Here is a 55,084-nt window from a genome sequence, read left to right on the forward strand (position 1 = left end):
GGCCAGAGGTTTTCGGCCGGGGCCGCTAACCTTGGAGGGGGCGGGTCACCACGAACCCGCCGTTGAATGCAGTATCTGCGAGCGGCAGGCGGACCACAAACGCTCAATGGGAAGTGCTGCCATGCAGAAACGCTGGGCAGGAAAACCAGGATTGGCGCGCAAAAAAAGAGGCTCCAACCGAAGTTGGAGCCTGATGATAGGGCCGAAGCCAAATCTAAAGTGTGGCCCGACGCAAGGGAGGAGGATTTGCGTCCGACCGGGTGGGCCCTGGCCGAGGGAGGAGGATACGGCCAAAACCCGGTGTCGAGTAACGCGGGTCCGAGGGAGGAGGATACGGAGCGGCGTCGCGTCGACAAGGACGAATATAGGTTTTGACCGTTTGGTCAGCAATGCATGAGTGGTCATGCCAGCTATGCATTAGGCACAGCGACATTCTGTCCATTTTCGGGGCAAGCCGACAGCTTGGTGACAGGATTGGTTCGGCGAAAATGTGCGCGGGCGATCGGGCAAAAAAAGAGGCCCCAACCGAAGTTGGGGCCTGATGATAGGGCCGAAGCCAAATCGAAAGTGGGGCAGAGAGCAAGGGAGGAGGATATGCGCTCTGCCATGAGCCTTGGATCCAGGGAGGAGGAGAGGATCCGCAGCTCGGTGTCGCGATACGGGGTCCGAAGGGAGGAGGAGTTTCGGAGCGCGCCTCAGCGACAAATGCAATATGAACTCTACCGGATCGGTAGGCAATGCAACGCCTGACATGCCAGCTATGCATTTTCGGAAGGGAGTGAACAAAAAATAAGGCTCCGCTCGAGGGGAGAGCGGAGCCCTGAAGGGTGCGAGCGCGAAGCTCGCTAGGAGGGAACGCAGCGGAAGCAAGGGAGGGAGGAGAAACATCCGCTGTGTGATGCCGATATAGGCAGACCCGCGGTGCCTGCCAACCCGGGAGCTGACATGTCAGCCATGCGCGGATTGCGTGGCTCGGGAAATTCGATAATGAAATCAAAGAATCGGAGCTGTTTTGGGGTGGGCGATTGTCGAAGAAATCGCCCAATTTGAGGGCTTTGCGCCTGTTCTTTCGCCGTTCTGCCTATTTGTGGCCCTCGAAAGCCGAGGCCAGCGCCTGGCGCATTGTGGAGTCGGTGAACTGGATGTCGTCGAGGCGCCAGATCGGCGGTTTTCCCGTTTCCACCACCACCGGCACCAGCAGCAGGCGGTCGGTATAGTCGGCGCCAGGGCTGTCGGCAAAGCGATGGCCGATGGGCACCACGGTCCTGCTCTCGTCGCCTTTGGGGACGCCGACTTCGCAGCCATCGGCATGATCGGTCCAGCTCGACCAGGGCACGCCATCGCCCAGCGGCGGCTTTTCGTCCGGCGCAGCGGCCTGGATGGCGTCGCTGCGTTGCTGGGCATCGGCGATGGTGGCGGCGAGATCGGGCGTGAGCAGGGGCACGATGGGGCTCATGTCACCGGCAATGGCGGCGGTGCAAAAGATTGCGCCGATATCGAGCGGGGTAGGGGCTGTTTCTGCGGCCATGAGCGGCAGACTGGCGGCTGCGAGCATGGACAAAGAAGCGGCGGCTTGGCGGAGCATGGAACAGTCCTCGCTGTGATTGCAGGACAGTTTATGGCATGGCCTCGAACCTGGCGAGAGCGGCGGAGACTTCGCCCATATGGGCCACGCGTCGATAGCGAGGATGATCGAGCGGCTCGTCGGCCTGCTCATAGGCCCAGGTGAGGTCGTGGGGGACATAGATAGCAAAGGCGCCGGCCTCAAGCGCCGGCACTATGTCGGAGCGCAGGGAATTGCCGACCATCACCGTGTGGTCGGGGCCCTCGGTATGGCGCTGGAAGACGCGTTCATAGGTGGATCGGGATTTGTCGGCGACGATCTCGATCGCCGCGAAATAGTCGGCTAGGCCCGAGGCGGCCAGTTTGCGCTCCTGGTCGAAGACATCGCCCTTGGTGACGAGGATCAGCCGATAGCGGGCTTCCAGCGTCTTCAGCGCCTGATCGACATGGGGCAGGGTTTCGATGGGAAAGTTGAGGAGCTCGCGGCCGGCGGCGAGGATTTCGGCGATGACCGTTCCAGGGACGCGGTGGTCTGTGACCTCGAGGGCGGTTTCGACCATGGACAGGGCAAAGCCTTTGGCGCCGAAGCCATAAAAGCGCAGGTTGCGCGTCACCGCATCGATCAGCCGTTGGTTGAGATCTGGAATGTCGGTGTACTCAGCGAGCAGATCGGCGAAGCGCTGCTGGGTGAGGCGGAAGAAATGCTCGTTCTGCCAGAGCGTGTCGTCGGCATCGAGGGCGACGGTGGTGATACGGGGCATTTAGGCTCCGGCTGACGTAAAAACCCAGGCACAATCTGCCGCGTCGAGTGGCCCTCGGATCAAGTCCGAGGGCGGCGCGGTGGGTGTGACGGGCGCCGAGATGGGCATGGCGAGCGTAGCGCCGGTTATCGCGCTGCGCGTCGCTGGTGTCCGAGGGTCAGAACGACCACTCGCGGGCCTTGGAGACGAGGAAGTCGCGGAAGACGCCAACGCGCTTGGAGTTCTTGAGGGCGGGTGGATAGACGAAATAGGCCTCGTAGGCGGGCAGTTCGATTTCCGGGAGAACCTGGACCAGACCGTCTTCCTTTTCCGTCACATAGGCGGGCAGCATGGCGATGCCGATGCCAGCGCGGGCGGCCTGCATCATGCCGTAGATGGCGTTGACCTTGAGCACGGCGCGGCGCGGGCTGGAATCGGAGCGGCCCATGCGCTCGAGATAGTTGATGTCGCCGAGATAGGAGGGGACCGGTTCGCCAAAGGAGATGATGCGGTGATTGTCCAGATCCTCGGCCGAGGACGGCATGCCGTGTTCGTCGATATAGGAATTGCTGGCATAAAAGTGGTTATGCACCGTGAACAGCTTGCGCTGGATCATTTCCGACTGATTGGGGCGGTGCAGGCGGATGGCCACGTCAGCCTCGCGCATGGCCAGGTCGAGCTCGGCATCGTTGAGGCGGATTTCGAGCTGGATCAGTGGATAGAGTTTCAAAAACTCGTCGAGGCGCGAGCTGAGCCAGGTGGAGCCGATACCCACCGTGGTGGTGACAATCAGCGGGCCGGTGGGGACGTCCTGGCTTTCGGACATCTGGGTTTCGACCTGCTGCAGTTCCCAATGCATCCGGTGGGCGGTGCGGAACAGCTGTTCGCCGACTTCGGTGAGGACCAGTCCGCGGGCATGGCGGATGAAGAGTTTCAGCCCCAGATCGTCTTCGAGCGCCGAAATCTGGCGGCTGACGGCCGACTGGCTCATGCCCAGCTTTTCGGCGGCGTGGGTGAAACTGCCCGACTCGGCGGCGGTATGGAAAATCCGGAGCTTGTCCCAGTCGAGCATTGTTGACGCTTTCTTTTCTCGTTGATCAGCCAGGCCGAGCCATGCCACCGGCCTTAGGCGACCGGCGGGAAGAAATTGTGACAACCGAGGCGATTATCGCGGACATTTCGATGCCTATTCCGCCGCCTCGGCCAGTTCATGTTCGGCCAGGTAACGCTCGGCATCGAGCGCAGCCATGCAGCCCATGCCGGCCGCAGTTACGGCCTGGCGATAGACGTCGTCGGTAACGTCACCGGCGGCGAAGACGCCCGGAATATTGGTGTGGGTCGTGCCCGGCTTTACCTGAAGATAGCCACCGGGCTTCATGTCGAGCTTGCCCGAGAAGACCGAGGTGGCGGGAGCATGGCCAATGGCCACGAAGACGCCGTCGATCGGCTGCTCGTAGACTTCGCCGGAGAGGCGATTTTTTAGGGTAACGGTATTGACCGAGGGGGGCATCGGCGCGCCGCCGACCTCGACCACTTCGGTGTTCCAACGAACTTCGATCTTGGGGTTCTTGAACAGGCGGTCCTGCAAAATGCGCTCGGCGCGGAATTCGTCGCGGCGATGCACGACGATGACCTTTTCGGCGAAATTGGTGAGGAACAGAGCCTCCTCGACCGCAGTATTGCCGCCGCCGACCACCAGCACCTGCTTGCCGCGATAGAAGAAGCCATCGCAGGTCGCACAGGCGGAGACGCCAAAGCCCTGGAATTTCTGCTCGGAGGGCAGCCCCAGCCACTTGGCCTGGGCTCCGGTGGCGATGATGACGCTGTCGGCCGTGTAGGTGTCGCCGCTATCGCCGGTCAAAACGAAGGGACGGCGGTCGAAGTCGACATGGGTGATGATGTCGTTGACGATGCGCGTGCCGACATGCTCGGCCTGCGCCTTCATCTGATCCATGAGCCAGGGGCCCTGGATCACATCGGCAAAGCCGGGATAGTTTTCCACGTCGGTGGTGATGGTGAGCTGGCCGCCGGGCTGCAGGCCCTGGATCATCAAGGGTTCGAGCATGGCGCGTGCGGCATAGATGGCCGCAGTATAGCCGGCCGGGCCGGAGCCAATGATGACGACTTTCGCGTGCATCGCGACGCTTCTCCAAATGACAGGAATGCTCCCTCGCCCTCTAGTTAAGGGTCGAAGCGGGATGGTTTCAAGGCAAACTCACTCCCGCGCGACAGAACCACGCGGGAGTGTACAGAAAAATCACAGGATCGGGCTGGGATGCCTAGGAAATGGGCATCAGATGAACTGGATCTTGACGATCTCATAGCTGCGCGAGCCACCCGGGGCTGCGACTTCGAACGAATCGCCTTCTTCCTTGCCGATCATGGCGCGGGCGATGGGCGAGGAAATCGAGATGCGGCCGGCCGAGGCATCGGCTTCCGGATCGCCAACGATCTGGTAGATCTTTTCTTCCTCGGTGTCCTCGTCGACAAAGGTGACGGTCGCACCGAACTTGACCTTGTCACCGCTTAGCTTGGTGACATCGATGATGTCGGCGAGCGCCAGAATGGTCTCGAGCTCCTTGATGCGACCTTCGTTGAGGCTCTGCTGCTCCTTGGCGGCAGAATATTCAGCGTTTTCCGAGAGGTCGCCATGGGCGCGCGCTTCGGCAATGGCGTCGATGATGCGGCGGCGCTCATTGGCAGTGCGGTGATCGAACTCCGCGGAAAGGGCCTTGTGCCCCTGAACCGTCATCGGAATCTTGTCCATAATCGTCTCGCCTCCATTCGCGTCGGCAAAATAAACCGGCGCGCAGGGCTGGTTCCTTACGGAGGCCGCGGCGCGCCATTAAAATGATAAGGCCGGTCGCAACCGGCGTGCTGCATCTCCGCCAAACTGCGTTCGGCCACGGCTTCACGACAAGTTTTCCAAGAGATGTGATGCAACTTGCCCGGCTCATGCGTTTCGGTCAAGTCAGTGTGGGGGCGGAGCCCAGCTCCTCTCCCCGTCAATTCAATAGTTTCGCACAACCATTGCAGGTGACACCCAGTCCATGACCAGATTTTCTTCAGCCACACTCGCTTTTCCCGCTCTCAGCCTGATGCTGGCTTCAGGGCCCGCCATGGCACAAACCGTTATCGACAGCAGCGCCGGCATGGTTGCGGCCACTGTTCTTGCCGAAGGGCTGGAGCATCCATGGGCATTGGCCATTCTGCCAGATGGGCGGTTTCTCGTGACCGAGCGCAGCGGGCAGTTGCTGGTGGTCAAGGATGGACGCTCTTTTGCCGTGGATGGTGTGCCCAATGTGGTGGATCGCGACCAGGGTGGGCTCTTGGATGTGGCGCTGGCGCCGGATTTTGAGAGCAGCGGACGCATCTATCTGACCTTTGCCGAGCCGGCGGAAGATGCCGGGTTGCAGCGCGGCGCCGGCACGGCCGTGATGGCGGCGCGGCTGGTGCTGGAGGAGGGCGCGGGGCGGCTGGAAGATCAGAACGTCATTTTCCGCATGAACAATTTCAACAATTCGACCCGCCATTTCGGCTCGCGTCTTGCGGTGGCCAAGGACGGCACCCTGTTCGTGACGCTGGGCGATCGCGGCGACATGGATCGGGCGCAGGATCCGCAGGACCTCGCCGGCGGGGTGGTCCGCATCGCTGCCGATGGCTCGGTGCCGGCCGATAATCCGCAGGTCGAGGGCTGGCGCCCCGAATTCTGGAGCATCGGCCATCGCAACCAGCAGGGCGCGACGCTACGGCCATCTGATGGGGCCTTGTTCACTGTCGAGCACGGCGCCCAAGGCGGCGACGAGGTCAATCTGGTGCAGGCCGGGCGCAATTATGGCTGGCCGGTGATCACCTATGGGCGGGACTATTCGGGCCTGGCTATCGGCAAGGGCACTGAGGCGGAGGGGATGGAACAGCCGCTGCACTATTGGGACCCCTCGATTTCCCCCTCGGGGCTGGATTTCTACGAAGGCGAACTTTTCCCGGCCTGGCAGGGCGACCTGTTGAGCGGTGGCCTCAGCGGGCAGGTGCTGGTGCGGCTCGATGTCGAGGGTGACACCATCGTCGGCGAGGAGAGGCTGTTCGAACAGCAATTGGGCCGTGTGCGTGACGTGCGCGTGGGACCCGATGGAGCCATCTACCTGCTGACGGATGACAGCAACGGAAAACTCCTTCGCTTGGCGCCAGAGGGGAAATAGGGCGCATCCGAAGCACAATAGCTTAGTGCTTTGCCTTGAGATCGTGGTGTTCCGGGAGGCCCTCGGGCAAGCCCCAGCAGCGGAATTGTGAAGGGGCGGGGCGTCGGACAAGAGGACGTCCGTCGCCTCACCACCAATCCCAAAGACAATGGGCGCCTCCAGTTTTGGAAGCGCCCATCGTGATCAGGTCAGAAGCGGTGAAATCAGCCGGCGACGAGATTGTCGGCGGCAGACTTGCCGGTCCGCTTGTCCTTGACGATTTCGTAGGTGACCTTCTGGCCCTCATCCAGGCCATTGAGACCGGACCGCTGGACGGCGGAAATGTGGACGAACACGTCGGCCCCACCCTCGTCCGGCTGAATAAAGCCATATCCCTTTTGGCCGTTGAACCACTTAACGGTGCCAGTTGCCATATTGCGCGTTCCCTCGTGCAGTCGCTGCTGGTGTGCGGTCCGGGCCATTGCACCTGGCCAGAACCTAAAAGATATCGAAATATCGGAAGATGTCGTCAGCAATGGCGAATGGCATTCGCGTCTTCAGATCAGTCGGCCGCAATATTCGATCCGATCAGCCTAGCCTGAAACCGAAGCCGCATCAATATGCCCCGTATGCACGACGAAACGCCCGGCGGAACAGGCGTTCGGCCAGGCTGATTGAAGCGATATCGCAGGATGCTTCGGTCCGCATTGGGCCGAAACAGGCGCACCGGTCAGGGAGGGAACGTTGCGCGCGGATGCCCGACGCGGCGTCGGACATGGCGACAATGATAACCAAGTTCGGCGGTGATGGAAGCACCCTCGTGAATGCATGACCCGGTTATCCCGAACGCATATGCATTTTTCTTGCGTCGACCCCGGTTTTGCGGCAAATCCCGCGCACGGCGCCAGCAGGGCCGGACCTTACGAAAGCAGTATCCGTCTTGAACAAGGCGTTCCATTCTTCGGGCGACGTGATTGCCGATCGCCGGGCCGACTATGCCCGCATGCTGGCCGAGGGCGGCGACCTTGCCGCCGCGGCCGAACTGATGGAGCAGGCGCTGGAACTGGCACCGGACTGGGCGGCCGGCTGGGACCTGCTCGGCGGCTTTGAAGAAAAACGCGGCAATTTGGCCCAGGCCATTTCTGCATGGCGGCGGCTCGAGGCGCTGGATGACGAAGGCGTGTTCGGGGCGCGGCTGAAGCTGGCGGCGCATAATGCAGCGGCAGCCGACGAGGGCACGGCGGTAAGCTATGTCGAGGCGCTGTTCGACCAATATGCACCGCAGTTCGAGCAGGCGCTGGTCGGCAAGCTCGGCTATCGCGTGCCCGAAATGCTCGACGACATGGTCGAAGCCGAAATGGCGCGGCTGGGGATCGAAGGCTTCGACAAGGCCGTCGATCTTGGTTGCGGCACCGGGCTCATGGGCTCACTGCTGCGCAAAAAGGTTGGCTTCCTCGAAGGCGTCGATATTTCGGCGGCAATGATCGCCGAGACGGCGCGTAAGGGCATTTACGACAGCCTGCAAAAGGCCGAGTTGGTGGCCGCGCTCAATGCGCGCCGGGCCGAGGCCGATCTGATGACGGCGGCGGATGTATTCATCTATTGTGGCGCCTTGCAGCCGGTGCTGGCGGCGCTGGTGCCGGCGCTGAAGCCGGGCGGGCTGGTGGCGTTTTCGCTCGAAGCCCATGATGGCCCGGAGGCACTGTTCCTGCGTCCGAGCCTGCGCTATGCCCATGGCGTTGCCGCAACCCGCGACGCGCTGGTGGTAGCCGGACTTGAGGTGCTGCGCTTCGAGACGGCAACACTCCGCTTCGATCGGGGTGCGCCGATCATCGGCATTCTGGTGGTGGCGCAGAAGCCGCCGGTGGAACTGACTGCGGCCAATGATGGCAGCGCCGGGGGCGATGTCGCCGCATAGCCAAAGTGCTTGGCGGATGGCAGAAAGGGGCACAGCAGCACGGAGCCTCCCCATGAATGCCATTCGCCATGATTTCCGTTCGGACACCGTGACGCGGCCCTCGCCGGGCATGCGCGCGGCCATGGCCGAGGCCGAGGTGGGCGATGACGTCTTTGGCGACGATCCTACAGTCAAGCTTTTGGAACAGCGCATGGCGGGACTGCTGGGCAAGGACGCAGCGCTGTTCGTGCCTTCGGGCACCATGTCCAACCTGCTTGGGCTGATGAGCCATTGCGGTCGCGGCGACGAATATATCGCCGGCCAGAAGGCGCATCTTTATGTCAATGAAGCCGGCGGCGCGGCGGTGCTGGGCTCGATCCAGCCGCAGCCGATCGCGCATCAGGCAGACGGCACTCTGGCGCTGGCGGAGATCGAAGCGGCGATCAAGCCGGACGACAGCCATTATGCCCGCACGCGGGTGATCGCGCTCGAGAACACCTTTGGCGGCAGGGCGCTGCCGCTCGCCTATATGCACGCCGTGGCCGATATTGCCGAGCGGCATGGGCTGGGCATGCATCTCGACGGGGCCCGCGCGTTCAATGCCTGCACTGCCCTCGATATCGACATCGGAACCCTTGCAGCCCGGTTCGATACGGTGTCGATCTGCCTGTCCAAGGGGCTTGGCGCGCCGGTGGGCTCGGTGCTGGTGGGGCGCGCGGACCTGATCGCGTCTGCGCGGCGTACACGAAAAATGCTGGGAGGCGGGCTGCGGCAGGCGGGCGTGCTGGCCGCGGCCGGCCTTTATGCGCTGGAGCATAATGTGGCGCGGCTGGCGGATGACCATAGGCGAGCGCGGCAATTGGCCGAGGGGCTGGCGCGGCATGGGGCGCTAAGCGTTAGCATGCCGGACACCAATATCATCTGGGTCGATTCGGCGCCTGAGCTGGCGCACGGCCTGTCCGTCTATCTCGCGGAGCACGGCGTCGGGGTAACCGGTGGCTATGGGCAGAAACAGCGCTGGGTGACCCATCTCGATATCGGCGACGAGGATGTGACGGCAGCGCTGGCTGTGGTGGACGGGTATTTTGCGTCGGGGCGCGCACCCTCCTAGTAGCCCGGGCGCGGGGTGGCGGTGCGGAGGTAGTAGACGGTGCCGGCGACGTCGATGCGGCGGAAGGCGATGGAGGCGATGGCGTCGTCGTTGAGGGCGGTTTCCTGCCAGACCGTGTCGATGCCGTCTTCCTGTCCCAGATTGCGGTCGATGCCGATGAAGCGATAGGGCGCGATTCCTTGCGCGGCCTCGGGATGTTCGCCGCCGGTCCAGGCATAGGTGCCCGCTTCGGCATTGGCCCAGTAGCCGAGGACGGCGAGTTCGGCGATGGCGTGGGCAGGGGTCGCGACGCCGCCCATATCGGCCGGGTAAAGATCGGGCCAGATGGGCAATGTGCCGGCGATGTCGTCCCATTGGGCGATGTCATCAAACAGGGCGGCCGTGTCGAGGCAGGGCCGGTCGTTGCACCGGTCCTTGGTGGCCTCTTTATCGGAGATGACGCGACGGCTGGCGTCCACCAGCATGGCGGTGTTGCCCATGATCGGCTGGAACACGAAGCGCCAGGCCATGTGCTGCCCCAGGCCGAAGGCGGCTTCGTCGGCGACGTCGCCTTCGCCATAGGCTTCGATGGTTTCTGCGCGGATAAGCTGGCCGAGGTTATAGTGGCGCACCTCGATGAAGCTGACCGGCATGGGCGCGCCATCTTCCTCGACCTGCAGTTCGCCATAGGAAATGGCCGTGCGGGTGCGCACGGAATCGATTGCCGAGGTGGCGATCATCGCCGCCTTTTCCAGCGGCCCAACGGCGCCGCCGGGAGCAATGGCGGTGCGGTCGAGCCATTCATTGGCCAGGCCGGTTTCGATAGCGAGCAGATCCTGCCGCTCGAAGCCTTCGGCACCGATAAAGGCGTTGATCTGCTCGTCAAGGTCTTGCCCATGGGCAAGGCCGGTGGTGCCCAGCAGAATGGTAAGAAGAACGGCGCACTGTTTCATGTCTGCCCCCAGTCGAAATATCGGTCCATGCTAAGCGGCGCAACATGAACGCAAGCTGAGCGAATAGGGAGACGGAGCAATCCGTCTCCCCGCTATTCAACCTTTACGCCAGAAGTCATGCAACCCGGCGATGTCGGCGGAGGTGAGAAGCGGCATGGCCTGCGACAAGCGCTCGGTGGACCAATCCCACCATGCCATGTTGAGCAGCATGGCGATCTCATCGTCGCTAAACCGCTTGCGGATGGGCTTTGCCGGATTGCCGCCGACAATGGTGTAGGGTTCGACGTCTTTGGTCACCAGGGCACGGGTGCCGATCACCGCGCCATGCCCGACCTTGATGCCGGGCATGATGATGGCCTCGGAGCCGATCCAGACGTCGTTGCCGATTTCGGTGTCGCCTGCCGGCTGGAAAGCGTTGTTGGCATTGGCGAATTCTGGCGCATCGGGGAGAAAGGCGAATGGGAAGGTGGAGACCCAGTCGTTCCGGTGGCCCTGATTGCCGGCCATGATGAAGGCCGCGCCCGAGCCGATTGAGCAGAAGGCGCCGATGATCAGCCGGTCGACGCCTGGCGTGGTCATCAGATAGCGGGCGCAGTCGTCGAAGCCGTGGCCGTGATAATAGCCGGAATAGTAGCTGTAGCGCCCCACGACGATGTTGGGATTGGTGACCTGGCGGTCGAGCGGGATGCCCAAAAAGGGACTTTCGAAAAAGTTCGACATGGCTTTTCCATGAGGTTGCAGCCGCGAAACGGCGCAAGCGAATGCAGATTGTGTGAGAGAACCGACGGGCGTGCAGCGGCAAGCGCCGGCGCGCCGGCCGGTCGAAGGGCGTTTCCTCGGCGCGTGTCAGGCGCGCGGAAACGCTATGCAGGGGCTTCGGTCTGCGATCTTCATGGTGGGAGTGCCATAGCCGGGATCGCGGCGGAGGTCCAGCCAAGGGGCGCCTCGCCGCGAAAAAGCAAAGCGCCGTCCTGACGCCTCAGCGCCTTACTTGGCCATGGAATCGATCGGCGGTTTGCCGTCGGTGATAAAGCTCAGCTCGTAGGTGGCGCCGGATTTGGCGCGGGCCGAACAGGTGATCTGGGCTGGTTTTCCCTCAAAGGGATTTTCGAACACGCAGGTGCCGCGGGCCGGGATATCGGCGATGTCATCGGCCGAGGTGCCGATCAGAACCTTGTCGAGCTCCTGGTGGATTTCGTTGCCGATCACCTCGTCGGACATGCCGGAGAAGGTGAGGATGGTGTCACCGGAAAAGGCGTAGAGCCCAACGCGGCCGATGTCATAGACCATCTGCAGCACGCTGCCCTTGCACTCGTCGGTGAGATCGATGCCGTCGACCTCCAGAGACTGGCATGTGCCGTCGAGGTTGAACATGTTGACGGGCTCGGCGGCATAGGCGGGCGCAACCAGGGTCAGCACTGCGAGGGCGATGGGGAGTGATTTCATGTGGTCCTCCAGGGTCGGTGGAGGATAGGGGATGGGTGCTGGGCGTCAAGGTTGGGCGGGGAGGTGGAAATTACCCCCACCTGGCCTCCCCCTCTGAAAGGGGGAGGAATTGCATCGCGTTTGAAGGAGCTGAGTTGCCAGCCCAGAGTGCGGTCAGGCGGCGAAGTAGTCCTGCAAAGCGCGGACCTGGAGGCCGCCCTGGCGCAGGGCGACGATCCCTTCCACCGCGGCCAGGGCACCGTCGATGGTGGTATAATAGGGAATCTTGGCCAGGAGCGCGGTGCGGCGGATGTCGCGGCTGTCGGAGATCGACTTGAGGCCATCCGTGGTGTTGATCACCAGCTGCACGCCGCCATTCTTCATCGAATCCACGATATGCGGACGGCCTTCGAGCACCTTGTTGATCTTGGTCGCGGGGACGTTGTTATCAACGAGATAGCGCTGGGTGCCGCCGGTGGCGAGGATTTCGAAACCGGCTTCGACCAGGTGGCGGGCCATGTCGACAATGTACTGCTTGTCGTCGTCGCGCACGGAGATGAAGGCCTTGCCCGAGGTCGGGACCTTTTGGCCGGCGCCCATCTGCGACTTGGCGAAGGCGATGGCGAAATTGGTGTCGAGACCGATGACTTCGCCGGTCGACTTCATTTCCGGGCCCAGGACCGTATCGACGCCGGGGAAGCGGTTGAACGGGAACACGGCTTCCTTGACGGCGATATGCTTGAGCGTCTTTTCGGTGAGGCCGAAGCTCGAGAGCTTCTCGCCTGCCATGATGCGGCTGGCGATCTTGGCGATGGGCTCGCCGATGACCTTGGCAACGAAGGGCACGGTGCGGGAGGCGCGTGGATTGACCTCGATCAAGTAGATCGTGTCGTCCTTATAAGCATATTGCACGTTCATCAGGCCACCGACCTTGAGCGCGAAGGCCAGTTCGCGGGTCTGGCGCTTGAGTTCGGCAATGATCTCGGGCGGCAGGGTGCGCGGCGGCAGGGTGCAGGCGCTGTCGCCGGAGTGAATGCCGGCTTCCTCGATGTGCTCCATGATGCCGGCGACGAAAACGTCTTCGCCGTCGCACAGGGCGTCGACGTCGATTTCGGTGGCGCCGGAGAGATAGGCGTCGAACAGCAGCGGGTTATCGGACAGCACCGAGTTGATCTGGCCGGTGCGGTCGTTGGGGTAGCGCTGCAGGATATCGGGCGGCACGAGGCCGGTCAGGGTATCCTGAATGTAGCTCTCGAATTCCTTGGCCGAGTGCACGATGGCCATGGCGCGGCCGCCCAGCACGTAGGACGGGCGAATGACCAGCGGATAGCCCAGGCGCTCGGCGACGAGGCGGGACTGTTCGAGGCTATAGGCAATACCGTTCTTGGGCTGGGTCAGCTCGAGACGGTTCAGAAGCTTCATGAACAGGTCGCGGTCTTCTGCGAGGTCGATGGCGTCGGGCTGGGTGCCGAGGATCGGCACGCCGGCCTTCTGCACGGCTTCGGCGAGATTGAGCGGGGTCTGGCCGCCGAACTGGACGATCACGCCGTGAAGGGTGCCATTCTGCTTTTCGGTGAGCAGGATTTCGATGACGTCTTCTTCGGTCAGCGGCTCGAAGTAGAGACGGTCCGAGGTGTCGTAGTCGGTCGAGACGGTTTCGGGGTTACAGTTGACCATGATGGTCTCGTAACCGGCATCGGCCAGCGCAAACGCGGCGTGGCAGCAGCAATAGTCGAACTCGATGCCCTGTCCGATCCGGTTGGGGCCGCCGCCGAGAATGACGACCTTCTTGCGGTCGGAGGGGCGAGCTTCGTCATCGACCTTGCCGGCGAAGGGGGCTTCGTAGGTTGAGTACATATAAGCTGTGGGCGAGGCGAACTCGGCTGCGGAGGTATCGATGCGCTTGTAGGCGGGACGCACTTCGAGGCTATGGCGCAGCTTGCGGACGTCGGCGGTCTTGAGGCCGGCGAGCTGGGCAAGGCGGGCATCGGAAAAGCCCATCGACTTGAGCAGGCGCAGATTGACGGCGTCCTTGGGCAGGCCGAATTCCTTGACCTTCTGTTCCATGTCGACGATGCCGCGCATCTGCTCGAGGAACCATGGATCGATCTTGCAGGCTTCGAAGATGTCTTCGTTAGAAACACCCAGCCGCATGGCTTCGGCGACATGGAGAAGACGAGACGGCGTTGGGGTGCCGAGGGCGGCCTTGATGGCGTTCTTGTCCTCGCCTTCGCCGAGGCCCGGAATGCCGACCTCGTTGAGGCCGGTGAGACCCGTCTCGAGCGAGCGCAGCGCCTTTTGCAGCGATTCCTGGAAGGTGCGGCCGATGGCCATGGCTTCGCCGACCGACTTCATCGAGGTGGTCAGGCGATTGTCGGCGCCGGGGAATTTTTCGAAGGCGAAACGCGGGATCTTGGTGACGACATAGTCGATGGTGGGCTCGAACGAGGCCGGGGTGGCGCCGCCGGTAATGTCGTTTTCGAGTTCATCGAGCGTGTAGCCGACGGCCAGACGCGCAGCGACCTTAGCGATGGGGAAGCCGGTGGCCTTGGAGGCCAGCGCCGAGGAGCGCGAGACGCGCGGGTTCATCTCGATGACGACCATACGGCCATCGGCAGGGTTGATGCCGAACTGCACGTTGGAGCCGCCGGTTTCGACACCGATCTCGCGCAGCACCGCCAGCGAGGCGTCGCGCATGATCTGGTATTCCTTGTCGGTCAGCGTCAAGGCCGGGGCAACGGTGATGGAGTCGCCGGTATGGACACCCATAGGATCGATGTTCTCGATGGAGCAGATGATGATGCAGTTGTCCTTCTTATCGCGGACAACCTCCATCTCGTATTCCTTCCAGCCGAGCACGCTTTCCTCGACCAGAACTTCGTTGGTGGGCGAAGCGTCGATGCCGCTTTCGCAGATGGCGAGATATTCCTCGCGATTGTAGGCAATGCCGCCGCCGGTGCCGCCGAGGGTAAAGCTGGGGCGAATGATGGCCGGCAGGCCGATGACCTCAAGCGCCTGCAGGGCCTCGATGGTGTTGTGGGCCAGCATGGAACGCGGGGTTTCGAGCCCGATCTTTTTCATGGCGTCGCGGAACAGTTCGCGATCCTCGGCCTTGTCGATGGCCTCGGCGGTGGCGCCGATCATCTCGACATTGTATTTCTCGAGCACGCCCATCTTGCGCAGCGACAGCGCGCAGTTGAGCGCCGTCTGGCCGCCCATCGTCGGGAGCAGCGCGTCGGGGCGCTCCTTCTCGATGATCTTGGCGACCACTTCGGGGGTGATCGGCTCCATATAGGTGGCATCGGCCAGGTCCGGATCGGTCATGATCGTCGCCGGGTTCGAGTTCACCAGAATGATCCGGTAGCCCTCTTCCTTGAGCGCCTTACAGGCCTGCGTGCCGGAATAGTCGAACTCGCAAGCCTGCCCGATGATGATGGGGCCCGCGCCGATGATGAGGATCGATTTGATGTCGGTACGCTTCGGCATTCGGGGCTCGCTCTGGCTATCTCTACGGAATTGCGGGCGAGGGAGAATCGCCCGAACACACCTGTCCGCGCGAAACCCGCGTTGCCGTTGAGCACAGCAGCGCAGGGAAAAAGACTGAACATGGTGGTTAAGCGGGCGGTGTAACGGAAGCGGAGCGGAAAGGGAAGGGGTTGCGGCGACTGAGGCATCTGCGCAAGGCGATCTTCCCCGATGAGCGTCTCGTAACCGAGACCTTCTCTCTGCAGATCTCATTTTCCGGCAACTTGGATGATCCCTCCAGCCGCCGCCGTGGTCCATTGGCCGCCTTAGGGGCTGGCGGCTGCATTCAGATATTGCTGATCCCTAATTCGTATATTCTTGCCTTCACCGCCTCCCAAGCCTCCTTGTCGTCCCAGAAGCGCTGGAGGAGGCAGGATTTGGGGCGATCGGAATGCTGGTAGGGATTTTGGCCATAGATGATCTCGACGTGCCAGGGATCGAGCGACAGCTCGACCCGCATGATAAGGACCTTGATCACCACACCGTCGATGGCGATGGGACCGCCGAGGCGCGAGATTTCGGGCTCGATGCGTTGGCCTTCCTCGTCATAGGCCTCGGACGCGGCGTCGTAGAGTGCATTCCAGATGTCATCTGCCATGGTGCACTCCGGCGGCGCCTGCTCTCCTAGTAACGGGCGGGTTCGCAGATCTGGACGGGCTGGGAGTGGAGGAGGAAGGTTTTGTCGTCGATACCGGACTGGAGCGAGAAGCCGGAGTCGAAATCGTCTTCGCCGCAGCTGGTGGACATGGCGATGGCGCCGACGGCGGCGAGATCGACGAGAATGTCGCCACCATTGCGGTTGCTGACCAGAACGCCGCCGCCATCGCATTCGACGCCACACCACATCTTGCCACCCTGTGCCATGCAGGGCCCGACGGCGTAACCCTCAGTGCCGTCGCGCAATTGGGCTTCCAGGCGGAAGACATATTGATCCGGGCTCATTGCGGTCTCCTCCATATACGTGACGGTGAGGTCCATGGCCGTGACCTGCTGGTGCGGATGCTCGCGCAGATGCTGGGCGCTGTAGCTGCGGGACCAGCAGGCGGTGGCGCCGTCTCGCGCCTGGACGAAGGCGTCGAGCTCGCCGGCGGCGACCGAAAGGGTGGAGAGGATCAGGGCAGTGCCAAGAAACAGGGTCTTCTTTGGGAACATGGTTTCCTCCGGATGTGAGCGCGTGGCTTAAAGGGCGGCGACCTGGCTGAAGAATTGTGCGCGCACGCGGGCGCCGGCGCCAGTGGGTTCGCTGGCCATGGCCTGGAACAGGCTGATCATGGTGCCGCACAGCGCCGGATTGGTGGGGTCCTGCTGGGCGAGGCCGGCGAGAGCCTCGTTGCTCATGCCAAGGGCGATCATGTGGTCGATCAGCGTCTGCCAATCGGCGTCGCTGGCGTCCTGCCGGGCCGTGGGGGCGGTGATGCCGTCGCGGGCGGCGACGAGCACGTGGACGATCTGGGCCAGCAGCAGGTCTTCATATTTGGCGGCGGCGGGGGTGCCGTCGAAAACGGCGGGACCATTGACGCTGTAGTTGGCGCAGGCCAGTTCGCCTTCCCCTTCCAGCACCGCATTGGTGAGGCTGATGGTGGCATCGCCGAGGGCGGCGAGAGTGGCGTCGGAGGCGACGGCAACCTTGGCGGCATAGCTCTTGCGCAATTGCAGCAAGTGGCCCTGAACGAGCCCCGAGAGGTCGCCGCCGCTGGCATGGGTCATCTGCGCATTGACGACGAGGTCCTGAAACTCGCTGAGGAAATTGGTCTTGAGGAAGCCGAAAAGTTCGGGCGCAGCCTGCATCAATTCGGCTTCGAACGGATTGGGGACCGGCGCCTGTTGCGCCAGGGCCGCGCCGGCAAGGCTGACCGAGGCGCAGAGGCCGAAGAGCAGCGGGCGGCAGGACTTGGTGACGGCGGCGGTGAGAGTGCGCGGGAGGGACATGGTGGAGTGCCTTTATGCTGGTGCCGATCGCCCGGTGCGTTCGACTGACGCCACTTTTGACCGCGTTGGAGGCTGGGCGCTGTTCCCTGCGAAACAGGGCAGCTGCATTTGGCAACAGGGTGGTGCGGAGACGCATCGAACTTGTGTTCGATGCCGATGGGGTATGGACTGCGCCAGAATGGCATTTGCCCACCCCGGCATAGGCCGGGGTGGGCAAGGGTCAGAGGCTGGAGGCCAGTTTGGGGCGATCAGTAACCGCCGCGCGAAGGCGCATTATAGGTCGGCTTGGGCGAATAGCTGTTCGAACAATTGTTGTTCCAGCTGAGATAGCGGCCCGACACCCAGCCCCAGCGGCCATTCCACTGCACGCGATACCAGCCGTTTTCGACGGTGTCGGTTTCGACGCGGGTGCAGGCATAGATGCTGCCCAGCTTGGCATAATAGGTGCCCGGGCCATCGCGGAAATTGACCGAGCCGGTGGTCCAGGCCGGGGCCGCCATGGCGGCGGTGGTGGTGGCGGCGATGACGGCAGCGGTCACAAGCAGTTTCTTGAACATGGTGCAGATCCTTTTGTCTCTCCGGTCTCGCCCTGTGCGATCCGTTGGCAAGCAGAGTGGCGCACTCGACCGGCAGACGCTGTCCCGCAGGGAACAGGGCTTTGGGGGCTCAGATGAGCGCGATCCGGTCCGGCGCGGTGTTCTGGCGATCGTTCGCGATCTTCGAGGGGTTGGCGGCAGAGCCGATTGCCATGCTCGATGCCATGGCCATCCCACGGCGCTGGATGGCGGGGGAAACCCTGTTCCAGCGTGGCGATGAGGGTGACTATGTTATCCTCGTGCATCAGGGGCGCATCAAGTTGTCGCTGCTGACCGCCAATGGGCGCGAGCTGACGCTGCGCTATGCCGAGCCAGGCGATATTCTGGGCGAATTGTCACTGCTCGATGGGCAGGCGCGTTCGGCCGATGCGACGGCGGCAGAGGCGGGGGAGGGACTGGTCCTGCGGCGGGCCGATTTCGAGCGGCTGCAGGCGCGGTTTCCCGATATTGCCGGGGCGATGATCCGCTATCTTGCCGGGCGCTTGCGCGACACAACCGAGCAGCTGGAATCGATCGCCATGTTTGAGATCGAGGCGCGGCTGGCCCGCTTTCTGTTGCTGACGCTACGACAATATTTCGAGGACGATATTCCCGAGACGCCGCAATTGCGGTTGGCATTGAACCAGTCGGAACTGGCGGCAATGCTGGGCGCCAGCCGGCCAAAGGTGAACAAGGCCATCCAGGCGCTTGAGGCTGCAAGGGCAATCAGCCGCAATGGCGATGTGCTCAGCTGCGACCTCGAACGGCTGATGTTGATCGCCGATCCGGCCCTGCAATGAGACGCGACTGGCGCCGCGCATTGCCGCTGGGTGTGGCGCTGTCCATGGCGATTGCCGGTGCAGGGCTGGTGTCCATGTTGCCGGAGCCGTGGGCGTTCTGGCGCGAACCGATGCTGGACCGGCTGGTGCTGCTGATGCCTGCAGCTGAAACCGGCGCGGTGGCGGTGGTCGATATTGCCTCGGCCAGACGCGATGGTTGGGATCGTCAGGATACGCAACGACTGGTGGCGGCGATTGCCGAGGCCGGGCCTTCGGTTGTGGCGCTCGATATCGTGCTCAGCGCCGATTGCCGCATGTCCGCTCAGAACACGGCACTGGCGACGGCGCTGGGGCGCGTGCCGGCGACGCTGGGCATTCTGCTCTCTGGCGATGATCGAGGGGTGCCTCGGCCGACGCCGACTATCGCCGCGACCGAGGGCCTGGCCCTGCCCGATATCTGGGTGGCGGCGGGGGCAGAACATGCCTGTGCCCAGTTCGAAGCGGCGGCCACGGGCAGTGGCGTGGCCTCGCTTGCCGGGGGGAGCGATGGCGTGGTCCGCGCGATCCCGGCTTTGGCGGTTGCGGGGGAACGGGCCTATCCGGGGCTCGCTGTCGATGCGGTGCGGCTGCATCAGAAGCTGGGGACCATCATTCTATCGGGTGATCCGGCGAAGATGCGGCTGGGGCCGTTGCAGCTGACGATCGGGCCAGCTGCCAGCCTGCGCTTTCGCCCGAGCACGGACGAAACGCAGATGGCCCGTACCGTCATCGCCGATGCGGTGATGTCGGGCGGCGCGGCGCGGACATTTCTTGCGGGAAAGATCGTTTTCGTCGGCGACAGTGCGCCCGAAGCTGGGGCGTTGCGGGCGACGGCGCAAAGCCCGCTTTATCCATCGGTGCAGATCCATGCTGATCTGGCAGAGGGTATGCTGGCCGGTCGGCTACCGCTCCGACCGGTATGGGCGCCTTTTATCGAGGGTGGCGCCGGCGTGGCGTTGGGACTGGTTGCCAGTGTCGCCGGAGCCCTGCTAGCGCCGGTGCTGGCGGGATTGATCGGGCTTGCACTGGTGATCGCCTGGATCGGGGGGGCCGTCGTCACCGCGATATTGGCCGAAGTGCTGCTCGATCCGGTCGGGGTGCCGGCGGTGGTCACGATGGCGGGCCTGGCGGCAATGATCCTGCAGGCGGCGCGGACTCGGCGGGCTGAGATCGCCTTGCGGCGGCGCATCGGGCAATTGCTGCCGCCCGACGTGGTGTCGCGTTTCGTGCGCGAGCCAAGCCTGATGCGGCTGGAGGGCGAGGAGCGGGTGGTGACGGCGCTTTTCACCGATGTCGAGGGATTCACACAGACGATTTCGGGCATCGAGCCAAAACTGTTCGTGCGGGTGCTCGACGCCTATTTCACCGGCATGACACAGATTGTTCTGGCGCATGGCGGCATGATCGACAAGCTGGTGGGAGATGCGGTGCATGCGCTGTTCAACGCGCCGGCGGATCTGCCTGATCATGTCGACAAGGCCGTGGCCTGCGCGCTGCAATTGCACGAATTCGCCGAAGCCTTTCGGCAGCGGCCGGAAATGGTCGATATTCGCTTCGGGCGGACACGGATTGGCATCGAAACCGGCAGCGCCATCCTCGGCGATGTGGGAGCGGCGGATAAAATCGACTACACGGCCCATGGCGCCGCCATCAATCTGGCGGCGCGGCTGGAACAGGCCAATAAGCAATTGGGCACAAGCATCTGCATCGGCCCGCAAGCGGCACAGCTGACGCAGATGCCTTTGCGGGCGCTGGGGGAAATCGAGGTGCGCAGTTTCGGAATGGTCGAGGTGTTTACCCCGATCGGGCATCTAGCGCGCCACCCTGACAAGGGCGAAGGCCTCGTCGATGCGACCCTGACCCCAGGTGACGACTTCGCCCGGCGGTGCGCCGACAGCTGCAAACTCGACGCCTTCGCCAGCATTGAGGGTGCGCGAAATGCCGGCACCAGTAACCTCGACGCTGCCGCGATCGACGAAGACGGAGAATTTCCCGCGAGTCGGGCCGGCGAAGAAGCGGGTGCCGCGCACACCGATCTGCCCGAAGGCAGTCTTGATGGTCATGTCCAGCTTGGGCAGGTCCTCGGGACGGTCGAATAGCATGGCGCCACCGATCGACATCTCGCCGCCCTGATCGACGATGAATTGCTCGATGATCAACTGGCTATCGGCACCGAGATTGATGCGGGTCTTGTCGGCCAGGAGCAGGGCAGCAAAGCCGTTTTCGCGTGTGGTGACATTGTCGTCGAGCATCAGCACGTCATCGACGAGCAGGTCGCGGCTTGCTGCATCGCGCTCGATGGCGACCGGCCCGTCAATGCTGACGGCCTTGCCGACGGGGACGGCAGCGAAGGCCCGCCGGCCAACGAGGCCCGCGGCGCCTACTGCCAGTAGCCACAGAGCCTGGCGTCTGTCCAAGGGCAGGAAGTTGTTGTCGCGCACGTGCCAAATCCCCGGTGATTTTCTATGTGCCATCACAGCGCGCGCGAGCGCTCCAGTCATCGAACAGACGTTCGATGACACGCGGCATGAGGCAACTAAGGTCGGGATAACATCCATCGGGGGGATTATCCCATGTTCAAGACTTTCGTCCTTGCCGCAGCCCTCACGCTGTCCGGCACCGCTTTGGCTTCGGCCGCCTGGACCACCGGCTCGGTCAATTTCCGCGACGGTCCGGGCACCAATTACGCCAAGCTCGGCACCATTGCGCGCTGCGTGCAGGTCGAAATCACCGACCAGCAATATGGTTGGTATCGCATTTCCTGGAATGGTCGTTGGGGCTGGGTTTCGGGGCGCTATATCAGTGCGGATGCCGACTATTGCGGTTCGAATAATTCCGGCGGCGTCTATCGCAAGCCCTCGGGGTATTAAGCTGGTGGCGGCGATGCGGTTCCATGGCGTGGTGATCGGCGCCACGATGGCCGTTTTGGCTGGGGCGCCGACACAGGGGCAGGAGCAATGCCTCGCCGCCGACGCTCCCGCCACGCTGACGGGTTTCCTGGTGACCGGCATTTTTCCCGGACCGCCTGAATTTGGCAGCGTGCAGAAGGGCGACGCGCCCTACGAGGCGCAGTTCCTTTACATGCTCGAGCCGGTCTGCACCGGTGCAGTCGGGCCGCTGCAAATTGTGCAGCTTGCCTGTGCCGACACGCCGCTTGCGGCAGGTGAGGCGATTGCGGTCAGTGGGACGCTGTTCGAGGCCCATACCGGCTATCACCGGGCGCCGCTGCTGCTCGCCTGCGACTGAGCTCTCACCAGACCTGACGGCAAAGGGGATTTTCCGTGGTTTTGAACCGCATTCTCGCTGCGACTTCGATGCTGGCTTTGGCATGGGCGCTGAGTGGACCCGCGCTGGCCGAGGATGCGGCCCAGACATGTGATGCACTGGCGGCCAGTGCCTTTGACCAGACGCGACCGGACGGGGTTCCCGGCGTGCCCTTCGACGCCATCGATGTCGCGGCGGCGCAAGAGGCGTGTCTCGCGGCTCTGGCGGAAGCGCCGTCGCCCCGCATTGCCTTTCAGCTTGGTCGCGCCTTTCATCGGGCCGGCGCCTTGGACGATGCCATCGGCTACTACCTGCAGGCCGTTGACGCGGGCCATGCCGAGGCCATGGTCGGTCTCGCCGAGGCTGGCCGCCAGAAGAGCGCCGAGGAAAGTGCCGCGCTGACCGAAGCGGCCAGTGCGGCTGGCAGCGTGATCGGACGCTATAATCTGGCGGTGCTGAAACGCGACGGCGACGGGCTGACGCAGGATATCGCCGGCGCCATTGCACTGTTCGAAGCCTCGGCCGCGGCAGGCGATGCGGAGGCAGCCTATAATCTCGGTGTGCTTTATGATGAGGGCGAGCTGGTGCTGCGCGACGTCGGCAAGGCGCGGCAATTCTATGAGGCGGCGGTGGCCGACGGGCATAGCTTCGCCCGCGTCAATCTGGGCTACCTGCTGCTCGAGGGCGAGCCGGACGAGCAGGCGCGCGCAGAGGCGCTGGCGCTGTTTCGACTGGCTGCCGAAGAGGATGGCGACATCAATGCCGGGTTGCAACTGGGGCTGATGCTGCAGGACGGTAGCGCGGCAGAGCAGGCGGAAAGCGAGACGCTGGTTCTGGCGGCGTTGCGCGACCGGGATTTCGAGCTCGGCCGTTTCTTGCAGCAGAGTGAAACCGGCATCAGCCAAAGCAATGTCAAAGCCATTCAGGGTGAGCTGGGGGTACCGGCAAGTGGCGTGGTCGATGCCGCAACGCTCGAGGCTCTGCGCCGCTATTTTGACCATATGCCTTAAGAGGTGGAGAGGGGCGCCGTTGAGCGCCCCCTTGTGGCATGTTTAGGAATCAAGAACTGGATACAATAAGGCTCAGCAATTGCTGGGCTTTTTCATCGCCCATATCTGCGGCCCGTTCGAGCAGTTGGCCCGCCTTTGCCAGGTCCTGCGCTACGCCTTCGCCGCGCACATAGAGCATTGCGAGGCTAGTGAGCGAGGCGCGGTTGCCCAGGGCGATAGCGGTTTCGTGCAACTCGGCAGCCTTGGCCTTGTCGACTGGGCCACCAATGCCGGTTTCGGCATAAAGGGCCAGTTCATGCGCACCGGACGCATCGCCCAGATGAACTGCGAGACGCAGCAGGCGAGCCGATTCCATATCGCTTTGGTCCACCCCGATACCATCGAAATAGAGCTTGCCGAGCGTCGTCGCCGCCGGGCCGAAACCTGAATCGGCGGCCAGTTGCAGGAATTCGACTGCCAGAGCAGGGTCCTGCGCCACGCCGGTGCCATTGAGAAGGCTGATGGCGAGGCCCTGAAGGGCAGGGATGAATCCGGCTTCACCCGATTTGGCCAGCAACTGGGCACCATATTCGGGCTGCAACGGACCGGCTTCGCCGTTGGAATAGAGAATGCCGGCAATGTATTGGCCGAGGGGGATGCCTTCGGCTGCGGCGCGATTGGCATAGTAGAAGGCGTCTTCGAAAGCGCCGGCCGCGTAATAGGCCCGGGCCATCCAGGCATTGAGACGATAGTCGTTGTCACCGGTACCAAGGGCCGCCCAGCAGGTCTCGATGGCCCGGTGTGGGTCGATCATCTCCACGGCCTTGCCGGTGGTTTCAAAGCCGGGCTCGAAGGGGCTCGCGGCCTCGAGAGCGCAGGCGGTTTCGGCCGTGTTGAATTCGCCGGCATGGGATGAGCCGGCAAGAGCCAAAGCGATGGCCAGGCTGGCGAGGGTGCGGGTGAACATGTTGGAGCCTCCGATCTCTATGGTGCGGTTCAGGCGAAAGCGCTCTGCGCCGGAGCGCGGTGGCGGATGGGCAGATCGGCACTGCCGCGCAGGATCTTGGCGTCATCCTGACGATCGGCGGTATGGGCAGGGACCTTGGCGCTGATGGCGTCAGGGTCGGGCAGATTGGCGAAGGCGGGGTATGACAGCGCGAGAACGAAGAGGGTGATGGCGAAGCGGATCATGTGAGCCTCCTGGGCGGCGGGGTTTGGATGCACCCTTTCTAGGAGAGGCCGTGGGATGGCGCTGTTCCGCACGGAACAGCTGCGCATGCGGGAGCTGAGTAGGAAAGTTGCAGTGGCTGGCGATTGACAGAAGCGCCTCCGCCCCACACTTTCCCAAGTCATAGACGGGACCGGACGATGACCGATGTTCTGAAGATGCTCGACCATGTCTATGAGGCGGGAGCTGATCCCGCACTCTGGCCTTCTGTCATGGCGCATCTCGCCGATGCTCTTGGCGCCCGCGAGGCGGTGCTGGGGGGCCTCGCGCTGGGGCGGACGCCGCTCTTCGTGGCGCCCCGCACCGACCCCGTCATGGTCGAAAGCTATGTCGCCCATTACCACGCGCAGAATCCGGTTCCGGCCGCCATGCGGGGCCAGGGGCTCAACCAGGTGCGCAGCGACGACGAACTCACCGATATCGAAGCCTTCCGGCGCAGTGCTTTTTTCAACGAATGGTGCGTCGTGCAGGGTTTTTTTCATGGCGCAGCGGTCAATGTCGCGTCGGGCGGCATCCTGGGCACGATCATGGTGAATTCTGTGCAGGCGCTCGATACTGCCGAGCTTGTCGCCTTTCAGCAGGTGGCCCCGCATCTGTCGCGCGCCTTACGCATCAATCAGCTCCTGATGGAAAGCCGCGCGGCGACGCTGAGCGCTTTTTCCGCGCTCGACATGACGGAGCGGGCGGTGTTTCTGGTCGATGCAGAGGGGCGGATTTCGGCCGGAAATACCTTGGCCGAGAACCTGGTTGGTCCGGGCAAGAGCCTGGTGCTGAGCAGGGGGCGGCTGGCCTGCCATGCGCCTGCCGACACGGTGCGGCTGCAGGGGCTGGTGCAGCAATGCCTGTCCGGCCGGCTCGCTCAGCCTAATGCGACGCTCGACATTGCCCGCGAACCAAATCGCGCGCCATTGCAACTGGCCTGCCTACCAGTGACCGACGAAAGCGGCATACAGGCGCGTGCCGGATCGGTGCGGCTGATGCTCATCGTCAGCGATCCGGAAGAACGATTGCGGCGCAAGGCGGAACGTTTCGGTCAAGCCTATCGCCTTACGCCGGCGGAGGCCCATGTGGTACTTGAGCTCGCCATTGGTGGCGACCGCAGTGCATTGGCCGAGCGGCTGGGCATTTCCATCGCCACGGTGCGCAGCCAGCTCACCAGCATATTCGACAAGACCGGGGTGCGCCGGCAGGCGGAGCTGGTGCGCATGCTGATGGATCAGCTCTAGCCGATCACTGCGCCACGCCCCAGGGCCGCATGCCCGGAGCCGAACCTGCCCAGGAGATACGATCGACCAGCCAGGTGCCACGCGCTGTCGGCACCAGCTCCAGCGACAGAGCTTTGGGTTCGCCGTCATTGGTGACGGGGATGATGAGGAGGCCCTCGCTCGACATTGTCGGGGCGCCCAGATGCGGAGCGACCAGCCTGATCGGCAGAAAGCCACCCTGGCTGGCCGCAAAGACCAGATTGTCGAAGGTCAGGACTGGCTCGGTGAGAACGGCATAATTGTCATCATCGCTGACGGAGGCACCTTCGGCGAGCACGGAGCCGGGGACCTGCCCGCCATTGTCGAGGCCGACGAATAGCGTATCGAGGCTGAAGCTCTGGATCGCTTCGGAAAAGCCGCGACGGGCGCGGGGCGAGAGAAGGAAATAGGCAGCGACATAGTCTTCCGCCATGAAGGCGCCGACAAACACCTTGGCGGCTTGTTCCGGCGTGTGGCTCTCGAGCCGTTCGATGATCGTCCTGTTTGCGGCGCTTACGGGTTGGCCCACGACCAGTGTCGATGCCAGCGCCAGGAAGGCGATTTTGCCAAAATTGTTCATCTGTGGTCCCCGTGTGAGGGACACTCTAGCCACGCCGATCAAGGCGGCATCGGACATGTGTTCGATGGGCAACGGCAATTCGCGAGCGCAAGCCGGGATGGAAAGGCGGCGGGTGGACCGCCGCCTAAGGAATTACTTGAGGTTTTCGGCGAAGAAGTCGGCGATGGTGGTGTCGACCTTGGCGGTGACGTCGGGCTGATCGCTATAGAAGCCATAGCCGTGATCGGCATCAGGGATTTCGACCAGGGTCGCAGCCGGGTAGGCGGCACCGACCGACTGAGAGACGGCCGGGGGAACCACGGTGTCCTTGTCGCCATAGAGCACGACAATGGCGCCCTTGTAATTGCCGATGGCATCGAGCGGCCGGGAGGCGTTCATCTCGTCATACCAGGTCTTGCTGAGGTTCTGCGTCTGGCCCCACTGGGTCTTGTACTCGGCATAGCCCTTGTCGCTGCTGGCTTCGGCGTAGAGGCGGTCATATTCGGCCTGGCCACCCATGAATCCCACCACCATTTCAGCGCCAGGATCGGCCGAGGGGGCGAGGAGGGCCATGGCCTTGTAGGGGTTATCGGCAGAGCCGCCGATGGTCAGCGCAATGCGGCCGCCCATGGAATAGCCGAAAATGCCGAGTTTTTCGGTATCAACCGGATAGTTGGCCTCGACATAGGCCAGGCCCGCATTGGAATCCGAGATCATGTTGGAGAGGTAACCCTCGGTAAAAGGCTCCTTGCTGTCGCCGGTGCCGGGGAAATCCATGCGCACCGAGAGGATGCCCTTGTCGGCGAGGGCCTTGGCGATACGGCCGAAGCCGCCATTTTCCTGCCGGCCGCCGCCATGGCCGTGATTCATCACCACGACGGGGAACGGGCCTTCGCCATCCGGAACCACAACGGTCGCGGGCACGTCGCGATCGCCATTCTTGAAGGTAACGTCGGTGGAGGTTTCGGCCATTGCCAGGGGGATGGCGGCCAAGGTGAGAGAAGCGACAGCGAGGCTAATCCTGCCAAACTTGCTCAAGCGCATGATATCCATGTCCTTTTTAGTGACGATATGCATCGTCTGCCCCCTGAGCATCCGCCCGGAAAAGGTGGGGAGTCAAGGCTTGGCTGGGGCTTCCGCGACGGTGCCTGGCGCGCGATAGTGCAGTAGAAGCAGGAGGTCGCCATGGCGCAGACGCGGGTGCAGCATTTCTCGATTTCGCTCGACGGGTTCGGCACCGGGGAAGGGCTGAGCCAAGAGGCGCCCTTCGGCCACGCCGGGCAGAAGTTGCATCAGTGGATGTTCGCCACGCGCTGGGGCAAAACCATGTTCGGGCAGGCTGGGGGCACGCGCGGCGTCGACGACGCCATATTGCGCACCTTCGATGTCGGCATCGGTGCCGAGATCATGGGGTCGAACAAGTTCGGCTATCCCGGCTGGCAGGACGACGCCGGCTGGGATGGCTGGTGGGGCGAAGATCAGCCCTTTCACACGCCGGTTTTCGTGATGACCCGGCACAAGCGGGCGCCGCTGGCCATGGAGGGTGGCACGACATTTCATTTCACCGATGCGCCGCCGGCCGAGGTGCTTGCAATGGCCAAAGAGGCGGCAGGCGGGCGCGATGTGCGGATCGGAGGCGGCGTGCGCACGCTGCGGGCGTTCCTGGCAGAAGGGCTGATCGACCACATGCATCTGGTGCAGGTGCCGGTGGTGCTGGGGCGCGGGCAGCGCCTGTGGGACGGCCTCGAGGGCATCGAGCAAAGGTACGACATCGAACTCACGCCGTCGCCGAGTGGGGTGGTGCACATGATGTTCACGCGCAAAGGGTGATCGGCCGGGTCATGGAATGTCCGCATTTGCGCGGCACCAGCGGGAACTGTCCTTCAGGCAATTCAGATGGTGATGTGCATGCGATTTCTTCGACCTGCCCTCGTTTTGATGCTGCTCGCGCCTGGCGTCGCCTTGGCGCAGGTGCCGCCCAGCCATGGTCCGGCAGAGGCGCAATTGTGTCGTTCACAGCTGGAACTGTTGATCGACGGCGGCAAGCTGACGGAGGAAGAGGTTGCGCGCTTCGAGGCGCAGTGCGACTGCCTGGAGCAGCGGGCGACCAGCGGAAGTGACGCCCAATGCACTGACGGCGAATTGGGGTGATACCGGCGCCGTTTGGAGCTCAGCGCGGCCTGGTCAGGCGCGCAAAATCTTCTCCATCTTGCGGCCCTGCGCCAATTCGTCGACCAGCTTGTCCATGTAGCGGATTTCGCGCATCAGCGGTTCTTCGATCTCCTCGATGCGCACGCCGCAGATCTTGCCGGTGATGAGGGCACGATTGTCATTGAGGGCAGGGGCCTTGGCGAAAAATTCCTCGAAGGTGGTTTTGTTGGCCAGTTCGGCCTCGAGCGCAGCCTGATCGTAGCCGGTCAGCCAGCGGATGACCTGGTCGAGCTCCTCCTTCGTACGGCCTTTGCGCTCCACCTTGGCGACGTAGTGGACGTAAACGCTGGCAACGCTCATGGCATAGATGCGATGGCCGTTCATGGCGCATGACCTGTCCTGGTTCCGGGGCGGGGAGTGTAACGCGCCTGGCCAGGCGCGGGCAAATCATGACATCACAGTGATGCAATAGGGACGATAGGATCGGCCCCAGGTGATTTGCATGACGGAAGGACGCCGAGACCGGATATGTGCCGGGCGGCGTGAAATGCGATGGGAACTGAACTGCTCGAGGCGCCGGGCGCGCTTTATCTGGGAAGCGATGTGGTAGCGGCGCAATTGTCTGGGCCGCGCCATTTCCGCTCTGCGGCGGCGGCAATACGCTTCGCCATGGAGCAGGCAGCACCCGTCAGCCTGCGCGGCGCTGCCTTGCAGGTGGGCGGAGTGGTGCTGGATCGTGAGCAGATCCGCATGCTGCATCTGGACATGAAGGCGGTCGAAGCCGCGGCAATGCGCAGCGCCAGCCTCGCCCGGCAGGATGCGGGCTGGGCTGGGAGCAGCAGTAGTTTATGAAGGGGTAGGCCCGCTTTAGCGGGCGCCAGTCCGCTCGACGCGCTTGGGAGCAGCGATCAGGCCTTCGCGGATAGCCTGCTTGCGGGCATTCTTGCGAACGCGGCGCACAGCTTCGGCCTTGCGACGGACGCGCTCTTCAGACGGCTTTTCAAAATACTTGCGGAGCTTCATTTCGCGGAACACGCCTTCGCGCTGAAGACGCTTCTTCAAGACCCGGAGGGCCTGGTCGACATTATTGTCGCGTACCTGTACCTGCACTCAAAATTCCTGACTTGCTGCACGCCTCACCACGGGGGCAGGCGGGATCGAACGGATGCTCGACCGCGCCGGTCTATCAGCCATGGGCGGAAATGGCCATGGTGCAATTGGATTTTGTGGAAAAGTCTGCAAAGCCGCTTCCGCTTTGGGTACGTTGGCAAGACGCGAAGTGGCTTTCCCTCTAGAGCGGCAGCTTGAAGCCTTCGTGGGACTGGACGAAGCCTAGCCGTCGGTAGAATCGGTGGGCGTCGGCGCGCAGCTTGTTGGAGGTGAGCTGGACCATTCCGCAGCCGGCGTCACGGCAAAAGCCGATAGCCCATTCGACCATCTGGCCGCCGAGACCGTTGCCACGCTGATCAGCGCGGATATGGACGTTTTCCAGAATGCCCCGCTTCATGCCGAACGCCGGCATGCCGGGGATAAGACTGATCTGCAGGGTGCCGACGACTTCGCCTCGGCGCTCGGCCACCACCAACCTTTGGTTGGGATCGGCCGCGATGGCCTCGAAAGCGGCACGGTAGCGCGGATCTCCGAGTGAGGCCGGATCGAGCGGCGGGGTGTCCTTGCCGCGTGAGTCGCCGGCATGACCGAGCGTCAGGATAGTGGCGATATCATCGGGCGTGGCGTCGCGAATGTCGAGGTGGGGCATGGTCAGTTTGACTTGGGTGCGATGAGTCGGGCCAAGCCTAGCACGGCGATGGCGACAAGCGCGGGAAGGATCGCGATGGGGGAGCCCGCGGCAAGCAGCGCGCCGCTGCCCGCCCACATGATCGACGAGAAGGCCTCCGATAGCGTGGCGGCGCGCGAGGCGACCTGGCGGCGACGGAACATGGAGCGCTTGGCGGTGACGCGGAACCAGAGCTGAATGGCGGTGCTGGCGGCGGCAGCGAGACCGGCGAAAAGCGCCGTGATCAGCGCCATGCGCCAGGACATGACGAGCATCAGCAGCAGGATGGGCGCCAGGACGATGGCGATGACGGCAAGCACCGCCTCGACCTTGGCGCGCAATATCGTGGAAGGCAGGAGCGGCGCAGTGGCGACGAGATCATGGGCGTCTTCGCCGGAGATGGCGAGCCAGGCGAGGCCCCCGGCCAATTGACCTGCCGCCATGACCAGCACCGGTACGGCAACGACGAAATTGCCGTCGCCCCCGCCATAATTGACCCAGAGCAGCAGGGCCGGGGGCAGGAGATAGAGCAACTGCATCAACGTCTGCGACAGTAGCCAGGGGTCGCGCTGGAGCAGCCGCCATTCCTTGCGGCGCAGGGCTTGCCGCTGACTGATCGGGGCAAAGCCAGCACCACGCCGCCGCCGCTGACTGCGCACATGGCTGAGGCCGGCGGCAGCGGTTGCCAATCGCCCATAGGACGGAGCTGTCAGCAGGGTTGCGATGGCAAGGAGGGCGAGGCCGGCGACGAGGGCGGTGCCAGCGGCACCGATATCGCCCATCACGGCCCTGGCGGGCAGCCAGAGCAGACTGTCAAGGCTGGGGGCGGCATCGATCCACTCGGCGGACTGGAACAGGGCTAGCCGCGAAAAGCCCTCATGGGAAAGAATGGCGACGCCCTGAATGCCGATGGCGAAGCCAGCGCCGATAATGGCGGCAAGAATCTGGGCGATGAGCCGGGTCTTTTTCGGGCCCACGGCATGAAACAGCAGCAACGTGACCAGCATGGCCAGCGTCGTCGACAGGCAGGCCAGGGCGGCGAGCACGAGGAAGGCAGCGAACCATTGCGGGCCGTCCTGCACCACCAGCACGATGACCAGTGGGCTTATCAAGGCCATGCCGAGCAGTGCGGTGGAGACGGCGACACCGCCGGCGCGAACGGCAAAGAGCCTGCGGCTGGAGGCGGGCGAGGACAGGATGAGATCGAGATCGGAGCGGGAATAATAGACCCGCGTCACCGCCTCCAGGGCCTGGGAGAGGGTGACGATCCAGAACAGAAAACCCATGCCGCTGACCAGCATCAGCGTCGATTTGTCGACGACGGCGCCGGCATCGAGCCAGGGGCGCACGGCGAACCAGGCGATCAGCGCGATGACGGCATAGACGGCAATGCCGCCCAGGGCGAAGCCGAGGAGGCGCACGCGGTGGCCGCCGCTGAGCATGGCGATGGTATCGCGCCAGTTGAGGCGCAGTTCGTGGCGGGCGAACCAGAGCAGGGATGCGGGGGCGGGAGTCACGCCGCGTCCTGTTGCTGGGCGACGAGATCGAGGAATATTTCTTCGAGCGTCGTCTCTCGCCCGACGCGGGTGCGCAGCTCGGCGAGAGTCCCCTCAGCGATCAATCGGCCTTGGGCGATGACGCCGATGCGCTCGGCCATGCGTTCGGCGACTTCGAGAATGTGGGTGGTCATGATGACGGTGACGCCGCTTTCGACCTTGCCGCGCAGCACGTCCTTGACCTGACGGGCGGAGCCGGCATCGAGGCCGGTCAGCGGCTCGTCGAGAATGATCAGTTGGGGGTCGTGCACCAGGGCGCCGGCAAGGGCGACTTTTTGCGACATGCCCTTGGAGAAGCCGCCGCACAATTCGTTGGCATGCGGGCCAAGGCCGAGCCAATCGATGAGTTCATGCGCCGATTGACGGGCGCGCGCCGGCTCGACCTGCCAGAGGCCGGCGACGAATTCGAGATATTCGAGCGGGGTCAGCCGCTCATAGATCATCGGCTCGTCGGAGACCCAGGCGGTGAGGCGCTTGGCGGCCACCGGGTCGGCGAGCGCGTCGATGCCGAAGATGGAAATGCTGCCCGCATCAGGTTTGAGCAGACCCGCGACCATGCGCAGGATGGTGGTCTTGCCGGCGCCGTTGGGGCCAAGCAGGGCGTAGAATTCGCCGGCACCGATGCTGAGATCGATCCCGTTGACCACCGGGCGGTCGAAGGCTTTGGTGAGGCCGGAAAGGCTGAGGGCGGCGGGCATGGCATACCTGTCTAAGGATGTCGCCAGCCTAGGGTGCAGGCCTTTCCCGGCCGTTTATGGACAGAGTTAAAGTTTCTGCGTGTGGGCAGGGGGCAGGGGCAGCAAGCCGCTCTCTGGCTTTTCCCAATCAAAATCCCGGGCCGACGGGATGATGCCATGCCCGGGATTGAACCAACGGCGATCAGGCGACAGTCAGCTTGACGTCGACATTGCCGCGGGTGGCGTTGGAATAGGGGCAGACTTCGTGGGCCTTGTGGACCAGGGCTTCGGCGTCTTCCTTGGAGAAGCCGGGAAGGGTCACCTTGAGCTCGACGGCGATGTTGAAGCCCTTGGCGCCTTCATTGGCGTTTTCGCCGAAGGACACGGCTGCGTCGATGGTGGTCTCGTCCGGCACCTTGATCTTTTCGCCGCGCGCCACGGCCTTGATGGCGCCGAGGAAGCAGGCGGAGTAGCCGGCGGCGAAAAGCTGCTCGGGATTGGTGCCCGGGCCGTCATTGCCGCCCATGGCCTTGGGCGTGTCGAGGGTGACTTCCAGACGGCCGTCATCGGTCTTGCTGGTGCCGGTGCGGCCACCAGTGGTGTGGGCGTGGGCGGTGTAGACTGCGGATTTGATGCTCATCGGAAGCTCTCCTTGCATTGGGTAGAATTTGTTTAGTGCACAATTCGATTGTGCGCAATATAAATTTTTGGCATAGAATTGCCGTGCCGAAGACAGGGAAACGCGATGACGCCAGAAACGATGCCTTCCATCGATAGAATGTTGTGCTTTGCCGTCTACGCGGCCGGACATGCCTTCACGCGGTTCTACAAGCCGCGGCTCGACGCGCTGGAGCTGACCTATCCACAATACCTCGTATTCCTGGTGCTGTGGGAGGGGGACGATATTACCGTCAAAGCGCTCGGCGAGCGGCTGTTTCTCGATTCTGGAACCATTACCCCACTGGTCAAGCGGCTGGAGGCGCGGGGGCTGGTGTCGCGGCACCGCGATCCCGACGATGAGAGGCAGGTGCGTATCCAGCTGACCGAAGAAGGCGAGGCGCTGGAAAAGCAGGCGCTGTCCATTCCACTGGCGGTAATCGAGGGCACGGGAATGGGGCTGGATGGGGCCGATGCGCTGCGCCAGGAGCTGCTGGCCCTAAGGTCCCGGCTCGACGCGGCGCTGGGCGACAAGTAGCCGCTTAGCGCAAGCCCACCGCATCGACCTGCCCGGAGCGACAGCCGCCATCGACGGGGCTGGCGGCGGCGATAAGGCTGGCAAAATCGTCGGGACCGGTGATGTCGCCGGTGAGGCCAATGCGCAGCTCGGTGATCAAGGTGCGATTGCCATCTGCGGCGCAGGTCATGCTGACGCGCTCGCCGGCGCCTGGGCCGAAGGCGGCATCGAAGGCGTCACGCACCTGCGACAGGGTGATGCGCTTGCCGATGTTTGCGGCAAAGAGCTCGGCGACTGGGGAGGCATTGAGCGCCAGCATCATGTCGAGGGCATCGCTGAAATAGTCGCGCTGGCTGGCGCCATAGCAGGAGCCGTGCTTGGTCCATTGGTGACGGTCCAGTTGAGACTGCACGCCTGGCATGACGATTTCGAGATCACGGGTGAGGGCGATAGGCAGGTCGACACGCGGCAGGTCGCGCCAGCGTCCATCCTCGCTGGCATATTGGTCGGCCCGCGAGACGCCGCAATATTGATTGTCGCGTGGCTGCGGCCAGAGGCCATGCAGGGTGAAATTGGTGGCCTCGAAGCTATTGGGCTTCTGATTGCGGCACTCGCCGGCGCGGGGCACCGTTTCGCAGAAGGCCGGCTGCCAGTTGACGGCAAGGATATATTGGGTGCCGCGATAGGTGCGCGGGACGGGCGCCGGGGGCGGCGTGTCCACCCTGCCTTCGGCGTCGGTGGCGCGGGTGCCGCAATCGACCTCGACCCAGCGGCGGTCCGGCTCGGCGCCTGGCACCACGATCCAGAGATGGGTGGGGCGATCCTTGTTGCCGGCGAGCAGGCTATAGGCCGTTCCTGGGCGCAGCGTGATATTCCCGGGATTGGTCTGACGGCTGATGGATTGGTAGGCCGGGCAGGCCTTGGTGGCAGTGAAATAGCCGTCGAGCGGGGTTTCGGCCTGGGCCGGCAGGGCCAACAGCATGGATAGGAACACGAAAACCCAACGTGTCATTGCCCAACTCCTTTGCCTTCTGACCTGTTGCTCTAGCGTCTTGATGCGTCGATTGCAAAGCGGGGCATTGCGCGCATTCACGCGCCCCGCTAATCGTCGCCCATGACAACAGCCCCCTTTGAAATCTTTCTGGTTGCCACGCCTGGCCTTGAGGCGCCGCTGTGCGAGGAGGCGCGCGCGGCCGGTTTCGCCGATGCCAAGGTCGTGGATGGGGGCGTACGGTTTGACGGTGGCTGGCCGGATGTGTGGCGGGCCAATCTGGCATTGCGGGGCGCGACAAGGATACTGGCACGCATCGCCTCGTTCCGCGCCATGCATCTGGCGCAGTTGGACAAGCGGGCGCGTAAGGTGAACTGGGCGGAGTTCCTGCGGCCCGATGTGTCGGTGCAGGTAGAGGCGGCGTGCAAGCGTTCGCGCATCTATCATGCGGGCGCGGCGGCGCAGCGGGTGGCCACGGCGATCGCAGAGACGCTGGGCGCGCCGATTGCCGAGGAAGCCGAGGTGCGGGTGATGGTTCGGATCGAGGACGATCTCGTCACCATCAGCATCGACACCACCGGCGCCTCACTGCACAAGCGCGGCTTCAAGGAGGCGGTGAGCAAGGCGCCGATGCGCGAGACCATGGCGGCGATGTTCTTGCGCCAATGCGGTTTCTCCGGAACGGAGCCGGTCCTCGACCCCATGTGCGGCTCGGGGACTTTCCCAATCGAGGCGGCGGAGATTGCGCTGGGACTGTTGCCGGGACGCGAGCGTGGCTTTGCCTTTCAGCACTTGCCCAGTTTCGACGCAAAGGCCTGGGACAAAACCAAGGGCGTGGCAAAAGTGCAGCCGACCATGCAGCGATTCTATGGGTCGGATCGCGATGCCGGCGCCATCCGCATGGCGGAGGAGAACGCGGTGCGAGCCGGGGTCGCGGCGGCGACGCAGTTCAGCCAGGGCAATATCGAGGACCTGACGCCTCCGGAGGGGCCGCCGGGGCTGGTGATCGTCAATCCACCCTATGGCAGCCGCATCGGCAGCAAGGGGCCGTTGATCTCGGTGCACCGCACCCTGGGGACCGTGTTGAAAACGCGCTTTGCCGGCTGGCGTGTGGCGATCATCACCGCCGACAAGCAATTGGCCCAGGCGACCGGGCTGAGCTTCGAGCCGATGTTGCCGCCTGTGCTGCATGGGGGCATTCGCGTGGCGCTGTATCGGACTGGCGTGCTGTAGGCTGGGTGTGTTTCTCGATGTGATGGAACGGTGAGGGACAGCGGGCGTTCACCTTTCACACGCATTTTCGAGGAGATATGAAAATGGACTGGAACCGTATCGAAGGCAGCTGGAAGCAGTTTTCGGGCAAGGTCAAGGAACAGTGGGGCAAGCTCACTGACGATGACATTGCCCAGATCAACGGCAATCGCGAGCAGCTCGAAGGCAAGATCCAGGAGCGCTACGGCAAGGCCAAGGACGAAGTCCGCAAGGATATCGACGACTGGTCCAACCGCATGAACTAGGCTGGTCTGATCCAGTACATGAGCCCGGTCACTGACCGGGCTTTTTTCTAGCTGACGCCATTTAGAAAATGATGATCAGCCCCATCACGGCGAGCAGGAGCATCAGGCCGATGCCGAGCAGCATCAGCACGAAGATGACCTTGGCGAGCCCGCCCGCGACACTGGCGACGCCGGAAAAGCCCATGGCGCCGGCGACCAGGGCGATGATGACCAGAATGATGAGAAGTTGCAGCATGGCAAAACTCGCTTGACGCTATTTGCCTATCAACGCCGCGCTGCGCCGGCGCGTTCCGCCGGCGTGCTTGAGGGTCAGGGCGCGAGACCCACCGGGATCGGCGGCGGGGTCTGCATGACGGTGATCTTCACCCGCTCATTGGCCGCCATATAGGGGTCATTGGGGAAGAACGGATCGTCGTCGGCGCGGCCGACCACCGATTTTACGCGGTCATTACCGAGGCCGAATTCGCCGAGCGTGGAGCGCACGACATTGGCGCGGTCGGCTGACAGTTCCCAGGCGCCATAGCGGGGGTTGTCGTAACGGGCGCCGGCGGCGGTGTGGCCTGACACCGTGATCTGCGCATTGAGCTGCTGCAGAATGGGCGCGATGGCGGCAATGGCGGCGCGGGTCTGCTCGAGCGGATATTTCGAACCCTCGGGGAACATGCGCTTTCCCTGCTGGTCGACGATCTGGATATCGAGACCGTCTTCCGTCTGCTCGATCAACAGATTGTCCATGAATGGGGTGACTTCGGGCAGAGACTGCCAAGCCTGACGAATGCTGGCGGCGGCGCTATGGAATTTCTGGCTATCGACGGATTTGAGATTGAACTCGTTGTCGCTCGACGCCTGCTGTTCGCTGCCGTTCTCGCGGGCCTGGCCGCCCACCTGGTCGGCTTCGGAGTTTGAGAGATCAGCCTGTCTTTCGGTCTGCGGCGATACCGGACCGGTGGCGGAGATATCGGTGGCCGAGCCCGACATCTGGCTGCCGGTCGAGTCCATGGCATTGCCGCCCATAATGCCGCCGGCACCGCTATTGGAAAGGCTAACCGCAGCAGGAGCGAAATACTCGGCCAGGCCCTGCTTCTGCTCGGGCGTGGTCATGCTGATCAGCCACATGAGCAGGAAGAAGGCCATCATGGCGGTCACGAAGTCCGCATAGGCAATCTTCCAGGCACCGCCATGGTGTCCGTGCGCGGCCTTCTTGACCTTCTTGATGATGATCGGCTGGTCGTAATTGGCCATGGCGGCGACTTTCTAGCTGGCGGATCAGGCCGTGGCGGGCAGGTTGGCGGTCGCGGCTTCGACTTCGGCGAAGGTCGGGCGCACTTCGCTCATCAGCGCCTTGCGGGCGAATTCCACGGCCATGACCGGCGGCTGGCCACCGATATGGGCAAGCAGGCCGACCTTGAGCGAAAGGTAATATTTGGATTCGGCTTCGAAGATGTTCTTGAGCGACTGAGCCATGGGGCCGAAGAAACCATAGGCCACGAACACGCCGAAGAAGGTACCCACGAGAGCGCCGCCGATGAGGTGGCCCAGCACTTCAGGCGGTTCGGTGATGGCGCCCATGGTCTTGATCACGCCCAGCACGGCGGCCACAATGCCCAGGGCGGGGGTGCCGTCGGCGATGGACTGCATCGAGGAAACAATGCGTTCCTGTTCCTGGTGATGGGTTTCCAGTTCCTCGTCCATGAGTGCATCCATCTCATGCACATTGTTGGAGCCCATGGTGACCATGCGCATGTAGTCGCAGACGAACTCCACCGCATGGTGGTTTTTGGCGAAGGACGGGAAGGCGTTGAATAGGGTGGAGTTGTGCGGGTCCTCGATATGCGGCTCGATGCCCAGAATACCCTTTTGCTGGATCAGCTTGTACATGGCGAACTGCACGCCGAGCAGCTCGACATAGGCCGCCTTGTTAAATTTTGGTCCCTTGATCAGCGTGCCGAACATGGAGGGCACCGCTTTCAGGACCGGGCCGGTATTGCCGATGATGAAGGCGCCGATGGCAGCGCCGAGAATAATAACGAATTCAAAGGGCTGCCAGAGAACTTCGACGTGTCCACCCATGGCGGAATAGCCGCCGAACACGCAGGCGAAAACGACGATCACACCAATTATCAGACGCATGGAGGCGACACTCGAACAAAGACGCTAGGTTGCGCGCCCTGGTGAAGTCTGCCCGGACCGCGGTCGCATATTGGCGGTGTCGAGCTTAACAGGCCGTGTATTTGCGGCGTTTGCAGGCCGTTGGAAGGCGATTTTCGCGGTCAGCTATTGTTCGCCACAAGGGCCACGGCGATGGCGCGCTCGAGCTCGATGAGATTGTCCGTCCACATTGCGCGAGGGCCCGCTGCTGAAAGACCCGCCGAGAACGCCGCGAGATCGCTGTCAGTGGTGGCGATGCCCTTTTTGAGAAGGCGCAGGGCGTCGAAGGCAGCCCGATCGACCACTTCGGGGTCTGCGTCGGCCAGACCAGCCTTGTAGAGCTGGCGCAAGTAGCTGAAGTCGTAGCCAGCCAGCGCGTCCATGCCGCCGAAATAGATCAACACCATGCATTCGAAATCGAGTTGCGCGCAGTGCCAGAAGCGCCGTTCGGCGCGGGCGGCGAGGAAGGCGCGCACCGGCTCTATCAGGCGTGGTTCGCCCGGGACGCAGACCCGGTAGAGATCGAGCACCAATTGCGCCGCGCCTTTGTCGTCCGTTGCCCGCGCTTCGCGGGCGAACCGAGCGGCGATATCGGCCTCGATCAGCGGTGTCCGACGCCGATCGATCTTGTCCTTGAACGCTTCGAGAACGGTCGCGACGGGCCTGTCGGCCAAGCGTAGGCGGCGCACGGCAATATGCAGGTCGCGATGGCCGCGCAGGCTGCGGATGTAGCCATCGAGCCGGTCAAAGCGCGCATCGAAGGCAGTAACGAGGCTGGCGATCAGCGCCGGCGAGCCTTCTGTCAGCGGCCAATGCAGATACCAGTCGAGCGGCGCTTCGGCGTTCTGGCTGATGTCGAGCTGTTCAATGGCCAGCCCGGCAAGGCCGGCGAGCCAGATCTCCGATTGGCTGGCGCGCCACTGTTCGATCAGAGCCGCAGAGAGCATGTTGGCCGGGATGTCTGGCAGAGCGAGACGCAACTCAGCGAGCGCGGTTTCGGGATCGAGGCTGGCGGTGGTGTCGCCGAAGCGGCGGGCGCCATCGCGCAACTTTTGCGGATGTTCGAGATTTGCCTGGGCCTGGCGCAGCTTTGTCTCGGTGATCTCGGGCGGATTGAGCTCGGCAGCGAGCCAATCATATTCGGTATGTTCGCCGTGTTGAGCGATGGCCCAATCGAGCGCACTTTGAAAAGCCAGTTGGGCTTCGGGAGTGCCATAGAAATAATCGGCCAACTGGGAGGCGGCAATCTCTGCGGCGCGGCGGGACACCAAGGCGTCGGGTGAACCGATGGCGTCGCAAAGACGCGACAGCGACTTGCCCATGTCGAAATAGTTGAGGCTGCCAAAGCCCTGAAAATGCTCCAGCACCGCGGCGTCGAGGGTGAGATGCGCAATTTGACGCGACGGCGCCGGATGTCGGTCGAGTTCCATATGGGCTTCGGCCAGCAATTGTGGGAAGCGCGGAAAACAGTAGGGCGCCAGCTGATTGGCGATCTGCTCAGGGGAGATGTCCGGCACCTCCCCGGCGCTGGCGATTTCGAAGCGCAGCGTCTTCAGCATCAATTCAAGCGTGCGCGGCGCGAAAAGCGCGGCGATTTCGTCGAGGCGGGCCGCAATCTCTGGCGCCGATGCAGCCGCCTTGCGTGAGCCGCGCTCGACATAGGTCAGGACGCCGCCAGGAGGGAGCCAATCAGAGAGCTGGTCCTGTCTCTCCAGCAGCAGCTCGGCGATCTGCAGGAGCAGGGGCGCGGCGGCGTGGTTCATCGCCTGACTGAGGCGGGTGCGCAGAATCGAATGCTTCTGCTCGGGCAAAGCCAGGGCCATGCCGGCCATGGCAGCCAGGATCGGTTGACGCTTGTGCTTGATCCAGGCGGCCTCGAGTAGATTGGACCTGTCGTAGATATCGGCACTGGGCATGGCCGCTTCGAGAATGCGAAAGGCTTCGGCCGGAGACACATCATCCGGCAATAACAACAGCGACTGAACGGCGCTGTTTTCGGCATGAATGACGCTCTTGAGCAGGTCGTTGGTGGCTTTGAGGCGCGCATTGAGGTCGTTGCTGGCCGTCTGCGCCGGACTTGGCGGCGCAGGTTTGAGCATGGTGCGAAACTGCAAGAGGCCGAAGACGACCAGCGCCAGGAGGCAGGCCACAGCGAGGGCAATAAAGAGGGGCATGGGAATGGCGCTCATGGTCAGAGCGTAACCAGCCAATATGCTCGCGCCAGCCCCGATTTACGGGGGAGGCAGAATGGAAGCGTTGCTACTCTTTAAGAGTGCCAACGCACAAGATGCCGCCCTCGGGTAGAGCCCGAGGACGGAGCGGATTGTCAGGTGCTGGCCCTACAGCACGATGCGGTAGATGCCGAAGCCGGCTTCGTCGGTTTGGCCGGTGGCTTCGATCTTGACCGCGGTGACGTCGGCAACGTGGGACGCTGCCTTGGGGCCGGTGGCGAACAGCACGGTGGTATCGCCTATTGGGGCGAGCGACCAATTGCTGTCAGCCTTGGGATCGATCGTGCCGTTCTCGATGATGAAGCGCACAATGATGTCGCGATTGGTGTCCGGGCCGACGAAGATCACGTTATCGGCCCCGGTGCCAGGGAAAGAACCACCGCCGCCGGCGCGATAATTGTTCGAGGCGATGACGAACTTGGCCTCGGGGTCGATGGGCGCGCCGTTATACATCAGATCGACGATGCGGTTGGCATCCGGGTTGAGCGTTTCCTTGCCGTCCGACGAGTATTTCGAGGGCTGGGTAAGGTCGATCTTGTAGGTGACCCCGTCGATGACGTCGAAATTGTAGGATGGGAAGTCCGGGTTGATCAGAGCAGCATCCTTGGCGCCGGCTTCGACCTGGTTGAAGATGCCGGCCGAACGCTCGAGCCAGTTCTTCACGTCGGCGCCGGTGACCAGCAGCGCCTGGATGGTGTTGGGATAGAGGTAGAGGTCGGCGACGTTCTTGATGGCGACCGGACCGACAGGCACGTCGGTGTAATAGTCCGGACCGCCGCGACCGCCGGCCTTGAAGGGCGCAGCCGCCGACAGGATCGGCAGGCCGTCCCATTCGGTGCCCTTCATCATCTGGGCGATGTACCAGGACTGGGCCTGAGAGACGATCTGCACCGACGGATCGTCGGCCACGAGCGCGAAGTAGGAATAGAGCGGTGCAGCGGTCTCGCCGACCGGGCGGCGGATATAGTCGAGCGTTTCGGCATGAGCTTCAGCCACTACGGCCTCGACTTCGGGCATGGATTCGACGGTGGGCACATTCTTGTTGTCGACGCGCTCGACGATGGGGCGGGCTTCCACAGTATGCGAGGCAATGGTCCACTTGCCATCCGCATCAATCTCGAGCAGCAGATCGACCAGGCCCATATGCGAGCCCCAGAAGCCGGCCATCACAGCGGGCTTGCCCTGCAGCGTGCCGCTGGCCACGTCGACGCCGTCAAGGCCATCATAGGTGGCACTGGGGAAGACCAGGTGGCTGTGGCCAGTGAGAACCACGTCGATGCCCTCGACGCCGGCCAGGTGGAAGGAGGCGTTTTCCATGCCCGGCACATATTCGCCGGTGTCGATGCCGGAATGGGAGAGGGCGACGACGATGTCGGCACCCGCCTCGCGAATGGCCGGGACCCAGGCTTCGGCGGTCTCGACGATGTCGCGGACCACCACCTTGTCGGTGAGGTGCGAGGCATCCCAGGTCAGGATCTGCGGCGGCACGAAGCCGATGACGCCGATCTTGATGGTGTGCTTTGCACCGGCGCCGTCCACCAGTTCCTTTTCGATGATGCGGTAAGGCTCGATATAGGTATCATCGGCAGTGGGATTTTCGCCGAGCTCGTCGCCGCGCACCAGATTGGCGCAGACGACCGGGAAACCGGCGCCTTGCAGGGCACGATCGAGGAATTCAAGGCCGTAATTGAACTCGTGGTTGCCCAGCGTGCCGGCATCGTAGCCGAGGGTATTGAGTGCTGCGACGGCGGGGTGGATGTCACCCTGGTTAAGGCCCTTTTCATAGGCGTAGTAGTCGCCCATCGGATTGCCCTGGATCAGGTCGCCATTGTCGAACAGCACCGCATTGCCGGCCTCGGCGCGGATGGATTCGATGATGGAGGCGGTGCGCGCCAGGCCCATCGTGTCGTTGGGGGCGTCGGCATAGTAGTCATAGGGCAGGATGGCGACGTGGATATCGGTCGTCTCGATGATACGCAGATGCGCCTGGTTCGCCTGGGCCATGACCGCGAAGGGGTGCATGGCGACCATGGCGCCCATACTGGCCGAGCCGACGAGGAAGCTGCGCCGGGAAATAGATGGCAGGAAGTTCATCGAATTTCTCCATGTGAAAACGCCTCAGCCATGGGGGCCGCGCTCCCATGGTACCCGGCATGTCGCCGGTTCGTGCGCGCCGGGCGAACCGGAGCGGGCTCGCTCATGCCGAATGGAGGTGACGCTGGCATGACGACAAAGCGTGAGGCTATGAGGATTTTACCATGCGGTCAAATTGTGACAACGAGGCCTAGAGGTCGGCGACGGCTTTTGCATAGGCCACTGCCAGGCGGTCTGCCGCCGCATCGAGCGCCTGCGAGAAAGCCTGTGACGCCTGCAGGGAATAGGCGGCAAGATCGGGCTCAGCCAGAGCCTGGGCAAGTTCGCGCAGAAGAACGGGGTCCACTGTACTGTAACCGGCGGATGTAGCGGCAAAGTAGCCCTCGACATATTGGTCGCGCAGAGTGCTGCCGATGCCGGCCACCCACGCGTCTGCCGCTTCGGCGCCGATGATGGGCTCGGCGCCGGTCTTCATCATGCGATAATATGCGTCCATGATGGCATTGGCTGTCTCGGGGCCATGCTGGCGCTCGAAAAGATCGACGTAAAGGGCGTTCTGGGCAGAGGAGGCGGCTTCGATGATCTTGGCTGCCTTGGCCACTTCTTCCTCGAAGGACAAGGTTCCGTCGGGATCCATCGTGGTCGTCTGTGCTGCCAGCTGCTTGGCCAGGTCAGATTGAAGATAGGCGACGGCGGCGGCGCGACTGTCCTGCATAAGGGCTGCATCGAGTGCCTGCAGATAGTCGGCTTCCAGCAGGGCTGGTGCAAAGGCTTCGTCCACCGCGCTCTGCCAGGCACCGACATAGGCCTCTGGAAAGCCGATTTCGGGCCGCAGGAGCGCCCGCAGATCGCGCCCCAAGTCGCGAAGCTGGGCTATGTTTGTGTCGCCCTCGGCCAGCACCTGCGTGTCGGCTTCCGCGGCATAGGCTGCCGGGCCCAGAAGCAAAGCCGCAGACACGGCCGCAGCCTTCAGCAGACGATTGAACGGCAAGACCATTTTGGGTTCTCCTTCGGTATCACTGAAAATGTGACGTCCGGGGAGGGGAGAACCTTGGTCGGGGGACGGTCAGCCTTTGACGAGTTTGGGATCGACCAATGCGCCCTTATGGCCGATGACGATGCCCGCGGCGCGGTGGGCGGCTTCGGCGGCTTCGCCCAGGCTCTTGCCGGTGAGGCGGGCGGAGAGATAGGCGCCATTGAAACTGTCGCCCGCTCCGGTCGCATCGACCACCTTGGCCCCCGGCTTCGGCGCCAGGCGCACGCGCTCATGGGCGGTAGCGATCAAAGCATCTTTGCTGCCGTCCTTGACCACGACCTCCTCGACACCGAGTTCGAGATAGCGGTCGGCGGTATCGTCGATGGTCTTGTCGCCGAAGAGGGGGGCTTCATCGCTGTGGGTGGGCAGGACGATGTCGCAGAGGCTGGCGGCGGCGGTCAACACGCCGGTCATGACACGCTGGTTGGTCCACAGAGCCGGACGAATATTGGTGTCGAAGGCGATTTTCGCGCCATTGTCCCGCGCCTTGACGATGGCGCCGAGCAGGCGGCCACGGGCGCGCGGGGCGAGAATGGCAAGGGTAATGCCGGAGAAATACACCAGTTCGGCCTTTTCGACTGCCTTGGCCAGGGCAGTTTTGTCGTCGGCCAAGAGCTTGGCGGCGGACTGGTCGCGCCAATAGGTGAAGTGCCGGTCGCCCTTTTCCTGGTGGATCATGTAGAGACCGGGGCGGCGGCTGGGGATGGTCTGGATGTGTCCGGTGCCGATACCGTTGTCGTCGAGAAAGGCGCGGATGTCGTTGGAATAGCGATCTTCACCCAGGGCGGTGACGTAATCGACCGACCAGTCCTTGCCGAGCAAGGCGCGCAGGTACCAGGCGGTGTTGAGCGTGTCGCCGGCATAGCCGAGACGATAGGTGCGGTCTTCACCGCCGCTCATCTCGATCATGCATTCGCCGATGGAAACGATACGCCTGGTCACGGGCTTGTCCTCCAAATTCCCTGGTTCGGTTATGCCGGTGCGGGCTTGCCCCGGCAAGGGCTTGCGACTACACAGGCTCCTATCTTACGCGTATCTTCCATACAAGATGGCGCGTGTCGCATGGGAGATCGCCGTGACCAATCCGCGCCTCAGTTCCAAGACGCTGGCCAGCCTCGCCAAGGGCACCAAACTGCCCGCCTATGATCGCGCAACGGTGACGCCGGGTATCGTGCATCTGGGCATTGGTGCGTTTCACCGGGCGCATATGGCTGTTTATGTCGATGATCTGCTGGCGAGCGATCCGAGCTGGGGCATTGTGGGCGCCAGCCTGCGCCGCCCCGATACCAAGGAGGCATTGGAGCCGCAGGATGGGCTCTACACCATTGCGGTACGCGACGCGGTAGGCACGCATCCGCGCGTCATCGGCTCGATCCTGTCGGTGATGGATGCCAATACGCAGCGCGAGGAATTGCTTGCACTGATGGCCGATCCATCTATCCGGATCGTTTCCCTGACCGTCACGGAAAAAGGCTATTGTCACGATCCGGCCACTGGCGAACTCGACCAGCGCCATCCCGATATCGTGCATGACTTGGCCAATCCCAAAACTCCGAGGTCGGCACCGGGCATGCTTGTCGAAGCTCTGGCGCGTCGCAAGGCTGCGGGGGTGGAGCCGTTCACCGTGATGAGCTGCGATAACCTGCCCAGCAATGGCCACACCGCCAAGCGCATCGTCACAAAATTTGCGGCCCTGCGCGATGCGGAGCTGGGCACCTGGGCGGAGAGCGTGGCTTTCCCGTCAACCATGGTTGACCGCATCGTGCCCTCCACCACTGATGCCGATCGCGCCGAGGTGTCGCGGCTGATCGGGGCAGAGGATGCCTGGCCGATCATGACGGAGCCTTTCACGCAGTGGGTGGTCGAAGACGACTTCCCCGCCGGCCGGCCGGCTTTCGAGAGGGCGGGTGCGCAGATGGTGGCCGATGTCGAGCCGTTCGAGCTGATGAAGCTGCGCATGCTCAACGGCTCGCACTCGACCATGGCCTATTCGGGCTATCTCGGCGGTTACGAATATATCGCCGAGGTCATGGGCGATCCGGCCTATGTGAAGCTCATCCATGGACTGATGAGCGAGGAGGCGATGCCGACGCTCGACATGCCCGGTGTCGACCTCGGCGCCTATCGCGACGAGCTGCTGGAGCGCTTCCGCAACCCGGCCCTGAAGCATCGCACCTGGCAGATCGCCATGGACGGCAGCCAGAAGCTGCCCCAGCGTCTGCTCGGCACCATTCGCGACCGACTCAAGGCCGGGCAGGGCATCGAGCGGCTGGCTTTGGGCGTCGCGGCGTGGATGCGCTATGTGACCGGCATAGCCGAGGATGGCAGCGAAATCGATGTGCGCGATCCGCATGCGCTCAAGATGATGGCGATCGCGGCCGATGCCGGCGACGATCCGGAAGCGTTGTTCGATGGGCTCGTCGGCATGAGCGAAGTGTTCGGTGCCGACTTGCCGAACAATGCGATTTTTCGCCAAGCGGTGATCGGCCATCTGACCATGCTGTTCGAGGAGGGCGCGCGGGCGACCGTCGCGAAGGTGGCGAGCTAGGCCATTTCAAACGGAGGTGGAACCAGGGCTCTTTCGCCTTCCTCGCCCTTGAGGGGACTCTTCTTCTCCTCCTCTTCTACAGGGCGAGGTCGGGTCGGGGTGAACCTTTGCGCCTGAGTGGAACCCGTTCCCCCGCGCCACACTTACTGCTAGCGTCCGCAGGACTATCGAAAAGGCGTCGTTATCATGAAGTGGCAGGGTCGGGAGCGTAGCTCTAATATCGAGGATCGTCGGGGCCAGCGGTCCGGAGGCGGACTTGGGGGGCTCGGCGGCCTGGGCGGCAGTGGTGGCGGCTTTCGCATTCCCACTGGCGGCGGCGGGCGTGGGTCGAAGGGCGGTATTTCCAGCCTGATCGGCATCGTCGTGGTGCTGGGGATTATCTGGTTCGTCACCGGACAGAATCCGCTCGACATGATGACCGGCGGCAATTCCGGCACGATTCCCTCCTCCAGCAGCGCCTCGTCTCGGCAATTGCCAGCCCAGGGCGAGGACGAGCTTGCCGATTTCGTCGGCGTGGTGGTCAAGGAGACGGAAAACCTGTGGACCGACGTGTTTGCCGCGTCCGGCCAGAACTATCCCGAGCCCAAGGTGGTGCTGTTCACCGATCAGGTGAATACCGCTTGCGGCATGGCCGATGCTTCGGTTGGTCCATTCTATTGCCCGGGCGATTCCAAGGTCTATATCGACCTCAGCTTCTATGACGAGTTGCACCGCAAGTTCGGAGCGCCGGGCGATTTCGCCCAGGCCTATGTGCTGGCGCACGAAGTTGGCCACCACATCCAGAACCTCACCGGCGTGCTGCCAGAGTTCAATCGCCGTCGCCAGGCGATGAGCCAGGAACAGGCCAATGCCTATTCGGTGCGCGTCGAGCTGCAGGCCGATTGCTATGCCGGTGTGTGGGCCAATTATGCCGGCCAGCAGAACCTGCTCGAATCGGAGGATATCGAGGAAGCGCTGAACGCCGCCAACCAGATCGGCGACGACACGCTGCAAAAGCGCATGCAGGGCTTTGCGGTGCCGAAAACCTTCAACCATGGCACCTCCGCACAGCGCAAGACCTGGTTCCAGCGCGGCTACAGCTCCGGCGACCCGAACCAGTGCGATACATTCTCGGGGAGTGTCTAGATAAAGAAAAACCCCAGCTTGGAGCTGGGGTTTTGATTTTTACGCCGCTGCGCCAGGAGCCACATATTCGGGCTTTTCGGGGAGGCCCTTCTCCCTGCGGACGTGATTGAGGAAGCGCGTAAAGAGATAGTGGCTGTCCTGCGGGCCGGGGCTGGCTTCGGGGTGGTATTGCACCGAGAAGATCGGCTTGCCGTCCACGGCCAGGCCGGCATTGGAGCCGTCGAAGAGCGAAATATGCGTCTGGGTGACGCCGGCGGGCAGCGTCTCGGCATCGACGGCAAAGCCGTGATTCATCGACGTGATCTCGACCTTGCCTGTTGTCAGGTCCTTGACCGGGTGATTGGCGCCGTGATGGCCCTGATGCATTTTCGACGTCGTGCCGCCCAGGGCGATGCCCAGCAGCTGGTGTCCCAGGCAGATGCCGAACATCGGCTTTCCGGTTTCCATCAGCTTCTGAATGGTCGGCACGGCATATTTGCCGGTTGCCGCCGGATCGCCGGGGCCGTTGGACAGGAAGATGGCATCAGGGTTGTGCGACATGACGTCAGCAGCCGATGCTGTCGCAGGGACGACGGTAACCTTGGCGCCCTGGTCGGCCAAGCAGCGCAGGATGTTGCGCTTGGCGCCGAAATCGATGGCGACGACGTGGAAGTCGGGCTTTTCGAGCGTGCCATAGCCCTCGTTCCAGACCCAGGAGGTCTGGTCCCAGTGATAGGTCTGGGCCGTGGTGACTTCCTTGGCGAGGTCGAGGCCTTCGAGGCCTGGGAACGCCTTGAGTTCCGCCATGATCGAGCCGTCGTCGAACTGGCCGCTCGGTTCATGGGCGATGACGCCGTTGGGCATGCCGTTTTCGCGGATCAGCGCGGTGAGGGCGCGGGTGTCGACGCCCGCGATCCCGACGATATTGCGCTTCTTGAGCCAGGCATCGAGCTTTTCGGCGGCGCGATAATTGGATGGGTTGGTGATGTCGGCCTTGAGCACGACGCCGCGCACGCCCGAAAGCGCGGCCATGTTCACCGTCTCGATGTCTTCGTCATTGGCGCCGACATTGCCGATATGGGGGAAGGTGAAGGTGATGATCTGTCCGGCATAGGATGGGTCGGTCAGCACTTCCTGGTAACCGGTCATGGCGGTGTTGAAGCAGACTTCGCCGGCCGCGTGGCCGACTGCGCCAATACCGTGCCCTTTCAGGCGCGTGCCGTCTGCCAGAATCAGAACTGCGGTCGCGGGGGTCTGCTGCCAGCCGGTCACTTTGGGTCTCCAAGCTCGGTTTTCTATGGTCGCGCAACGAGAACGGTGGCTGGGAGGCCTGCCATATGTCGCGGCGATGATGTCGGTTGAGGCCTCCTCTTAGGGGGCCCGGGCGGTCTGCGCAAGTGGCGTTGGCCGCGTTTCATCGCTATATGGGGGCAATTCCAGGCGAAGCAAGGAGCCGCAACCATGCGTGAAGACATCAGTGAAGGGCTCAAGCAGGCGCTCAAGGCCCGCGACCAGCGGCGCACCGGCACGCTGCGCGCCATCAATGCGGCCATCACGGATCGCGACATCGCCAATCGTGGCGATGGCAAGGGACCGGCCACCCATGACGAGATTTTGTCGATCATCCAGAAGATGGTGAAGCAGCGCGAAGAGAGCTTTGCCATCTACGCCCAGGCCGGCCGCGCCGATCTCGCCACGGTGGAAAAGGAAGAAATCGACATTCTCAACGAGTTCCTGCCCAAGGGACTTTCGGAAGAGGAAGTGGCCGCCGCCATCGCTGCCGCGATTACGACGACGGGCGCCGAGGGGCCGAAAGACATGGGCAAGGTGATTGCCCAGCTCAAGGCGGATTATCCGGGGCGGATCGATTTCGGCAAGGTGAGCGGGCAGGTGCGGGCGGCGCTCAGCGCCTAAGGTCAGGCGACGAGGCGCAGGGCCGCGATATGGACCTGATTGCGGCCGGCGCTCTTGGCCTTGTAAAGGGCCGCATCGGCGCGGCTGAGCACCGATGAAAATGGCTCGTCCTGGCCGCCGACCGCCAGGCCGGCGCTGACGGTGGCCACCTGGCCATCCTGGCCGCGCGACAGGTTGAGTCCGGCAAAACGTGTGCGGATCCGCTCGGCAATCGCCTTGGCCCGCTCGCCATCCATGTCGCGCATGATGACGCAAAACTCTTCGCCACCGAGGCGGGCAATGGTGTCGGCGGCGCGCAATTCCTCACGCATGACATCGGCGAATTGCTGCAGCACATGGTCGCCGGCAGCGTGGCCCAAACGGTCATTGATCTGCTTGAAATGGTCGAGGTCGAACATCAGCACGGCCAGGCCGGTGGCGATGTGACCCTCGGGATAGATGTCGAACAGGGCACGCCGATTGAGCACGCCGGTGAGGGCGTCTGTGTGCGCCTCCATGCGGTGATGCCGCGCATTGCGCGCGTGGTGAAGGGTGAGGGTAATGGCGCCAATGCCGGTAAGCCCCACCAGGGACATGATGGAATTGAAGTCCTCCGCCCAGTTATTGGGCGGGCCATCGAGCACCCAACGTCCTTCGAGCAGCAAGACCAGCGCGCAGCAGGCGAAGGATATCGCGGTGAGAGTGTAAAGCACGGCATTGACGATCAAGGCGCCTCGGGCCTCCTTGCGGCTGCGCCAGTATTCGCGCCCACACAGCAGCATGAGCACGGCGCCACCGATGTTGAGCATGATGGTGCCGATGCCGGAGAGACCGACGATGATCGGCACGGCGGTGGTGATTACCGCCACCATCCCAATGACGAGGGCAGGAATGGTGCTGGCCGCCTCGTCGCGAAAAATCCGGGATCCGGCATAGATCAGCGCGAAGCCGATGAGCAGCAGCACAAAGGGCACGAGCTGAATGAACATGTCATAGGCGCCGTTGCGCAGGCCCATGGCAGCCATGGCGATGACAACAAGGCCAATGCCGCCGGCGCCGAACAGAAGGTAGGACTCGCGCCTGCTGTTCATCCAGCCGATAAGCAGGGCGATCATCAACGATCCGCTGGAGAAGGCGATGGCAATCAGCAATGACGCGTTGTCTATGACCATGCGGCTACCTGTACGTGGCAGCTCGCTCATAGGATGCAAAGGGCAAAAGGTTTCTTACCTGCATTAACACAAATGCCGAAATAGTCACCGAGACCTTAACCGGAAACCGTTATTCCGCCGCAAGTGCCTGTGACTGGGGCGGCAGGACGCCGCTGCGTTTTTCCCAGACGCCTGAAAAGATAGCGACCAGCACGGCCAGCACCAGCGATACCGTGCCGATCAGCGGCAGGCTGGCATAGCCGAAGCCGCTCTCGAGCAGGTGCGCTCCCAGAATGGCGCCGATGGCGATGCCGATATTGAAGCCGGTGGGGATGAGCGCCGAGGCGAGGTTGGGTGCATCGCCAGCCCAGGCGAGCACGCGCGACTGCACCGGCGAGCCGAAGGCAAAATTGGCGCCGCCCCAGAGCACGGTGAGAATGGCCATGGGCAGGGCATAGGGGCTGGCCAGGTAGAGGCCGGCGAACAGCATGGCCTGCAGGGCGAGAATGGTGATCAGCGACGGCATCAGCTTCCAGTCGGCGAGCCGCCCGCCGATGAATACGCCGATGGTGGAGCCGACGCCGTAGAGCAGCAGGATCCATGGCACGACGCCCGGATCGAGCTTTGTGACCTGCAAAAGAAGCGGGGCGATATACGTGAAAAGGCTGTACTGGCCGATCATCACCAGGATGACGATGATCAGCGAGGTGACGATCTGCTGGCGGCCCAGGGCCTTGATCTCGCGACGGAAGCTGCCGATGGCGGCAGAGGCGCCTGCCTTGGCAGGCAGAAAGATGGCTATGGCCAGGGTGGCGGCGAGCCCCAGCGCGCCGACGGCCCAGAAAGTGGCGCGCCAGCCGAGCGCATTGCCGATGGCGGTGCCGCCGGGCACGCCCAGAATATTGGAGACGGTGAGGCCGGACAGGATCAGCGCGACGGCGAAGCCGCGATTTTCGGGGGCGACGATGCTGACGGCGACAATGGCGGCGATGCCGAAATAGGTGCCGTGCACCACCGAGACCAGGAGACGCGCCAGCATCAGCGTCTCGAAATTGGGCGCCAGGGCAGACAAGACCTGGCCGAGAGTGAAGACTGCCCCCAGCAGGATGATCAACGTCTTGCGACTCATCTTCTTGCTGGCGACGGCCAGAAGCGGACCGCCGACGGCGATGCCAATGGCGTAACCCGAAATCAGATAGCCGGCCACCGGCACGGTGACGCCCAGACCTGCCGCCACGTCCGGCAGCACGCCGGCAATGACGAATTCAGCGGTACCAAAGGCAAAAGCAGCCAGGAACAGGGCGAGAAGGGGGAGCGACATGGAGAATTTCCGCGCATGGAGCAGGGCCGGAGGCGCGCTCATCCCACATGCGGAAGTGCGCGGCAATGAACAAAATTCCTTGCCGACTTTAGAAACTCTAAAGTGATCAGGCTATGGCAGGGGGCAGGGGCCTGCGCTAGAGTTCGGAGATCGGAGGCTCATGCCCCGTCATGGAGATGTGTGATGGCTATTTCGTCCCAGACAAAAAAACGGTTCGCGCTGGCAACGGCGCTGCGTGGCGTGCTGATGCTGCTCGCGGGTATCTACGCGATCATCTGGCCCCTGGAGGCACTGGCGGTGCTGGTGCTGTTTGGCGGTATCCTGCTCATCATCGACGGCGTGCTGGGCCTGTGGAGCCTGACCTTTGGCGGTGGCAAATCCGGTAATTACTGGTTCGACGTGGTGGCCAATGCGGCCTCTCTCATCCTCGGAGTGCTCATCCTGATCAGTCCGCTGCTGGCGACAATTTTCACTGTCACGGTCATGTCAACCATGGTCGGTATCGCGGCCGTGTTCGTGGGCGTCATGCAGATCGTGGTGATCGTGCGCGAGCGGCAGAGCTATGCCCGCATCTGGCCTGTGGTGCTGTCGGGTGTATCCTATGTGCTGCTTGGCCTGGTCTTCCTGCTCTTCCCGCTGCTCAGTGCCTCGGTCGGCATGGTCATGGGCGGCGTGCTGCTGATCTTCTTCGCGGTGGGTCTGTTTGGTTGGGCCTGGCGCCTCTACCAGTCGAGCAAGGTCGCCTAGACCTAACGATAGCGAACGGTGACCCCGGCGACGTGGTCATCGTTCCGGTAGATTTTCGCGCCAGGCGGCAGACTCAGCGCGATTTCGCCGTCAGCGGTCCATGCGGCGGCGAAGTCGGTGGCCTGGCCGACCGACACGAAGCTGGCGGCGTCTTCCGGCATGGTTTCGCCCATGGGCACCAAGGCGGCCTGGGCATTTGCCGGAGTGGTGCCGCCGCAATTGCGCGAGAAGACTACAAGGTCGAATGTGTCGTTCGGCGCGGGCAGGCGACTGGTTTCGTTGATCTGACATTGTGGGGCGAGGTCGCCCAGGAACCACAGGCCCGCGCCGACGACCAGGGCTGGCAGAGTGGTGAGGGCCAGAAGGGCGGGCAGGGAAAACCGGTTTGCCTGTGGCATGGTGTGGATAAGTTCCTTGTTCGTGACTTGGCCGCCAGGAGTGCCTAGATAGCACATATGCGCTTTTCAGATCAGTTCCTCGACGAGATCCGCCAGCGCCTGCCGATTACGCAGGTGGTGGGCGAGCACGTCCTGTGGGACAAGCGCAAGAGCCAGCCCGGCAAGGGCGATATGTGGGCCTGCTGCCCGTTCCATGCCGAAAAGAGCCCGAGCTTTCACGCAGACGACCGGCGCGGCATTTATCATTGCTTCGGCTGCGGCGCGAGCGGGGATCATTTCCGCTTTCTGACGGAAAAGGCGGGGATGAGCTTCCCCGAGGCAGTGGAGAAGCTGGCGGGCATGGCCGGCGTGCCGATGCCGGCGCGGGACGAGAAGACCGAGCGGCGCGAGGCGGCGCAAAAAAGCCTGCTCGACGTGATGGAAATCGCCACGGCCTATTTCGAGGCGGCACTGGCGCACAATATCGGGGCGCGGGCGCGCGGCTATCTGTTCGAGCGCGGTGTGTCGCCAACCAGCCAGCAGCGGTTCCGCATCGGCTTTGCGCCCGATAGCCGCAACGGGCTCAAAGAGCATCTGGCGGCCAATGGTGTCTCGGCGCAAGCCATGGTCGATACCGGCCTCGTCACCAGCCGGGACGGCGATGCCCTGACCTATGATCGGTTCCGCAATCGCGTGATGTTCCCGATCACTGATTTCCGCGGACGGGTGATCGCCTTTGGCGGGCGGGCGCTGAGCGCCGATGTGCCGGCGAAGTATCTCAATTCTCCCGAGACCGAGCTCTTTCACAAGCGGCAGACGCTCTACAACGGCCATAGCGCCAAGGGAGCGACGCGCGACGGGGCGACGCTGATCGTCGTCGAAGGCTATCTTGACGTAATCGCCGCGGTCTCGGCGGGCTTCGAGGGCGCAGTCGCACCGCTCGGCACGGCGCTGACCGAAGAGCATGTGCAATTGCTGTGGCGGATGAGCGATACGCCGGTTTTGTGCTTTGACGGCGACAAGGCAGGCCTCAAGGCGGCGGAGCGCGCCGCCGATCTGATCATGCCGCATCTCAAGCCCGGCAAGACCGTCAAGATCGCAACTCTCCCCGAGGGACTCGACCCCGACGACCTGATCAAGGCGCAGGGCAGGGCGGCCTTCGCCGAGGTGATCGAAAAGGCGCGCAGCCTTTCGGACATGGTGTGGAGTTTCGAGACGGGCGGTCTCGTGCCGGAGGCGCCGGAAGAGCGGGCGGCGATGCAGGCGCGGTTACGCGAACGCGCCAATGCAATCCAGGATGCCAATGTCCGCTTCCACTATGCCCAGGCCTTCGATGAAAAGCTCAAGGCCTTCTTCGCGCCGATCCGGCAGGGGCGTGACGCTTATCGCGGCGGCAAGCCGGCCTATGGCCAAAGCGGCGCCTATGGTTTTCCGGCCCGGGGCACACCGCGTTCGGTGGTGTCGGACACTTTGCGCAACTCCCGGTTGGTACGCGGGAGCGCTGTGGTCGATGCATCGCCGCGCGAGGCCATCATCATCCTGACGCTGGTCAATCATCCGGCATTGGTCGAGGACAAGTTCGAAACGTTGGCGGCCATCGACTGCGAAACGCCCACCGCGCAGAAGGTGCTGTCCGATATTCTGGCACTGGCAGTGCGCCATCACGATATCAGTGCCGAGGACTTGCGGGCAGCGCTGGGGGTGCGCGGCCATGGTCCGTCCCTCGATAGAATGACCGATACGCTGGCGCGGCAGGGGGTGTGGCAGGTGAGCCAGGAGACTGCTCTGGTCGATGCCGAGATCGGATTGAGTCACGCCCTGGCCTTGCATAACAAGAAAGTTCAGCTAAATAGAGAGCTGAAGGCAGCCGAAGCGGCGCTGGGCGAAGACCCGAGCGATGAAACCTTTGAAAGGCTGCGGGACATCAAGAACCAGATTACCACTGTCGATGGCACAGAGGCATTGATCGAAGGCTTTGGTTCGCTATCGGGACGCGCAACTCGCAGTTTTTAGGGACGTTACCCTGAAGGCGGCGACGATGCGCGATTTTGCGTTGTGGCGAATCGGTGCCGCAGCGCCCTAGGCGAACTAAATTGGCGCGGGCCGTTAACGGTCCGGTGACCAAACCTTTACCTTGTCTTGAGTTGTCACCACATAAGACACAGCCGGGACCACCCGCCCAATGGGTCCCGAGGAGTACCAGATGGCCACCAAGGTTGCGAACAAAGCCAGCAAGGACACCGAGAAGCCGGAAGCCGGCGCCCCGGAAGCGTCCAATGACAGTCCGCTGATCGACCAGAACGATGCGGCCGTCAAAAAGCTGATCAAGGTCGCCAAGAAGCGCGGCTATGTGACCTATGAAGAGCTCAATGCCGTCCTGCCCTCCGACGAGGTAAGCTCGGAGCAGATCGAAGACTTCATGTCGATGTTCTCCGAAATGGGCATCAATGTGGTCGACGAGGACGAAGTCGAAGAGACCGAAGTCGAGAAGGACGAGGACGATAGCGGCACCGAAGTCGCCACTTCGGCCGGCACCGCGCTCGCCAGCACCTCCAATACCAAATCGGGCAGCGACCGCACCGACGACCCCGTGCGCATGTATCTGCGCGAAATG

Annotated in this window: 58 protein-coding genes and 1 pseudogene (1 of these 59 cut by a window edge); 22 read left to right on the top strand and 37 right to left on the bottom strand. The window is 63.1% G+C overall.

The features are described from left to right. Positions 1-1,081: 1,081 nt before the first annotated feature. From DEVEQU_RS09460 to greA, 5 genes are all read right to left on the bottom strand, one after another. Complete coding sequence (locus DEVEQU_RS09460) at positions 1,082-1,585, bottom strand: hypothetical protein (protein WP_126150327.1); 504 nt, start codon at positions 1,583-1,585, stop codon at positions 1,082-1,084. Positions 1,586-1,616: 31 nt separating this feature from the next. Beyond that, the gene (locus DEVEQU_RS09465; protein ID WP_126150328.1) at positions 1,617-2,324 is read right to left on the bottom strand and encodes an HAD family hydrolase; all 708 of its coding nucleotides are present in this window, start codon (positions 2,322-2,324) and stop codon (positions 1,617-1,619) included. A 157-nt stretch (positions 2,325-2,481) separates the two neighbouring features. Then, positions 2,482-3,375, bottom strand: a complete 894-nt coding sequence (locus DEVEQU_RS09470; protein WP_126150329.1) for a LysR family transcriptional regulator — start codon at positions 3,373-3,375, stop codon at positions 2,482-2,484. A 114-nt stretch (positions 3,376-3,489) separates the two neighbouring features. Continuing rightward, positions 3,490-4,440 carry a thioredoxin-disulfide reductase gene (gene trxB / locus DEVEQU_RS09475; RefSeq protein ID WP_126150330.1) on the bottom strand — a complete coding sequence of 317 codons (951 nt, stop codon included), beginning with the start codon at positions 4,438-4,440 and terminating at the stop codon, positions 3,490-3,492. 156 nt (positions 4,441-4,596) lie between these two features. Further along, the gene (gene greA, locus DEVEQU_RS09480) at positions 4,597-5,070 is read right to left on the bottom strand and encodes a transcription elongation factor GreA (protein ID WP_126150331.1); all 474 of its coding nucleotides are present in this window, start codon (positions 5,068-5,070) and stop codon (positions 4,597-4,599) included. Between the two features lie 283 nt (positions 5,071-5,353). On the opposite strand from greA, the gene DEVEQU_RS09485 reads away from it, so the two are divergent. After that, positions 5,354-6,502: a PQQ-dependent sugar dehydrogenase gene (locus DEVEQU_RS09485; protein ID WP_206437822.1), complete on the top strand. Its 1,149-nt coding sequence runs from the start codon at positions 5,354-5,356 to the stop codon at positions 6,500-6,502. Positions 6,503-6,705: 203 nt separating this feature from the next. Here DEVEQU_RS09485 and DEVEQU_RS09490 read toward each other — a convergent pair whose 3' ends face one another. Next, positions 6,706-6,915 (bottom strand): cold-shock protein, encoded by a 210-nt coding sequence (locus DEVEQU_RS09490; RefSeq protein ID WP_126150332.1) that lies wholly within the window; start codon positions 6,913-6,915, stop codon positions 6,706-6,708. 506 nt (positions 6,916-7,421) lie between these two features. Here DEVEQU_RS09490 and DEVEQU_RS09495 point away from each other — a divergent pair. Then, positions 7,422-8,399: a methyltransferase gene (locus DEVEQU_RS09495; RefSeq protein WP_386849510.1), complete on the top strand. Its 978-nt coding sequence runs from the start codon at positions 7,422-7,424 to the stop codon at positions 8,397-8,399. Positions 8,400-8,451: 52 nt separating this feature from the next. Next, positions 8,452-9,489: a low-specificity L-threonine aldolase gene (gene ltaE / locus DEVEQU_RS09500; protein WP_126150333.1), complete on the top strand. Its 1,038-nt coding sequence runs from the start codon at positions 8,452-8,454 to the stop codon at positions 9,487-9,489. On the opposite strand, the gene DEVEQU_RS09505 is transcribed toward ltaE, so the two are convergent. The 8 genes from DEVEQU_RS09505 to DEVEQU_RS09540 form a co-directional block, all read right to left on the bottom strand. Beyond that, positions 9,486-10,421, bottom strand: a complete 936-nt coding sequence (locus DEVEQU_RS09505; RefSeq protein WP_126150334.1) for a hypothetical protein — start codon at positions 10,419-10,421, stop codon at positions 9,486-9,488. The genes ltaE and DEVEQU_RS09505 overlap by 4 nt on opposite strands. A 96-nt stretch (positions 10,422-10,517) precedes the next feature. Further along, positions 10,518-11,141: a type B chloramphenicol O-acetyltransferase gene (gene catB / locus DEVEQU_RS09510; RefSeq protein ID WP_126150335.1), complete on the bottom strand. Its 624-nt coding sequence runs from the start codon at positions 11,139-11,141 to the stop codon at positions 10,518-10,520. Positions 11,142-11,408: 267 nt separating this feature from the next. After that, positions 11,409-11,867, bottom strand: a complete 459-nt coding sequence (locus tag DEVEQU_RS09515) for a hypothetical protein (protein WP_126150336.1) — start codon at positions 11,865-11,867, stop codon at positions 11,409-11,411. Positions 11,868-12,020: 153 nt separating this feature from the next. After that, positions 12,021-15,332, bottom strand: a complete 3,312-nt coding sequence (carB, locus tag DEVEQU_RS09520; protein ID WP_126150337.1) for a carbamoyl-phosphate synthase large subunit — start codon at positions 15,330-15,332, stop codon at positions 12,021-12,023. Between the two features lie 325 nt (positions 15,333-15,657). Beyond that, the gene (locus DEVEQU_RS09525; RefSeq protein WP_126150338.1) at positions 15,658-15,969 is read right to left on the bottom strand and encodes a hypothetical protein; all 312 of its coding nucleotides are present in this window, start codon (positions 15,967-15,969) and stop codon (positions 15,658-15,660) included. Positions 15,970-15,995: 26 nt separating this feature from the next. Next, complete coding sequence (locus DEVEQU_RS09530; protein WP_126150339.1) at positions 15,996-16,523, bottom strand: hypothetical protein; 528 nt, start codon at positions 16,521-16,523, stop codon at positions 15,996-15,998. Positions 16,524-16,550: 27 nt separating this feature from the next. Beyond that, positions 16,551-17,300 (bottom strand): hypothetical protein, encoded by a 750-nt coding sequence (locus tag DEVEQU_RS09535; protein WP_126150340.1) that lies wholly within the window; start codon positions 17,298-17,300, stop codon positions 16,551-16,553. 248 nt (positions 17,301-17,548) lie between these two features. Further along, positions 17,549-17,857 (bottom strand): SH3 domain-containing protein, encoded by a 309-nt coding sequence (locus DEVEQU_RS09540; RefSeq protein WP_126150341.1) that lies wholly within the window; start codon positions 17,855-17,857, stop codon positions 17,549-17,551. A gap of 113 nt (positions 17,858-17,970) precedes the next feature. On the opposite strand from DEVEQU_RS09540, the gene DEVEQU_RS09545 reads away from it, so the two are divergent. Both DEVEQU_RS09545 and DEVEQU_RS09550 read left to right on the top strand, forming a co-directional pair. After that, positions 17,971-18,675, top strand: a complete 705-nt coding sequence (locus DEVEQU_RS09545; protein ID WP_126150342.1) for a Crp/Fnr family transcriptional regulator — start codon at positions 17,971-17,973, stop codon at positions 18,673-18,675. Between the two features lie 74 nt (positions 18,676-18,749). Further along, on the top strand, positions 18,750-20,792 hold the full coding sequence (locus DEVEQU_RS09550; RefSeq protein WP_386849539.1) for a CHASE2 domain-containing protein: 2,043 nt from the start codon (positions 18,750-18,752) through the stop codon (positions 20,790-20,792). Here DEVEQU_RS09550 and DEVEQU_RS20305 read toward each other — a convergent pair. Continuing rightward, positions 20,709-20,945: pseudogene (locus DEVEQU_RS20305) on the bottom strand (FecR domain-containing protein); the annotation flags it as partial. The gene DEVEQU_RS09550 and the pseudogene DEVEQU_RS20305 overlap by 84 nt on opposite strands. Between DEVEQU_RS20305 and DEVEQU_RS20005 the strand changes: the two are divergent. From DEVEQU_RS20005 to DEVEQU_RS09570, 4 genes are all read left to right on the top strand, one after another. After that, positions 20,838-21,086 (top strand): hypothetical protein, encoded by a 249-nt coding sequence (locus tag DEVEQU_RS20005; protein ID WP_206437825.1) that lies wholly within the window; start codon positions 20,838-20,840, stop codon positions 21,084-21,086. The pseudogene DEVEQU_RS20305 and the gene DEVEQU_RS20005 sit on opposite strands and share 108 nt — an antisense overlap. Positions 21,087-21,266: 180 nt before the next feature. After that, positions 21,267-21,563, top strand: a complete 297-nt coding sequence (locus tag DEVEQU_RS09560; protein ID WP_126150345.1) for an SH3 domain-containing protein — start codon at positions 21,267-21,269, stop codon at positions 21,561-21,563. A 13-nt stretch (positions 21,564-21,576) separates the two neighbouring features. Next, a complete protein-coding gene (locus DEVEQU_RS09565) occupies positions 21,577-21,939 on the top strand; it encodes a hypothetical protein (protein ID WP_126150346.1) in 363 nt (120 codons plus the stop codon). A gap of 35 nt (positions 21,940-21,974) precedes the next feature. Beyond that, a complete protein-coding gene (locus DEVEQU_RS09570) occupies positions 21,975-22,967 on the top strand; it encodes a tetratricopeptide repeat protein (protein ID WP_126150347.1) in 993 nt (330 codons plus the stop codon). Positions 22,968-23,016: 49 nt separating this feature from the next. Here the strand turns inward: DEVEQU_RS09570 and DEVEQU_RS09575 are convergent, their stop codons facing one another. Together DEVEQU_RS09575 and DEVEQU_RS09580 are read right to left on the bottom strand one after the other, a co-directional pair. After that, positions 23,017-23,913, bottom strand: coding sequence for a tetratricopeptide repeat protein (locus tag DEVEQU_RS09575; RefSeq protein WP_126150348.1), 897 nt, complete (start codon positions 23,911-23,913; stop codon positions 23,017-23,019). A gap of 29 nt (positions 23,914-23,942) precedes the next feature. Continuing rightward, positions 23,943-24,137 (bottom strand): hypothetical protein, encoded by a 195-nt coding sequence (locus DEVEQU_RS09580; protein ID WP_126150349.1) that lies wholly within the window; start codon positions 24,135-24,137, stop codon positions 23,943-23,945. Positions 24,138-24,314: 177 nt separating this feature from the next. Here DEVEQU_RS09580 and DEVEQU_RS09585 point away from each other — a divergent pair, with 177 nt between their 5' ends. Beyond that, positions 24,315-25,400, top strand: a complete 1,086-nt coding sequence (locus DEVEQU_RS09585) for a helix-turn-helix transcriptional regulator (protein ID WP_126150350.1) — start codon at positions 24,315-24,317, stop codon at positions 25,398-25,400. 4 nt (positions 25,401-25,404) lie between these two features. Here DEVEQU_RS09585 and DEVEQU_RS09590 read toward each other — a convergent pair whose 3' ends face one another. Together DEVEQU_RS09590 and DEVEQU_RS09595 are read right to left on the bottom strand one after the other, a co-directional pair. Then, a complete protein-coding gene (locus DEVEQU_RS09590) occupies positions 25,405-25,998 on the bottom strand; it encodes a hypothetical protein (protein ID WP_126150351.1) in 594 nt (197 codons plus the stop codon). 132 nt (positions 25,999-26,130) lie between these two features. Beyond that, positions 26,131-27,054, bottom strand: coding sequence for an alpha/beta hydrolase family protein (locus tag DEVEQU_RS09595; RefSeq protein WP_164550335.1), 924 nt, complete (start codon positions 27,052-27,054; stop codon positions 26,131-26,133). Positions 27,055-27,162: 108 nt separating this feature from the next. On the opposite strand from DEVEQU_RS09595, the gene DEVEQU_RS09600 reads away from it, so the two are divergent. Then, on the top strand, positions 27,163-27,807 hold the full coding sequence (locus DEVEQU_RS09600) for a dihydrofolate reductase family protein (RefSeq protein ID WP_126150353.1): 645 nt from the start codon (positions 27,163-27,165) through the stop codon (positions 27,805-27,807). Between the two features lie 78 nt (positions 27,808-27,885). After that, positions 27,886-28,128 (top strand): hypothetical protein, encoded by a 243-nt coding sequence (locus DEVEQU_RS09605; protein WP_126150354.1) that lies wholly within the window; start codon positions 27,886-27,888, stop codon positions 28,126-28,128. Between the two features lie 33 nt (positions 28,129-28,161). On the opposite strand, the gene DEVEQU_RS09610 is transcribed toward DEVEQU_RS09605, so the two are convergent. Further along, on the bottom strand, positions 28,162-28,512 hold the full coding sequence (locus DEVEQU_RS09610) for a DUF2200 domain-containing protein (protein WP_126150355.1): 351 nt from the start codon (positions 28,510-28,512) through the stop codon (positions 28,162-28,164). A gap of 168 nt (positions 28,513-28,680) precedes the next feature. Here DEVEQU_RS09610 and DEVEQU_RS09615 point away from each other — a divergent pair, with 168 nt between their 5' ends. Continuing rightward, positions 28,681-28,980 carry a hypothetical protein gene (locus DEVEQU_RS09615; RefSeq protein WP_126150356.1) on the top strand — a complete coding sequence of 100 codons (300 nt, stop codon included), beginning with the start codon at positions 28,681-28,683 and terminating at the stop codon, positions 28,978-28,980. Positions 28,981-28,995: 15 nt separating this feature from the next. Here DEVEQU_RS09615 and rpsU read toward each other — a convergent pair whose 3' ends face one another. The 5 genes from rpsU to DEVEQU_RS09640 form a co-directional block, all read right to left on the bottom strand. Further along, a complete protein-coding gene (gene rpsU, locus DEVEQU_RS09620) occupies positions 28,996-29,238 on the bottom strand; it encodes a 30S ribosomal protein S21 (protein WP_126150357.1) in 243 nt (80 codons plus the stop codon). 181 nt (positions 29,239-29,419) lie between these two features. Further along, positions 29,420-29,887 carry a GNAT family N-acetyltransferase gene (locus DEVEQU_RS09625; RefSeq protein WP_126150358.1) on the bottom strand — a complete coding sequence of 156 codons (468 nt, stop codon included), beginning with the start codon at positions 29,885-29,887 and terminating at the stop codon, positions 29,420-29,422. A 2-nt stretch (positions 29,888-29,889) separates the two neighbouring features. Further along, positions 29,890-31,422: a permease gene (locus DEVEQU_RS09630; RefSeq protein ID WP_126150359.1), complete on the bottom strand. Its 1,533-nt coding sequence runs from the start codon at positions 31,420-31,422 to the stop codon at positions 29,890-29,892. Then, positions 31,419-32,159, bottom strand: a complete 741-nt coding sequence (locus DEVEQU_RS09635; protein ID WP_126150360.1) for an ABC transporter ATP-binding protein — start codon at positions 32,157-32,159, stop codon at positions 31,419-31,421. The genes DEVEQU_RS09630 and DEVEQU_RS09635 overlap by 4 nt, the downstream gene beginning before the upstream one ends. Before the next feature lie 181 nt (positions 32,160-32,340). Continuing rightward, complete coding sequence (locus DEVEQU_RS09640) at positions 32,341-32,778, bottom strand: organic hydroperoxide resistance protein (protein ID WP_126150361.1); 438 nt, start codon at positions 32,776-32,778, stop codon at positions 32,341-32,343. A gap of 105 nt (positions 32,779-32,883) precedes the next feature. Between DEVEQU_RS09640 and DEVEQU_RS09645 the strand changes: the two genes are divergently transcribed. Further along, a complete protein-coding gene (locus DEVEQU_RS09645; RefSeq protein ID WP_126150362.1) occupies positions 32,884-33,333 on the top strand; it encodes a MarR family winged helix-turn-helix transcriptional regulator in 450 nt (149 codons plus the stop codon). 4 nt (positions 33,334-33,337) lie between these two features. Here DEVEQU_RS09645 and DEVEQU_RS09650 read toward each other — a convergent pair whose 3' ends face one another. Continuing rightward, complete coding sequence (locus DEVEQU_RS09650; protein WP_223214162.1) at positions 33,338-34,324, bottom strand: ribonuclease T2 family protein; 987 nt, start codon at positions 34,322-34,324, stop codon at positions 33,338-33,340. A gap of 102 nt (positions 34,325-34,426) precedes the next feature. On the opposite strand from DEVEQU_RS09650, the gene DEVEQU_RS09655 reads away from it, so the two are divergent. Together DEVEQU_RS09655 and DEVEQU_RS09660 are read left to right on the top strand one after the other, a co-directional pair. Continuing rightward, the gene (locus DEVEQU_RS09655) at positions 34,427-35,536 is read left to right on the top strand and encodes a THUMP domain-containing class I SAM-dependent RNA methyltransferase (protein WP_126150363.1); all 1,110 of its coding nucleotides are present in this window, start codon (positions 34,427-34,429) and stop codon (positions 35,534-35,536) included. Positions 35,537-35,619: 83 nt separating this feature from the next. After that, on the top strand, positions 35,620-35,820 hold the full coding sequence (locus tag DEVEQU_RS09660; RefSeq protein WP_126150364.1) for a CsbD family protein: 201 nt from the start codon (positions 35,620-35,622) through the stop codon (positions 35,818-35,820). Between the two features lie 61 nt (positions 35,821-35,881). Here the strand turns inward: DEVEQU_RS09660 and DEVEQU_RS09665 are convergent, their stop codons facing one another. From DEVEQU_RS09665 to DEVEQU_RS09695, 7 genes are all read right to left on the bottom strand, one after another. Continuing rightward, positions 35,882-36,055: a DUF1328 family protein gene (locus DEVEQU_RS09665; protein ID WP_126150365.1), complete on the bottom strand. Its 174-nt coding sequence runs from the start codon at positions 36,053-36,055 to the stop codon at positions 35,882-35,884. Between the two features lie 74 nt (positions 36,056-36,129). Continuing rightward, positions 36,130-37,062 (bottom strand): flagellar motor protein MotB, encoded by a 933-nt coding sequence (locus DEVEQU_RS09670; protein WP_126150366.1) that lies wholly within the window; start codon positions 37,060-37,062, stop codon positions 36,130-36,132. Positions 37,063-37,086: 24 nt separating this feature from the next. Next, positions 37,087-37,950 carry a flagellar motor stator protein MotA gene (gene motA / locus DEVEQU_RS09675; RefSeq protein WP_126150367.1) on the bottom strand — a complete coding sequence of 288 codons (864 nt, stop codon included), beginning with the start codon at positions 37,948-37,950 and terminating at the stop codon, positions 37,087-37,089. Between the two features lie 140 nt (positions 37,951-38,090). Then, a complete protein-coding gene (locus DEVEQU_RS09680; protein WP_126150368.1) occupies positions 38,091-40,142 on the bottom strand; it encodes a hypothetical protein in 2,052 nt (683 codons plus the stop codon). Between the two features lie 165 nt (positions 40,143-40,307). After that, positions 40,308-42,293, bottom strand: coding sequence for a bifunctional 2',3'-cyclic-nucleotide 2'-phosphodiesterase/3'-nucleotidase (locus DEVEQU_RS09685; RefSeq protein WP_126150369.1), 1,986 nt, complete (start codon positions 42,291-42,293; stop codon positions 40,308-40,310). A 190-nt stretch (positions 42,294-42,483) separates the two neighbouring features. After that, positions 42,484-43,290, bottom strand: coding sequence for a hypothetical protein (locus DEVEQU_RS09690; RefSeq protein ID WP_126150370.1), 807 nt, complete (start codon positions 43,288-43,290; stop codon positions 42,484-42,486). 69 nt (positions 43,291-43,359) lie between these two features. Further along, entirely contained in the window at positions 43,360-44,271 is a 912-nt protein-coding gene (locus DEVEQU_RS09695; RefSeq protein ID WP_126150371.1) for a sugar kinase, read from the bottom strand. A gap of 133 nt (positions 44,272-44,404) precedes the next feature. On the opposite strand from DEVEQU_RS09695, the gene DEVEQU_RS09700 reads away from it, so the two are divergent. Both DEVEQU_RS09700 and ypfJ read left to right on the top strand, forming a co-directional pair. Further along, on the top strand, positions 44,405-45,877 hold the full coding sequence (locus DEVEQU_RS09700) for a mannitol dehydrogenase family protein (protein ID WP_223214163.1): 1,473 nt from the start codon (positions 44,405-44,407) through the stop codon (positions 45,875-45,877). Between the two features lie 186 nt (positions 45,878-46,063). Continuing rightward, entirely contained in the window at positions 46,064-47,002 is a 939-nt protein-coding gene (gene ypfJ / locus DEVEQU_RS09705) for a KPN_02809 family neutral zinc metallopeptidase (protein WP_126150373.1), read from the top strand. 39 nt (positions 47,003-47,041) lie between these two features. Here ypfJ and carA read toward each other — a convergent pair whose 3' ends face one another. Continuing rightward, positions 47,042-48,253, bottom strand: a complete 1,212-nt coding sequence (gene carA, locus DEVEQU_RS09710) for a glutamine-hydrolyzing carbamoyl-phosphate synthase small subunit (RefSeq protein WP_126150374.1) — start codon at positions 48,251-48,253, stop codon at positions 47,042-47,044. Positions 48,254-48,442: 189 nt separating this feature from the next. Between carA and DEVEQU_RS09715 the strand changes: the two genes are divergently transcribed. After that, positions 48,443-48,895, top strand: a complete 453-nt coding sequence (locus DEVEQU_RS09715; RefSeq protein WP_126150375.1) for a GatB/YqeY domain-containing protein — start codon at positions 48,443-48,445, stop codon at positions 48,893-48,895. A 2-nt stretch (positions 48,896-48,897) separates the two neighbouring features. On the opposite strand, the gene DEVEQU_RS09720 is transcribed toward DEVEQU_RS09715, so the two are convergent. Beyond that, complete coding sequence (locus DEVEQU_RS09720; protein WP_164550336.1) at positions 48,898-50,046, bottom strand: GGDEF domain-containing protein; 1,149 nt, start codon at positions 50,044-50,046, stop codon at positions 48,898-48,900. A 109-nt stretch (positions 50,047-50,155) separates the two neighbouring features. After that, a complete protein-coding gene (locus DEVEQU_RS09725; RefSeq protein ID WP_126150377.1) occupies positions 50,156-51,346 on the bottom strand; it encodes an MFS transporter in 1,191 nt (396 codons plus the stop codon). A gap of 183 nt (positions 51,347-51,529) precedes the next feature. Between DEVEQU_RS09725 and DEVEQU_RS09730 the strand changes: the two genes are divergently transcribed. Beyond that, complete coding sequence (locus tag DEVEQU_RS09730; protein ID WP_126150378.1) at positions 51,530-52,093, top strand: HdeD family acid-resistance protein; 564 nt, start codon at positions 51,530-51,532, stop codon at positions 52,091-52,093. 2 nt (positions 52,094-52,095) lie between these two features. Here the strand turns inward: DEVEQU_RS09730 and DEVEQU_RS09735 are convergent, their stop codons facing one another. Then, complete coding sequence (locus tag DEVEQU_RS09735; RefSeq protein ID WP_126150379.1) at positions 52,096-52,491, bottom strand: hypothetical protein; 396 nt, start codon at positions 52,489-52,491, stop codon at positions 52,096-52,098. 57 nt (positions 52,492-52,548) lie between these two features. On the opposite strand from DEVEQU_RS09735, the gene dnaG reads away from it, so the two are divergent. Next, positions 52,549-54,483 carry a DNA primase gene (dnaG, locus tag DEVEQU_RS09740; RefSeq protein ID WP_126150380.1) on the top strand — a complete coding sequence of 645 codons (1,935 nt, stop codon included), beginning with the start codon at positions 52,549-52,551 and terminating at the stop codon, positions 54,481-54,483. A gap of 190 nt (positions 54,484-54,673) precedes the next feature. Next, positions 54,674-55,084: the 5' end (the start) of an RNA polymerase sigma factor RpoD gene (rpoD, locus tag DEVEQU_RS09745; RefSeq protein ID WP_126150381.1), read on the top strand. 1,644 nt of this gene lie beyond the right edge of the window; only the first 411 of its 2,055 coding nucleotides appear in the window; it begins with the start codon at positions 54,674-54,676; the stop codon falls past the right edge of the window.

The sequence above is a fragment of the Devosia equisanguinis genome (genome assembly GCF_900631955.1).
Lineage (GTDB): Bacteria > Pseudomonadota > Alphaproteobacteria > Rhizobiales > Devosiaceae > Devosia > Devosia equisanguinis.

Coding starts and splice junctions, on each gene's coding strand:
- DEVEQU_RS09460 (WP_126150327.1), bottom strand. CDS start 1,585: ATGCTCCGCCAAGCCGCCGCTTCTTTGTCCATGCTCGCAGCCGCCAGT.
- DEVEQU_RS09465 (WP_126150328.1), bottom strand. CDS start 2,324: ATGCCCCGTATCACCACCGTCGCCCTCGATGCCGACGACACGCTCTGG.
- DEVEQU_RS09470 (WP_126150329.1), bottom strand. CDS start 3,375: ATGCTCGACTGGGACAAGCTCCGGATTTTCCATACCGCCGCCGAGTCG.
- trxB (WP_126150330.1), bottom strand. CDS start 4,440: ATGCACGCGAAAGTCGTCATCATTGGCTCCGGCCCGGCCGGCTATACT.
- greA (WP_126150331.1), bottom strand. CDS start 5,070: ATGGACAAGATTCCGATGACGGTTCAGGGGCACAAGGCCCTTTCCGCG.
- DEVEQU_RS09485 (WP_206437822.1), top strand. CDS start 5,354: ATGACCAGATTTTCTTCAGCCACACTCGCTTTTCCCGCTCTCAGCCTG.
- DEVEQU_RS09490 (WP_126150332.1), bottom strand. CDS start 6,915: ATGGCAACTGGCACCGTTAAGTGGTTCAACGGCCAAAAGGGATATGGC.
- ltaE (WP_126150333.1), top strand. CDS start 8,452: ATGAATGCCATTCGCCATGATTTCCGTTCGGACACCGTGACGCGGCCC.
- DEVEQU_RS09505 (WP_126150334.1), bottom strand. CDS start 10,421: ATGAAACAGTGCGCCGTTCTTCTTACCATTCTGCTGGGCACCACCGGC.
- catB (WP_126150335.1), bottom strand. CDS start 11,141: ATGTCGAACTTTTTCGAAAGTCCCTTTTTGGGCATCCCGCTCGACCGC.
- DEVEQU_RS09515 (WP_126150336.1), bottom strand. CDS start 11,867: ATGAAATCACTCCCCATCGCCCTCGCAGTGCTGACCCTGGTTGCGCCC.
- carB (WP_126150337.1), bottom strand. CDS start 15,332: ATGCCGAAGCGTACCGACATCAAATCGATCCTCATCATCGGCGCGGGC.
- DEVEQU_RS09525 (WP_126150338.1), bottom strand. CDS start 15,969: ATGGCAGATGACATCTGGAATGCACTCTACGACGCCGCGTCCGAGGCC.
- DEVEQU_RS09530 (WP_126150339.1), bottom strand. CDS start 16,523: ATGTTCCCAAAGAAGACCCTGTTTCTTGGCACTGCCCTGATCCTCTCC.
- DEVEQU_RS09535 (WP_126150340.1), bottom strand. CDS start 17,300: ATGTCCCTCCCGCGCACTCTCACCGCCGCCGTCACCAAGTCCTGCCGC.
- DEVEQU_RS09540 (WP_126150341.1), bottom strand. CDS start 17,857: ATGTTCAAGAAACTGCTTGTGACCGCTGCCGTCATCGCCGCCACCACC.
- DEVEQU_RS09545 (WP_126150342.1), top strand. CDS start 17,971: ATGAGCGCGATCCGGTCCGGCGCGGTGTTCTGGCGATCGTTCGCGATC.
- DEVEQU_RS09550 (WP_386849539.1), top strand. CDS start 18,750: ATGTTGCCGGAGCCGTGGGCGTTCTGGCGCGAACCGATGCTGGACCGG.
- DEVEQU_RS09560 (WP_126150345.1), top strand. CDS start 21,267: ATGTTCAAGACTTTCGTCCTTGCCGCAGCCCTCACGCTGTCCGGCACC.
- DEVEQU_RS09565 (WP_126150346.1), top strand. CDS start 21,577: ATGCGGTTCCATGGCGTGGTGATCGGCGCCACGATGGCCGTTTTGGCT.
- DEVEQU_RS09575 (WP_126150348.1), bottom strand. CDS start 23,913: ATGTTCACCCGCACCCTCGCCAGCCTGGCCATCGCTTTGGCTCTTGCC.
- DEVEQU_RS09580 (WP_126150349.1), bottom strand. CDS start 24,137: ATGATCCGCTTCGCCATCACCCTCTTCGTTCTCGCGCTGTCATACCCC.
- DEVEQU_RS09585 (WP_126150350.1), top strand. CDS start 24,315: ATGACCGATGTTCTGAAGATGCTCGACCATGTCTATGAGGCGGGAGCT.
- DEVEQU_RS09590 (WP_126150351.1), bottom strand. CDS start 25,998: ATGAACAATTTTGGCAAAATCGCCTTCCTGGCGCTGGCATCGACACTG.
- DEVEQU_RS09595 (WP_164550335.1), bottom strand. CDS start 27,054: ATGCATATCGTCACTAAAAAGGACATGGATATCATGCGCTTGAGCAAG.
- DEVEQU_RS09600 (WP_126150353.1), top strand. CDS start 27,163: ATGGCGCAGACGCGGGTGCAGCATTTCTCGATTTCGCTCGACGGGTTC.
- DEVEQU_RS09605 (WP_126150354.1), top strand. CDS start 27,886: ATGCGATTTCTTCGACCTGCCCTCGTTTTGATGCTGCTCGCGCCTGGC.
- DEVEQU_RS09610 (WP_126150355.1), bottom strand. CDS start 28,512: ATGAACGGCCATCGCATCTATGCCATGAGCGTTGCCAGCGTTTACGTC.
- DEVEQU_RS09615 (WP_126150356.1), top strand. CDS start 28,681: ATGGGAACTGAACTGCTCGAGGCGCCGGGCGCGCTTTATCTGGGAAGC.
- DEVEQU_RS09625 (WP_126150358.1), bottom strand. CDS start 29,887: ATGCCCCACCTCGACATTCGCGACGCCACGCCCGATGATATCGCCACT.
- DEVEQU_RS09635 (WP_126150360.1), bottom strand. CDS start 32,159: ATGCCCGCCGCCCTCAGCCTTTCCGGCCTCACCAAAGCCTTCGACCGC.
- DEVEQU_RS09640 (WP_126150361.1), bottom strand. CDS start 32,778: ATGAGCATCAAATCCGCAGTCTACACCGCCCACGCCCACACCACTGGT.
- DEVEQU_RS09645 (WP_126150362.1), top strand. CDS start 32,884: ATGACGCCAGAAACGATGCCTTCCATCGATAGAATGTTGTGCTTTGCC.
- DEVEQU_RS09650 (WP_223214162.1), bottom strand. CDS start 34,324: ATGACACGTTGGGTTTTCGTGTTCCTATCCATGCTGTTGGCCCTGCCG.
- DEVEQU_RS09655 (WP_126150363.1), top strand. CDS start 34,427: ATGACAACAGCCCCCTTTGAAATCTTTCTGGTTGCCACGCCTGGCCTT.
- DEVEQU_RS09660 (WP_126150364.1), top strand. CDS start 35,620: ATGGACTGGAACCGTATCGAAGGCAGCTGGAAGCAGTTTTCGGGCAAG.
- DEVEQU_RS09665 (WP_126150365.1), bottom strand. CDS start 36,055: ATGCTGCAACTTCTCATCATTCTGGTCATCATCGCCCTGGTCGCCGGC.
- DEVEQU_RS09670 (WP_126150366.1), bottom strand. CDS start 37,062: ATGGCCAATTACGACCAGCCGATCATCATCAAGAAGGTCAAGAAGGCC.
- motA (WP_126150367.1), bottom strand. CDS start 37,950: ATGCGTCTGATAATTGGTGTGATCGTCGTTTTCGCCTGCGTGTTCGGC.
- DEVEQU_RS09680 (WP_126150368.1), bottom strand. CDS start 40,142: ATGCCCCTCTTTATTGCCCTCGCTGTGGCCTGCCTCCTGGCGCTGGTC.
- DEVEQU_RS09685 (WP_126150369.1), bottom strand. CDS start 42,293: ATGAACTTCCTGCCATCTATTTCCCGGCGCAGCTTCCTCGTCGGCTCG.
- DEVEQU_RS09690 (WP_126150370.1), bottom strand. CDS start 43,290: ATGGTCTTGCCGTTCAATCGTCTGCTGAAGGCTGCGGCCGTGTCTGCG.
- ypfJ (WP_126150373.1), top strand. CDS start 46,064: ATGAAGTGGCAGGGTCGGGAGCGTAGCTCTAATATCGAGGATCGTCGG.
- DEVEQU_RS09715 (WP_126150375.1), top strand. CDS start 48,443: ATGCGTGAAGACATCAGTGAAGGGCTCAAGCAGGCGCTCAAGGCCCGC.
- DEVEQU_RS09720 (WP_164550336.1), bottom strand. CDS start 50,046: ATGGTCATAGACAACGCGTCATTGCTGATTGCCATCGCCTTCTCCAGC.
- DEVEQU_RS09725 (WP_126150377.1), bottom strand. CDS start 51,346: ATGTCGCTCCCCCTTCTCGCCCTGTTCCTGGCTGCTTTTGCCTTTGGT.
- DEVEQU_RS09730 (WP_126150378.1), top strand. CDS start 51,530: ATGGCTATTTCGTCCCAGACAAAAAAACGGTTCGCGCTGGCAACGGCG.
- DEVEQU_RS09735 (WP_126150379.1), bottom strand. CDS start 52,491: ATGCCACAGGCAAACCGGTTTTCCCTGCCCGCCCTTCTGGCCCTCACC.
- dnaG (WP_126150380.1), top strand. CDS start 52,549: ATGCGCTTTTCAGATCAGTTCCTCGACGAGATCCGCCAGCGCCTGCCG.